This window comes from Roseovarius sp. BRH_c41 (assembly GCF_000961715.1).
Classification (GTDB): domain Bacteria; phylum Pseudomonadota; class Alphaproteobacteria; order Rhodobacterales; family Rhodobacteraceae; genus Roseovarius.
The window spans coordinates 1-55,573 of the sequence record NZ_LADY01000026.1 but is presented as its reverse complement, the minus strand read 5'-3'; the positions used below and the strand labels follow the sequence as shown (position 1 = coordinate 55,573).

Sequence of the window (55,573 nt, the reverse complement as noted above, 5' to 3'; positions counted from 1 at the left end):
CGCATCAGCGCGAAAAGCCGATCGCGGCGGACCTCTTCTGTGACCTCGTCGATGAAACTGTCGGTATTGCTCACGCCGCGCCCCCTTTGGAGTTTTGCCCCTCTTAACCCGAAGCCTGCGCCCTGCCAAGGGGCGCTGCACCCCAGACGCAGAGACATGCTTGCAGCACGCAACGGAAAAGAATAATCTGAACCGGTCAGTTTAGCGTATCTCGTTCATGTCTGTTGCCCCTGTACCAGACACCCCGTTACGCCACCGCGGTCCAAAGGTATATACATGCGTTTGCTTCCTGTTTTCATAGCCTTGGTGGTGACCGCCCTGATCTATACCCTTGTGTTCGAGCATGAGCGCTTCACAGACACTCCGCCAACCTCCGCCGCCGAGAGCGTCACGCCATCAACCACCGAGGACGGCACATTGAGCGAGGCTGACATCATGCGCGTTGTCGCCGTCCGATCTGTGGGCCGCGACGTGGACAGCGCCGTCGTCGTGCGCGGCCGGACCGAAGCGGACCGAACTGTCGAGTTGCGCGCCGAAACCTCTGGCCTCGTGATCAACGATCCGCGGCGCAAAGGCACGATGGTCGAACAAGGTGACCTCCTCTGTCGCCTTGATCCCGCCGCCCGCGAGGCAACTTTGGCCGAGGCACGCGCCCACCTCCTCGAGGCGCAAAGCCGTGTTCCTGAATCCGAAGCGCGCGCCAACGAGGCCCGCGCGCAACTGGAAGAGGCGCAGATCAATGCCAACGCCGCCGAAAACCTCGTGCAGGACGGTTATGCCTCGCAGACCCGCGTCGCCGCAACCCGTGCAGCTGTCAGCTCTGCACAGGCGGCAGTGCAATCGGCAACCTCTGGCCTTGAGGCGGCGCGCGCCGGGATCGAATCCGCCCGCGCCGCTGTCGCCGCCGCTGAACAGGAGATCGAGCGCCTGACCATCTCCGCACCCTTCGCTGGCGTGCTTGACACCGACACCGCCGAAATCGGCAGCCTGCTGCAACCCGGCGCGCTTTGCGCCACCGTGCTGCAACTCGACCCGATCACCTTGGTGGGCTTCGTTTCCGAGATGCAGGTGGCCCGTGTGGAACTGGACGCGCCCGCGAGTGCCCGCATGGCCTCCGGTCGCGAGGTCGAAGGTCGCGTGACCTTTGTCTCCCGGTCCGCCGATGACACCACCCGGACCTTTCGTATCGAAGTAAAGGTGCCAAACCCGGACATCAGCCTGCGCGATGGCGAGACCGCCGAGATCATGATCGGCGCCGAAGGTCGGATTGCCCATTTGCTCCCGCAATCGGCCTTGACCCTGAATGACGAGGGGACCTTGGGTCTCCGGATCGTAGACACAGAAAAACGCGCGCAATTCACAGCCGTCACCCTCTTGCGGGATAGCCCCTCTGGCGTCTGGGTGACCGGCTTGCCGGATGAGGCGGATGTCATCATAATCGGACAGGAATATGTGACCGACGGTGTTCTCGTCGAACCTGTCTATCAGGAACTGGGCCAATGACCGGCCTTGTCGACTGGGCTGCTGCCCGCGCGCGCATGGTGCTGGCCTTTATCGCGCTCTCGATCCTTGCGGGGACCATGGCCTATATCGGTCTGCCCAAAGAGGGCGAGCCAGACATCGAGGTGCCCGCTCTCTTCATTTCGGTTCCCTTTCCCGGCATTTCCGCCGAGGACAGCGAGAAACTGCTCGTCAAGGTGATGGAAACCGAGTTGAGCGACCTTGACGGGCTCAAAAAAATGACCGGCACCGCCGCCGAAAATTACGGCGGCGTGGCGCTCGAATTCGAATTCGGCTGGGACAAGACCAAGACCCTCGCCGATGTGCGCGACGCGATGGACACTGCCGAGGCGGATTTTCCCGAAGGGGCCGAGAAATACACCCTGAACGAGGTGAATTTCAGCGAATTCCCGATCATCATCGTCAATCTGTCCGGCCCGGTGCCAGAACGCACCATGTCGCGACTCGCCAATGATCTGCAAGACACGCTCGAGGGGTTGGAGCCGGTTCTGGAGGCGGGAATCGCGGGCAATCGTGAAGAGATGCTAGAGGTCATCATCGACCCGCTGCGCCTTGAAGCCTATAACGTCACGGCCCTTGATCTCATCAATGTCGTGCGCAACAACAACCAGCTTATTGCGGCAGGCGAGGTGGATACCGTCCAAGGGGCCTTCGCTGTCAAGATCCCGTCGTCCTTTGAGGATACCAGCGATTTCTACAACCTGCCGGTCAAAACCAATGGCGACAGTGTTGTGCGGCTTGGCGACTTGGCCACGATCAACCTGACCTTCGAGGATCGTCTCGGCACGGCGCGCTTTAACGGAGAGACCACGGTCGCACTGCAAGTTGTAAAACGCAAAGGCTTCAACATCATCGAGACCGCAGATCTGGTGCGCAAAGTGGTGGCCGAGGCCGAAAAGACATGGCCGAAAGAGTTGCAGGTTGCAGTCAATGTCGGCACATCGAATGATCAGTCGCGCACCGTGGCCTCGATGGTCAGCCAACTCGAAGGCTCTGTTCTGACAGCAATCGCACTCGTGATGATTGTCACGCTGGCTGCCTTGGGCATTCGGCCAGCGTTGCTCGTTGGCTTCTCGATTCCCACCTCATTCCTCTTGTGTTTCGCTCTCCTGGCCGTGATGGGCGTCGCGATTTCCAATATCGTCATGTTCGGATTGATTCTCGCCGTGGGCATGCTGGTGGACGGCGCAATCGTGGTGGTGGAATACGCCGACAAACGCATCTCCGAAGGCGAAGGCCCGATGCACGCCTATGTGGGGGCGGCCAAGCGCATGTTTTGGCCTGTGGTCAGTTCAACCGCGACGACGCTTTGCGCCTTCCTTCCGATGCTCTTTTGGCCAGGGATTCCGGGTCAGTTCATGGGCATGCTGCCGGTCACGCTGATCTTCGTGCTGTCAGCCTCGCTCTTGGTGGCACTGGTCTATTTACCTGTCATGGGCGGCGTCACGGGTCGATTGGAGCGGTGGCTCAATGATCGCACCGAACAGATTGCCGCCGGCTACTGGCTCTGGCACGTGCTGCTCTTGCCGGGTGCAGTCGCAGTGGTGCTTTTGGCCGGTCAGACTTTACCTGCACTCTTGAAAGAGGTCAGCGCACAATTCGCAGGCATGGACGGCGGACAGATCATCGGGTCGGTCGTGCCAGTGCTGATCACGGTGTTTGGCTTGCTCTTGGGGGTGTCACTTCTGGCCGCTTGTGGGCTTGCCGGGGTCATCGCCACACTCCTCTCATTGCTGGCATTTCCACGCCGGGCAGGCAATCTCCTGCGAGCAAAACGTAGGCAACTCTTTCCGCCGCGCAAACCGCGGGTTCAAAGTGGCTATCAACGGTCGGCCTTTGGCTGGGTGATCCATATGATCACCGGCAATCCCATCGCGCCACTTCTGGCTTTTGCGGCGATCTTCGTGCTCGTGGGTTCTGTTTTGATGTTCTACATCAACAACAGCAACGGCACCGAATTCTTTGTGGACAGCGAACCCGAACGGGGCGTTGTCTATGTCCGCGGTCGCGGTAACCTGTCGATTGAACAAAAAGACCAATTGGTCAATCAGGTCGAAGATATCATCCGCGCGCATCCCGGTATTCAAACGGCCTTTGCCTTTGCCGGCGATGGTGGGCTCAACACCAATATCGGCGGCGCTCAGCCTCCGCGCGACACAATCGGCCAGGTGCAGTTTGAAACGATCCCATGGGAGGATCGCCCACAGTCCCGCGAGACATGGTTTACAATCCCGCTGCTCAATGTGGCAGTGTCGCGAGACGTTGTTGCCGCCGAGTTTGACGGCGACGCTGTGATCTCCGAACTGACTGCCGAGATGCAACAGATCCCCGGCATCAAGATCGAAATCCTCGCGCAGTCCCGTGGTCCCGCTTCTGCCAAACCGCTGCACCTGCGCATCAAGAGCGACAACTGGGACGATCTCATCGCCTTCACAGAAGTGGCGCGGCAGAAATTCGAAGCGACGCAAGGCCTGCATCAGATCGAGGATACCTTGCCCCTGCCCGGCATCGACTGGCAGATCGACGTTGATGTCGAGAAGGCCGGTCGATTTGGCGCAGATGTCGCGACCGTGGGCGCTATGGTCCAACTTGTCACGCGCGGCATCCTACTCGACACGATGCGCGTGGACAGCAGCGACGAGGAAATCGAAATTCGCGTGCGCCTGCCCGACGAGGACCGCGTGCTCTCGACCCTCGACAGTCTGAAGGTGCGCACAGACGACGGACTTGTGCCGCTCTCGAATTTCATCACCCGCAAACCGGTCAAGCAATTGGCCCAGATCGACCGCATCGACCAGACGCGTTTCTTTGACATAAAGGCCGCCGTTGAGGATGGATTATTTCGTAACATATCCGGCTCAGATGTTACAGAACGTAAGGTCCCGATCACCGCAAATGAGCGAACAGAGCATCTAACCGAATGGTTGGACTCGGGCGTTCTGCCGCCCGGGATCAGCTATGAATGGACCGGCGACGCCGAGGATCAAGAGGAATCCGGCGCCTTCCTGCAACAGGCCTTTGCGGGCGCGCTTGGCCTGATGTTCATCATTCTACTGGCGCAATTCAACAGTGTTTACAATGCTGTACTGGTTCTTTTAGCAGTCGTTCTGTCGACCACCGGCGTCCTCATTGGCATGCTGGTGATGGATCAGCCTTTCTCGATCATCATGACCGGCACCGGCATCGTGGCCCTCGCAGGGATTGTCGTGAACAACAACATTGTCTTGATCGACACCTACCAAGATTACGCCCGCTACATGCCCAAAATCGAAGCCATAACCCGAACGGCTCAGGATCGCATCCGCCCAGTCCTGCTAACGACGATCACCACCATGGCAGGCCTTGCGCCAATGATGTTTGGGCTCAGCCTTGACTTTGTGAATGGCGGCTATGCCTTTGATAGTCCTACAGCTTTATGGTGGAAGCAGCTTGCGACAGCGGTGGTTTTTGGTCTCGGCATTGCCACGGTTCTGACGTTGATTTTCACACCCGCGATGCTGGCACTCAGGATCTGGGCAGGGACCTATCTGCTCTGGGGGGCTCAATTGCTGGCCAAACTCTCAATGGGTCGAACCAGCCGTGCGGCACGGGACTGGGCGCTCGCAGCGTCGGCCCGGCAAATGCAGCAGGCCGATATCGTGTGGCCGGACGAAACTATGACGCCCTCTCCTTACGGCAAACACGCAGAGACCGAGACTCCGCGACTGAAAGACATTGAGCCCGTTCAAGACACGCGTGGCGACGGGTCGCCCCTACGCGCCGCAGAGTGATTCCGTGAAATTGCAGGCTGAACCGAAGACATCGGAAGCATTCTGCCCTAATTTCCGGCAAGCATCTATGGCTACAGGAAACAAAGCGACCATTTGCGCCAGATCGTTTCCATTACAGGGTTTCGCTTAGCGCAATGCTTGAAATATGTCGAAAATCTGGCATAACTCAGGCTTGAATTAGACGCATATTCTTGGGGAGACTTTAAATGTTTGACTGGTTTTGGAACGGATGGGTCGGCACAACATCAACAGACGGATCGTCCTCTGCTTCCTCTGTTCCTGAAATGGACGCGGCGAGCGGCACACTCGCAATTGCAGTCGTGCTTGCCGCGCTTGTGCTAGCTTGGGAAATCAAACGCCGTCGCGCGCGGAACTGAACAGTTTAGGTCAGATCAGCGCCCAATCCCCCCTCCAAAGGGCGACGGCGGCGATAACAGCATTGGCAACAGAATGGGCGGCAATGGCATCAGCCAGCCGCCCTTTTTGCATGTAAAGGAGAGAAAAAAGAACACCTGCCAAAGCCGCCTCGATCCAGCGTCCATGGACAAGGGCGAAGAGGCCAGCGGAGACGGCAACCGCGACAACTCGGCTCACTACCGTTCCACGATCCAGACGCGCCTGAACATAACCCCGAAATAGCAATTCCTCGATCACGGGAACCAGAGCGACTGTTCCGAGAATGCGCAGAGTGGCCCATGCGGCGAATGCCATTCCGCTCAGATTGAGAAGCGCCTCAACGGGAGGCGCAGACGGAGGGGCCGTAGCGATCCAAGCCACCCCGACAATGAGACCCGCGAACACTGACAACATTGAAGGCCACGCAACGTAGCGCGCGAGCGTCCCTCGAACCCACCACAAGGCACTGAGCATCATTCCCACTTGTAGCGGGTAGGCAAGGGTCGGTTCTGTCCAGAAGGCCTGTGCAATCAGACCAGAGATCGCGAAGACGATAAAAGGCAGAATACGCCCTGCCGTATCGTCCTCTGCCAGCGGAGAGCACGTTCGCAAGTGTGGTCCAGATATCGCCTGAAGCGCATAGCCGCTGCGTCCAACCACGACGAGGACCCCGATCGACAGAGCCGTGAACATGAGCCAACCGGCAAAGCTGTGAAAGCCATTGACCGCCAGTTCGGGCGACACATGCACGCCGAGTAGGATCAAAACCGTGATCCGGACGGCGTTGAACAGCCAACTGACCAACAGCGCCAACGGCCAGATCACGAGACCGAACCGACGTAGCCGTAACTCATCGCGAAAGAGCACTCCGTAAAGAGCCAGAAAGGCGGTGATCAACACCAGACCTTCTATGCCGGAACAGCTGTCGGCCACCATAACCTGAAACTCTGGCGTACCTATTACATAGCTTGCGGGATCAACAACGACGTCTTCCGAAAATAAACGCAGCAACAGGAACACGGTGATGAACGTGACATCGGTCACAGCCTGCACAGTCCAAAGAGGCCCCACCAGAACCACCGCTCCCGGAAGCGCTGCGGCAAAGATCGCAATTGCAAGCAACGACCGGCGACGCCCATGCAACCACTCAGACCATGCCTCAATTCGCATAAGCCAGAAGACTCCGCCCAAGGCTGCCATCATTGCGCCCAAACCAGCCAACGGAAATATTCCCTTGAACTGCGCGCTTAGGTCTTCAGGCGAAATCAGGAGCAATGGGGCTATCATGCAAAAAACACCAGCGCCGTGCAAAACCGCCCATCGACGCCCACCTGGCGCATGTGCGGTGGCTCGTGCAAAGTCAACCTGCGCCGCAGGCCGCGCCCAGAGATAAATCCCCATAAGTGAACTGGAACAGACCAACCAAAGCGCCAGCAACCGCAGCCCTCGGCAAGCGTCCTCGATTCCCGTAGCTCGGCATTCCAGGTCGCTGAAAACCTGATACCCCAGAACAAGTAGCGCCATCTCGGCGATATAAAGCGCGCCAAGGTTTATCGCCCGTCTAGGCAAGGTCAGGGTTTCAGATTGCTGAGTCATCCTCACGCTATTAGATCATCCACGCTGTGATAATGTGGCAAGGCTAGGGCGATTTGCGGGACGCCTTCATAGTCCTAGTTTGTCGCGCATGAACGCCAGAGCCACCGACAACCCATCAGGTGCGATACCGTGCCCCGTTCCCTTCATGATATGCGCGTAGACATCCTGCCATCCGGCGCCCTGTAATGCCTCTGCCGCCTGTGGCAGAGACTGCACCGGCACCACCTCATCGGCATCGCCATGCACCAATAGAACCGGCGGGCGGCTCTGCACGTCGTCCGCAAGAGATTCGGGCGACAAAAGCCGTCCGGAAAAGGCGACAACACCGGCCAAGGCGTCTTCGCGTCGAGGGGCCACATGCAGCGCCATCATTGTCCCTTGGGAGAAGCCAAAAAGAACCACTTGCTCGGGCAAGAGATCTTCGTCCACCATCAGAGCATCAAGGAATGCGTTAAGATCCGCGACTGCTGACACCAGCCCTCGGTGGGATTCTTCCTCGCTGGACCCATCGATCCAGGGAATCGGAAACCATTGCAGCCCAAAGGGCATGCCTGGAATGCTCTCAGGCGCGTCAGGGGCTACAAAGAGCGTGTCGGGCAAATGGTCGGCCAGTGGGTCCGCCAACCCCAACAAGTCGGCTCCGTTCGCACCGTATCCATGCAAGAAAACCACAGCCGAGCGTGTCTCTCCCGAAAGCGGCTCCTTGCGATCTGCTGTCAATACCCGTGTCATCTGATCCCTTCCCTATCCTTGGCGATCCGGTAATAGGCCCACAGCAACCGCGCCGCAACGGACCGCCATGGCGACCATGCCTCTGCCATTTGACGCAGTGCACGTTCCTTTGGTCGCTCGGGAAGGTCGTAGAGCAGCCGCGCAGCCTCTTGCAAGGCCAGATCGCCCGGTGCAAAGACGTCGGCACGGCCAAGGCTGAACATCGCGTATATTTCTGCCGTCCAGACGCCAATTCCAGGCACTTGTGTGAGCGTAGCGATCACGTCTTGGGTCGGTTCCGTGCGCAGAGCAGGATAGTCAATTCTTGCCTCTGCGAGCGCGCGGGCATAGCGCGCCTTTTGTCGGCTAAGGCCCACCGCGCGCAGGTCGTCGTCACTGACCGCGACAATTCGCTCGGGTTCAGTAAACCCGGCCCCCTCAAGCCGTGACCAGATCGCATTGGCCGAGGCGACGCTGACCTGTTGGCTGACGATCGCACTGAGAAGTTGTGCAAACCCGTCCGGGTTCCGCCGCAGAGGTAACGGCCCGGTCAACCCTTGCGCGTGACGCATGCGTGGACAGATCGCGGCGAGATGTGCCGCCCCAGCGGCCACGTCCAGATCTGTCTCGATGGTCCGCCCCGTCATAAGCCCCGCACCCAATCCAGTGCTGCCGGGACGGTTTCGACCCGCATCGCACTGGGTTGAGGCGGGCGAGCGATCATGGCAACCGGCAGGCCGAGCGTGCGCGCCGCCGCGAGCTTGCTTTCAGAATCTCGACCACCGGCGTTTTTGACAACAAGCCAGTCCACGCCAAGGCGCTCAAATAGACCGCGTTCAGCCTCGGGGCTGAAGGGTGGGCGACCCACGAGATACTCTCCATTCTCAAATGGAAAAGCCTCATCTGGCAGATCCACCACCCGGCAGATCAGGTGTCGTCCGGTCAGATTCGCAAAGCGAGTGACGCCTTGCCGCCCCGTGGCCAGAAACACGGTCATCCCCTTGGGAATATGCGCCGCCGCGTCCTCCTCTGCCGCTAGTAACGTCCAATGATCCCCCGCGATGGGCGCCCATTCCGGTCGCAAGAGCTGGCAATATGGCACGTTTTTGGTCGCGCAGATCCGCGCTGTCCGCTCTGAAATGCGCGACGCAAATGGATGGGTGGCATCAAGGACCGCTGTGATCCCTGCTTCCACAAGATATCGGACAAAACCGGACTCTCCGCCAAAGCCACCAATCCGGGTCGGCAATTCTAACGGGCGCGGCCGCCGTGTGGCACCGGCAAGCGAGGCAATAGCGGCGCGTCTCTCAGACGCCAAGACCTGAGCCAAATATCTTGCCTCCGCCGTACCCGCCAGAAGCAAGAGCGTCATTGGCTGCCCGCCCTCGCCAGGATAGTACCGGCGCGGTCAATCACCACAGTATCGACCTCGACACCCTCTGGTAGCATCGCAAGCACCTTATCACGGCTTTCATGCGCAACCCATTTTGCCATGTTTTCTCCCGCAAATTCAGATGCTTGCAGTGCTGTATTCATGTACTTTAGATTCGGTAAATCCAACGCGTCGGCAAGGCCTTGAAAATCTACCTGACTGCGTCCCGAATGGAGATCACGGGCCCCTTGCGCCAGTTTGACCATCTTACCGATACCTCCACCGATGGTCAGGCGCGGCAACGGATGTTTTGCAAGGTATTTCAGCAAACCACCGGCAAAATCCCCCATGTCCAACATGGCGTGGTCAGGCAAATCATAGAGTCCTTGGACCACGCGTTCGCTGGTAGCCCCGGTGCAACCCGCCACATGGGTCAAACCGGACCCGCGCGCAACGTCGATTCCGCGATGTATGGAAGCGATCCATGCCGCACAGGAAAACGGTCGCACAATCCCTGTGGTGCCGAGGATCGACAATCCGCCCTTGATTCCCAACCTCGAATTCCACGTCTTTTGCGCAAGGGACGCGCCACCGGGAACGGATACTGTGATCTCGATATCGGGGCTCTCGCATAGACGCTCAGCCATGTCGCTTACCGTGGCCTCCATCATCTGGCGTGGCACCGGATTTATGGCGGGCTCACCCGGCGGGATGGGCAGGCCTGGCATGGTGACACGCCCTACGCCCTCGCCCGCGCGAAATACCACGCCCCCCGCAGACCGTGCCACGCGCGCGATAATCATCGCACCATGCGTTACATCCGGGTCGTCGCCCGCATCTTTGATGACCCCTGCCTCGGCCCAGCCTTCACCGCTTGCATGATGGGCGATGTCAAACTCTGGCGTCTCGCCACGCGGCAAGGTGATGCGCACCCGTCGCACAGCACCTTCTCCCCATAGCAAACTCAGCGCCGCCCGCGTCGCAGCGGTGGCGCAAGCGCCCGTGGTCCAGCCACGGCGCAGAGGAGTGTCAGGTTTGCGGGTCATGTTCACGCGGAACTATAGGCGCGCCAACGCCCGAGGCCAAATGCCAAATCCAAGGGCATGCAACAGCGCCCCGCGAACCGCGCGGGGCGCTGTCTGTGTCATTCCGCGGCGATATTCGCCGCCTCGACCTTGACGGCCGAGAATTTGAACTCAGGGATCTTGCCATAGGGGTCGACCGCTGGATTGGTAAGGATATTCGCGGCTGCTTCAACAAATGCAAAGGGCAAGAACACCATATCCGGTGCCACCGCGCGATCAGCACGCGCCATGATACGGATCGAGCCGCGCTTGGTGGTCAACTGCACCAGCCCTCCCGGCTCTACACCCAACTTGCGAAGTGTCGAGGGGTGAATCGAGCAGTTCGCCTCTGGTTCGACTGCATCGAGCACGCTGGCGCGGCGGGTCATGGACCCGGTGTGCCAATGCTCAAGTTGCCGCCCCGTGGTCAGAATCATCGGATAGTCGGCGTCTGGCACATCGTCAGGCGGGATGATGGCCGCCGGAGTGAATTTCGCCCGTCCCTCGGGACGTGGGAAACCATCACCGAACACAACCGCCTCACCCGGTTGATCGGGGCCTTTGCAGGGATAGGTCACAGCCCCTTCCCGCTCCAACCGCTCCCATGTGATATTGTCGAGCGACCGCATGTTGACCTTCATCTCGGCAAAGACATCGGCCGGGCTGTCGTAAGACCAATCAAGCCCGATGCGGTTCGCCAACTCAACCGTGATGGCCCAGTCCTCGCGCGCCTCGCCCGGAGGGGAAACCGCGGAACGGCCCATTTGTACCTGACGGTTGGTATTGGTTACAGTGCCAGATTTCTCATAAAACGCGCTCGCAGGCAGGATCACATCGGCATAGTTGGCCGTCTCGGTGATAAAGATATCCTGTACGACGAGATGTTCGAGCTTGGCCAATGCATCGCGGGCGTGCTCCACGTCCGGGTCGGACATCGCCGGGTTTTCGCCCAGAATATACATGCCCTTGATCTTGTCTTCATGGACCGCATCCATGATCTCGGTCACGGTCAGGCCCTTTTGGTTCGAGAAGTCGCCCGATTGCCAGACTTCGGTAAAGGCGCGTCGCACGCCATCATCGGTCACGGTCTGATAATCCGGCAGGAACATCGGCACCAGTCCCGCATCCGAGGCACCTTGCACGTTGTTCTGGCCGCGCAGCGGGTGCAACCCTGTACCGGGACGGCCCACATGGCCGCACATCAGCGCCAGAGAGATCAAGCAGCGCGAATTGTCGGTGCCGTGGATATGCTGGCTAACGCCCATCCCCCAAAAGATCATGCCTGCCTTGGCCCCGGCAAAATCGCGGGCGACGGCGCGCAACGTCTCGGCGGGAACGCCGCAGATTGCTGCCATTTTCTCGGGCGGGAACTGGGCAAGATGTTTCTTTTCGGCCTCCCAGTTCTCAGTGAAGGCAGCGATATATTGCTGGTCGTAAAGCCCTTCCTCAACGATCACATGGCAGATCGCGTTCAACATTGCCACATCCGCACCCGGGCGGAATTGCAGCATATGGGTGGCAAAGCGCTTCATGCCCTGGCCGCGCGGGTCCATGACGATGAGCTTGCCACCGCGCTTGGTGAATTGCTTGAAATAGGTCGCGGCGACAGGGTGGTTCTCAAGCGGATTTGCCCCGATGATGATCGCTACATCGGCATTTTCGATCTGGTTGAACGTCGCCGTCACGGCACCCGACCCGACATTCTCGATCAGCGCCGCCACTGAGGAGGCATGGCAGAGTCGCGTGCAGTGGTCGACGTTGTTGTGACCAAAGCCCTGACGGATGAATTTTTGAAAGAGATAGGCTTCTTCGTTGGTGCATTTTGCGCTACCGAAACCCGCCACGCTGGTGCCGCCATTGATGTCTTTGAGACCTTTGAGCGCCCCAGCCGCCAAATCGAGCGCCTCGTCCCACTCAGCTTCCCGAAACACTTCCTGCCAGTTTCCGGGATCGACGTTCAGGCCCTTGGCGGGCGCATCATCGCGGCGGATCAGCGGTTTGGTCAGACGGTGCGGATGGTGGATATAGTCAAACCCAAAACGCCCTTTGACGCACAGACGTCCTTCATTGGCCGGGCCGTTGATTCCTTCGACATACTTCACTTTGCCGTTCTTGACCTTGAGAGACACCTGACATCCCACGCCGCAGAACGGACAGATGCTTTTGACCTCTTCGTCAAAATCCGCGCTGTCACCCTGTTGGGCGTCATCCAGCACGGTGGCAGGCATCAGGGCGCCAGTCGGGCAGGCCTGCACGCATTCACCGCAGGCCACGCAAGTACTCGCACCCATCGGGTCGGCCAAGTCAAACACCGGGTAGGCATCATGCCCACGCCCTGCCATGCCAATCACGTCATTGACCTGCACTTCGCGGCAGGCGCGCACGCAGAGGCCACAGGAAATGCAGGCATCCAGATTTACCCGCATCGCGATGTGACTGTCGTCGAGCAGGGGAATGCGGCTGCGTTCGACTTTGGGAAAACGGCTTTCGGATACGCCATTGGCCGCAGCCATGTCCCACAAATGACTGGAGCGATCATGTGAAACCTCGCGTTCCGGCTGGTCTGCGAGCAGCATCTCGACCACCATCTTGCGCGCGGTTTCCGCACGAGAGGAGTTGGTCGTGACCACCATGCCCGCTTTGGCCTCGCGGATACACGACGCGACCAGCGTCCGTTCGCCCTCGACTTCGACCATACACGCGCGACAATTGCCATCGGGGCGATAGCCTGGTGCCGGCTTGTGACAGAGATGAGGGATGACCAGCCCGCGTCCGTTCGCGACTTCCCATATCGTCTGCCCCGCCTCTGCTTCGACTTCGTGGCCGTCCAGTACGAATGTGATCTTGTCGGTCATCAGCGCGCCTCCCTAGCTTTGGGCCTTTTTAAAGCATGCTGTGGCATCCAAGTGGCTGTCAATCCCGACACCTCACCCCATTTTTGCGCCACATTCGTCGAGGGGCTCCGGAATTGGCGATTCATTCTGGTCTAAATTCATTCTGGTCTAAATTCATTCTGGTCCAGACGTCACCTTGCTTTGCCGACGGCTCGCCGATGGGCGCTGTTCCAGAATATTTTACGCCGCACCTTTAACCCTCCGGCAACCGGCGCTAACGTCGCGCTGAAATCGGGAGGCGTTTAACTTGGCAGAGCTAATTCTGGTGCGGCATGGGCAGGCCAACAGCCATGCCACGGATGAGGCAGGCTATGATCGGCTTTCTCCACTCGGCGTGCAGCAGGCTGAATGGTTGGGTACGCATCTGGCTATGACAAATCCGCATTTCGACCATGTGATCACCGGAACTCTCAATCGTCAGGTCGGCACCGCCCGCGCCATGGGCTATCATATTACCGAGCAAGACCCGCGGTTGGATGAACTGAGCTATTTTGCCCTCGCCCGCGCCATCGAGGCGCAGCACGGGATTCCCGCGCCTGCCGACGCCACTGAATTTGCCCGCTACCTGCCGCAGGTGATCGAACACTGGGCGCGGGGCGATCTTGACGATGTGCCCGAGAGTTTCGAGCATTTCACGACCCGCATCACCAGCTTGATCGACGACATCTGCCACCACAACGGACGCATCCTGATCGTGACCTCGGGCGGCGTGATTGGCATGGTCATGCGTCACGTCCTCGGCCTCGATATTCCCGGCATGGCCAAGGTCATGTTGCAGGTGATGAACAGTTCTCTGCACCGGCTCGAGCATGTGCATGACATGCTGATGCTGGGCACGTTCAACGCCACGCCCCATCTCGACACCCCCGACCGGGCACATGCCCGCACCTTTATCTGACAGTGAGAGGAACGCGCCATGAAACTCTACTACGCCAAAGGCACCATCTCGATTGCGGCGGTGATCGCGCTGCACGAGGCGGGGCTCGACTTTGAACCGGTGCGCCTCGATTTTCGGGCGGGAGAGCAATCCGGTGCCGCCTATCTCGCGATCAATCCCAAGGGACGAGTGCCAACACTCGTCACCGACCGGGGCATCCTGACCGAAACCGGCGCATTGCTTGATTACATTGCCGACATCGCCCCTCAGGCCGAATTGCGCCCCACCGATCCCTATCAAGCCGCCAAGATGCGTGAGGCCATGTATTATATCGCCTCCACCATGCATGTGAACCACGCCCACAAGATGCGCGGCCACCGTTGGGCCGACCAACAGAGCTCTTTCGACGATATGAAAACCAAATCGGTCCAGACCATGACCGACAGCGCGACCTATGTGGAACATAATCTCATCACAGGCCCCTTCGTTACAGGCGACACCCTAACGCTCGCCGACCCATATCTCTATGTCGCCTGCAACTGGCTCGAGGGCGATGGGGTAAAGCTGGCCGAGTTCCCAAAGATTGCCGCGTTCATGCAGGCAATGCGTGCCCGGCCCTCAGTGGCACGGGTGATTGCGGACGATATGATCTGAGGATTTGTCATGACACATATCTGGGTGCGGGCCGAACAAAGACCGAATGAAGAACGCGTGGGACTAACGCCCGAAGGGGCGGCGCAACTGATCACCAAGGGCATTCGTGTCACTGTCGAAGAGAGCCACAACCGCGCCATTCCGATTGAGAGCTATCGCGCAGCGGGCTGCGAAATTGCGACTGAGAACTCTTGGCCGTCCGCGCCTACCGAAGCAATCATTTTTGGGCTCAAGGAACTCCCCGAGGATGACACGCCCCTGCCGCATCGGCACATCATGTTCGGCCACGCCTTCAAGGGACAGCATGCCGGGCGACGTCTCTTGCAGCGGTTCAAGGCCGGGGGCGGCACGCTCTATGATCTGGAATACCTCGTCGATGAAACGGGCCGCCGCGTCGCCGCGTTTGGCTATTGGGCGGGCTATGCGGGGGCGGCGGTGTCGCTCATGGCATGGACGGCACAACAGGGCGGCGCGATCTGCCCGCCCGTCGATACCTATCCGGGGCGCGACGCGCTGCTGGCAGATCTTGGCGCCCAGCTGGATGCCACGGGTGCGTCCCGCCCGCGCGCCATCGTCATTGGGGCCTTGGGGCGCGTGGGCACCGGTGCTGCGGATCTCTGCGAAGCGATGGATGTCACCGTCACCCGCTGGGACATGGCCGAGACCGCATCGGGGGGGCCTTTCCCGGAAATCCTCGCGCATGACATCTTTCTAAACTGCATCTTCGCGCGCCCCGGCACGCCGGTTTTCGTGCCGAAATCCGCGCTTGACCAGCCCCGCCAATTGACCGTGATCGGCGATGTGGCCTGCGACCCCGACAGCGATTACAACCCGGTGCCAGTTTATGACGCGGCGACCTCATGGACAGCCCCGGTGTTGCGCGTGCATGGCGCCCCACCGCTCGACGTGATGGCGATCGACAACCTGCCCTCGCTCTTGCCGGTTGAATCCTCACGGGATTATGCCGGGCAATTGCTGGCCTCGTTGCTGACCCTCGACACGCTGGATCAAGGGGTCTGGGGGCGCGCGGCAGAGACCTTTCACACCCATATGAACGACATCTGAATGGCACCCTATGTCGGATATCTGGCCGCCTTTCTGGGTACGATCTGCTGGATTCCGCAGGCGATCAAGGCCTGGGCCACGCGCGACACTTCGGGCCTGTCGCTCCCGTCGAACCTGCTCTTTCTGACCACAGTTTCCCTGTGGCTGGTCTATGGGCTGATAATCGGCGACTGGCCTCTCATTCTGGCCAATATCTGCGCCGTTCTGGCGATGCTGAGCATCGTCGCGGCGAAACTCCGTTATAAGTAAAAGGAGAGACGGACATGACAATCCACTGGTGCGGCACCGGCCTATCGGCCATCCCCGGCCTGCGACGGCTGATCGAGGCGGGGCATGAGGTGGCGGTCTGGAACCGTTCGACCAACAAGGCGCGGGCGGCGGTGGGCGATCTGACCGACAATATCCACGCCTTTGACAAGGATGAACTGGCGACGGCGCTCGAACCCGGTGACGTGGTCGTCTCGATGCTGCCCGGTGACTGGCACGTGCCACTGGCGGAACTCTGCCTTGAGAAGGGTGCGAATTTTGTGTCCTCATCCTACATCGCACCTGAAATGCGCGCGCTCGATCAGGCGGCGCGCGAAAAAGGGCTGCGCTTTGTCAATGAAATTGGTCTTGATCCCGGCATCGATCATCTGATGGCGCATCATCTGGTGGCCGAATATCGCGCCTCCCCAGCCTTTGACGCAGGCAATGACCTCCGCTTCACCTCCTATTGCGGCGGCGTGCCGAAACGGCCCAACCCATTTCGATACAAGTTCAGCTGGTCGCCCTTGGGCGTGCTCAAGGCGCTGCGCTCGCCCTCGCGCTCAATCCGGAATTTCTCGGAGATCAAGGTCGCGCGGCCATGGGACGCGATTTCCAGCTATGACGCCCCTTTGCCCAACCCCGAGATCTTCGAGGTTTACCCCAACCGCGATTCCCTGCCCTTCATCGCCGACTACCGGTTCGATCCCGACTGGCGGATCAAGGATTTCGTGCGCGGCACGCTGCGTCTGAATGGCTGGTCAGAGGCATGGAAGGAGGTCTTTGCCGAGATCGAGACGCTCAACGGTGCCGCGGGCGATGCCCGGCTCAAGGAGATGTCGGATCAGTTCTGGCAAGAGAACGCCTACGATGAGGGCGAGCCAGACCGCGTGGTGCTCTGCGTTGATCTCAAGGCGGAAAAAGCCGGTAAATCCGTCTGGCATAAAACCTATGTGATGGACGCTTGGGGCGATGCGCGTGGCACGGCGATGGCGCGGCTGGTCTCGATTCCAGTCTCACTTGCCGTTGAGTCGGTGCTGGCGCGGGAAATACCCGCGGGCGTTAGCGCGGCACCGCATGATCCCAAGCTGGTCACGCGCTACCTCGACGAGGTCAACCGGCTGGCACAGCATCTGACGGTCGTGGATCACGTCGGCTGAGCGTTTCGGCGCAAGGTAAGGCTTGAGTATTTGCGCCAAGAAAAAGCCAAGTCGTTTTTTCTTGGCAAAAATACTCAAACCGGCCGCTGCACCCGCTCAGAACGGCATGTCATCAGCACCCGTGATGAAGCGCGCAACGACCTTCTTGGTGCCCGCCTTGTCAAAGGCGATCTCAAGTTTGTCGCCTTCGATTCCGATAATGGCGCCATATCCAAACTTCTGGTGAAAGACGCGCTCGCCGACCGTGTGCGCGCTAATCGCCTCAGCCTCAATAACCCTGTGCCTCGCCTCGCTTGGCTGACTCATGGGCCGTTCGCCGCCCCGCGCCTGAAGTCGCCGCCAGCCGGGACTGTTGTAGACATTGGCATCGGCAGCACGGCTCTCAATCCCACTGCCGGCGGCGGCACCATAGGCTCCGCCATAAAGACCCGGTGGGGTGAGAACCTCGACATGCGCCTCGGGCAATTCGTCGATGAAGCGCGACGGCATTTGCGATTGCCACTGGCCATAGACGCGGCGATTGCCCGCAAAGGATATGGTGCAAACCTCTTCGGCGCGGGTTATGCCGACATAGGCCAGCCGCCGCTCTTCCTCCAGCCCGCGAACGCCGCTTTCGTCCATCGAGCGTTGCGATGGGAAAAGACCATCCTCCCATCCCGGCAGGAACACGGCCGGAAACTCCAGCCCCTTGGCGGCGTGCAGTGTCATGAGTGTGATTTTCTCGCCGTCTTCGCCCGCCTCATTGTCCATGATGAGGCTCACATGTTCCAGAAAACCTTGCAGGTTCTCGAACCCTTCCAGAGCCTTCACCAATTCTTTTAGGTTCTCGAGCCGCCCGGGTGCCTCGGGCGTCTTATCGAGTTGCCACATCTCGGTATAGCCGCTCTCGTCAAGGATCATTTCAGCCAGTTCAATGTGGCTGAACTCGGCATCGCCTACCATCCGGCCCCATCGCGCAAGCCCGTCTATGAAACGGCGCAACTCAGCAGCACTTTTACCGGTTATCCCTTTATCCTCGAGCAATATCCGCGCGCCCTCGACCAGCGGCACACCATTCTGACGAGCTGTCACCTGAATTTTTTGCTGCGCCTTGTCGCCCAACCCGCGTTTGGGCGTGTTCACGATCCGCTCAAAGGCCAGATCATCGGCGGGCGATACCACAAGACGGAAATAGGCCATGGCGTCGCGGATTTCCAAACGCTCATAAAACCGCGGGCCGCCGATCACGCGATAGGGCAGGCCGATGGTCAAAAACCGATCTTCAAAGGCACGCATCTGGTGGCTGGCGCGCACGAGAATCGCCATCTCATCCAGCGGATAGGGCCGCATGCCGCGTGTACCGCGCCGCATGCTTTCTACCTCTTCTCCAATCCAGCGCGCCTCTTCCTCGCCGTCCCAATGACCGATCAGGCGTACCTTCTCGCCCTCTTTGGCCTCCGTCCACAGCTCCTTGCCCAGCCGGTCCCGATTGCCCGCAATCACGCCCGAAGCCGCCGCTAGGATATGCGGCGTCGAGCGGTAGTTCTGTTCCAGCCGGATCACCGCCGCACCGGGAAAATCCTTTTCGAACCGCAGGATATTGCCCACTTCGGCCCCGCGCCAACCATAGATCGACTGATCATCATCACCCACGCAACAAATATTCTTGTGCCCTCCCGCCAAGAGACGCAGCCAGAGATATTGCGCGACGTTGGTATCCTGATACTCGTCCACGAGGATATAGCGGAACCAACGCTGGTATTGCCTGAGCACATCGTCGTGCTTTTGAAAGATCGTGACCACATGCAGCAGCAGGTCGCCGAAATCGACCGCGTTCAGCTCGCGCAGGCGGGTTTGATACTGCCGGTAGAGCGCCGGCCCCTTGCCATCATAGGCGCTCCCCTCAGAGGCGGGTAGATTGTCGGGCGTCCAGGCGCGGTTCTTCCATTGATCGATGATCCCGGCCAGCATCCGCGCCGGCCAGCGTTTGTCGTCAATGCCCGACGCCTGCACCAGTTGCTTGAGCAGGCGCAGTTGGTCATCCGTGTCGAGAATGGTGAAATTCGATTTGAGATCAACCAGTTCAGCGTGACGGCGCAAGAGCTTGACGCAGATCGAGTGAAAGGTGCCCAGCCACGGCATCCCCTCGGCGGGCTGGCCCAAGAGGCGGCCTACACGCTCTTTCATCTCGCGCGCGGCCTTGTTGGTAAAGGTCACGGCAAGGATATCACCGGGCCCCGCGCGCCCGGTGTTCATCAGATGCACGATGCGCGTGGTCAGCGCCTTGGTCTTGCCCGTCCCCGCCCCTGCGAGCATCAGCACGGGACCATCCAGCGTTTCCGCCGCGCGGCGCTGTTCGGGGTTGAGGTCATCAAGATAGGGCGCGGGCCGCGCCGCCATGGCACGCGCCGAGAGGCTGGCGCCCTCAAAGGCATCGGATTCGTCAAATCTGTTCATGCCCGTGACAATAGCGCGGAGGCGGCGAGAGTTAAAGAGATGTTCGGGGATTGTTCCACCCACATCTGACCTCTGGACAAGCCCCTGAAAACCCGCGCAAATGCGCGCCATGACCCTGCATGCCACCTATCCCGCCCTGTCTGATCTGCGCGCCCGCGCGGCGCGGCGCATTCCGCATTTCGTCTGGGAATACCTAGACAGTGCCACCGGCACCGAGGCGACCAAGGCGCGCAACCGCCTGATGCTGGATCAGGTGCGGCTGAGCCCATCGATCCTGCACGGCGAATTCACGCCCGATATCACGGCCCCTCTCTTGGGCCAGATCCATGCGCTTCCAGTAGGCATCGCGCCGGTGGGCATGTCGGGCCTCATCTGGCCCGATGCCGAGCGGCTCTTGGCGCGGGCGGCAACGCAGGTGGGCATTCCCTATGGCCTCTCGACCGTGGCCAGTCAAAAGCCAGAGGATATCGGGCCGCATCTGAACGGCAATGGCTGGTTCCAGATGTATCCGCCGCGAGACACGGGCATTCGCACCGACATGCTGAACCGCGCCCGCAACGCCGGGTTCTCGGTACTTGTGCTGACTGTGGATGTGCCCGTGGGCAGCCGCCGCGAACGGCAGGTGCGCTCTGGCCTCACGCAGCCGCCCAAACTGACCCCGCGCCTTTTGGCGCAGGTCGCGCGCTGTCCGACATGGGCGCTTGGCACCGCGCGGCTTGGCATGCCGCGCATGCGGCTGATTGACGATTACGCTGGCCAGACCAAGGGCCTGCCGTCAAACAAGCATGCGGGCTATTTGCTGCGTACCTCGCCCGACTGGGACTATCTGCGGTGGCTACGCGATGCTTGGGATGGGCCCCTTGTGGTCAAAGGAGTGCTGCGCGGCGACGATGCGGCAGCGCTCGAGAAAGAGGGTGTGGACGCGATCTGGATCTCGAACCATGCAGGCCGCCAATTCGACGCCGCCCCCGCCACCATCGAGGCGTTGCCCGAAGTGCGCGCCGCAACCACCCTGCCCGTGATCATGGATGGCGGCATCGAGGGCGGGCTCGATGTGCTGCGCGCCATTGCCCTTGGGGCGGATTTCGTCATGTTGGGGCGTGGCTGGCACTATGCGCTTGGTGCCTTGGGCGAGATTGGCCCGGCGCATCTGGCGGATATTCTGGCCGAGGACCTGCGCGCCAACATGGGCCAGTTGGGCGCGCGCACGCTCTGGGATGTGCGGTCGCGGCTGATCCCTAACGGGTAGGGCCGACCACCCGTCGGGACAGGAAATTTCCCTTGCCGGTGAATACCCAGTTTGCCGGATTGCACAAACCTTTCACAAATCTTACAAGGATGCAGCGCTGCAATGCGGCATAGACTGTCGCGCCGCCAGAACTGATAAACCGGGGGGACAGGCATGGCCGACTTCAAGAAAATTCTCATCGCCAACCGGGGCGAAATCGCCATCCGCATCATGCGGGCCGCCAATGAAATGGGCAAGAAAACCGTCGCTGTCTTTGCCGAAGAGGACAAGCTCGGGCTGCACCGGTTCAAGGCGGATGAGGCGTATCGCATCGGCGAGGGCATGGGGCCGGTTCAGGCCTATCTGTCGATCGAGGAAATAATCCGCGTGGCAAAGCTTTCGGGGGCGGATGCGATCCACCCCGGTTACGGCCTGCTGTCCGAAAACCCGGCCTTTGTCGATGCCTGCGACGCGGCGGGCATCACCTTTATCGGGCCGCGAGCCGAAACCATGCGCGCACTCGGCGACAAAGCAAGTGCGCGACGCGTGGCGATTGAAGCTGGCGTGCCGGTCATCCCCGCCACCGAAGTTCTGGGCGACGACATGAAGGCCATCCGCAAGCAGGCCAAGGAGGTCGGTTATCCCTTGATGCTCAAGGCATCCTGGGGCGGCGGCGGGCGCGGCATGCGCCCCATCGAGAACGAGAGCGAGCTAGAGGATAAGGTCCGAGAAGGGCGGCGCGAGGCCGAGGCGGCCTTTGGCAATGGCGAGGGCTATCTGGAAAAGATGATCCTGCGCGCGCGCCATGTCGAGGTTCAGATCCTCGGCGACAAACATGGCAATATGTATCACCTCTTTGAGCGGGACTGCTCGGTGCAGCGCCGCAACCAAAAGGTGGTCGAGCGTGCCCCTGCCCCGTATCTGTCGGAGACGCAGCGAGAGGAAATCTGTCAACTTGGCTACAAGATCTGCAAGCATGTGAACTATGAATGTGCGGGCACCGTCGAATTCCTGATGGATATGGACACCGGCAAATTTTATTTCATCGAGGTCAATCCGCGCGTTCAGGTCGAGCACACCGTAACCGAGGCTGTGACCGGCATCGACATCGTGCAGGCTCAGATCAAGATCGCCGAGGGCAAGAGCCTGATGGAAGCGACCGGCAAGGCCAGCCAATATGACATCACCCTGCATGGCCACGCGCTCCAGACCCGGATCACCACCGAGGACCCGCTCAACAATTTCATTCCCGATTATGGCCGCATCACCGCCTATCGCTCGGCCACCGGCATGGGCATTCGCCTTGATGGCGGCACCGCCTATGCGGGGGGTGTGATCACGCGCTATTATGACAGCCTGCTGACCAAGGTCACGGCTTGGGCACCCACGCCCGAACAGGCGATTGCCCGCATGGACCGTGCCCTGCGCGAATTCCGTATTCGCGGCGTGAGCACCAACATCGCCTTTGTCGAGAACTTGCTCAAGCACCCGACATTCCTGAACAATACCTACACGACTAAATTCATCGATACGACGCCGGAGCTGTTCAAATTCGCCAAGCGGCGGGATCGCGGCACGCGCGTTCTGAGCTATATCGCCGACATCACAGTTAATGGGCATCCCGAGGTCGAGGGGCGCACCCGCCCAGCCGCCGATCTCAAACTGCCGCGCGCGCCGCGCCCAACCAACCCCGAGATCAAGGATGGCCCAAAGCAGATCCTTGAACATAAGGGCGCGCAGGCCGTGGCCGACTGGATGGCTGCGCAAAAGCATCTCTTGATCACCGACACAACCATGCGCGACAGTCATCAATCGCTCTTGGCCACGCGGATGCGCTCGATCGACATGATCGGCATCGCGCCCAATTACGCCCATGATCTACCAGGGTTGTTTTCGGTCGAATGCTGGGGTGGCGCGACGTTTGACGTGGCCTACCGCTTCCTTGACGAATGCCCTTGGCAGCGGTTGCGCGACATTCGCGCCGCCATGCCCAACCTGCTTACGCAAATGCTGCTGCGCGGCTCGAACGGGGTGGGCTATACCAACTATCCCGACAATGTGGTTGCGGCCTTTGTCAAACAAGCGGCCGAGAGCGGCGTTGATATTTTCCGCGTCTTCGATCCGCTGAACTGGGCCGAGAACATGCGCGTGTCCATGGATGCCGTGCTCGACTCGGGCAAGGTGCTGGAGGCCGCGATCTGCTACACCGGAGACATGCTGGACCCGGCGCGTTCCAAGTATGATCTGAAATACTACCTCTCAATGGCCAAGGATCTGAAGGCCGCAGGCACGCATATCCTGTGCATCAAGGACATGGGCGGGCTGATGAAACCAGCTACGGCGAGCGTGCTCTTCAAGGCGCTCAAGGAAGAGGTGGGCCTGCCGCTGCATTTCCACACCCATGACACAGCGGGCATCGCCGGGGCGACGATCCTTGCGGCGTCCGAGGCCGGGGTGGATGCGGTAGATTGCGCCATGGATTCGCTCTCGGGCAATACCTCTCAGGCGACGATTGGCACGATCATTGAGGCGCTGCGCCACACGCCGCGCGACACGGGCCTCGATATTACCGCCATCCGGCACATCTCGAACTATTGGGAATCGGTGCGCAACCATTACGCCGCTTTCGAGAGCGGGATGCAGTCGCCCACCTCCGAGGTCTATCTGCACGAGATGCCCGGTGGGCAGTTTACCAACCTCAAGGCGCAAGCGCGCTCGATGGGGATGGAGGACCGCTGGCACGACATCGCGCGCACCTATGCCGATGTGAACCAGATGTTCGGCGATGTCATCAAGGTGACACCGATCGCCAAGACGGTGGGCGATCTGGCGTTGATGATGGTGAGCCAAGGCCTGACTTGTGAGGACGTGCTCGACCCTACGACCGAGGTTAGCTTTCCCGACTCGGTGATCACACTGATGAAGGGCTATGTGGGACAGGCACCGGGCGGCTTCCCCCCCGCCATCGTCAAGAAGGTGCTGAAGGGCGAAGAGCCCATCACCGTGCGCCCCGGCACGCTGTTGCCGCCCGAGGATCTGGACGCGCGGCTTGCAGAACTGACCGAGCGTTTTGGCAAGAAGATCGACAACGAAGACCTGATGGGCAGCCTGATGTATCCCAAGGTTTTCGCCGATTACATGGAGCGTCACGCTCAATTCGGGCCCGTGCGCACCCTGCCCACACGCACCTTCTTTTATGGGATGGAAACCGGCGAGGAAATCACCGCCGAAATCGATCCTGGCAAGACCCTTGAGATCCGGTTGGTCGCGGTGAGCGAGACGCAAGAGGACGGGGAAGCGCGGGTATTCTTTGAACTCAATGGTCAGCCGCGCACCGTGCGCGTGCCCGACCGGCGGATCAAGGACAAGGTCGCTGCCCGGCCCAAGGCGGAATTGGGCAACGCCAACCACATCGGCGCGCCAATGCCCGGTGCCGTGGCAACGGTTGCGGTCAAGGCGGGGCAAAAGATCAAAGCAGGCGATCTCTTGTTGACCATCGAGGCAATGAAGATGGAAACCGGCCTGCACGCCGAGCGGGACGCGACCGTCAAGGCGGTGCATGTCCAGCCCGGCAGCCAGATCGACGCGAAGGATCTGCTGGTGGAACTGGAGTAACGCCTCCCTGTCACCCTCGGGCTTGTCCCGAGGGTCTCTCCCCGCAAGAGATCGCCGGGTCAGGCCCGAGGATGACAGGCAGGCGACACCACCGAAAGCCCTTTTGCAATCCCGTCAATTCGGCCATGCTACGCGCCATATGCCCCGTGACAGGCCGCGCCATGCAGAAAATACTCGTCTTCACTGACATTCACATCGTTGCCCAAGGCCAGTCCATCATCGGCCTCGATCCCTTCGCGCGCTTTACCCAAGGGCTTGCACACGCGCTGACGCGACACCCTGATGCTGCCCGGATCGTGCTCTGTGGCGACCTGACCCACCGCGCCGCACCCGAGGAATACGCTCGCCTGCGCGGGGCACTCGCGGATTGCCCCCTGCCCGTCAGCCTGATGCTGGGCAATCACGACCGCCGCGCACCATTTCTAGACGCCTTTCCCGAGGCCATGCGCATGGAAACAGGGCATATCCAGCATCATGCCGACATCGGGACACATCGGCTGATCTGTCTCGACACACTGGATGAGACGGCTTCGGATCTGCACTCGGGCTGGCTCTGCCCCGTGCGGCTTGACTGGCTGGAGCACTGTCTGGCTGAGGCGGACACCCGCCCGGTCATTGTCTTTACCCATCACCCGCCGATCGACACGGGCTTTGCCGGGATGGATGCCATTGGCCTTCGCAACCGGGCCGAATTCATTGCGCGGCTCAAGGCGGCGGGTAATGTCGTTCAGATCGTATCGGGCCATGTTCACCGCACGGTGCTGGGGTCGGCAGGGGGCATTCCCACCGCCATCCTCAAGAGCCCCTGTCACCAGATGCCCATGGCGCTGGACGCTCAGGACACGAGCCTCTCAATTGACGAGCCGGGTGCCTATGGCCTCTTGCTGCTGACCGAGACAGGGGTGATTTTCCATACTGAGGATTTCACCCTGCCCCCGGCCCGTTCCGCAACCTATTCCTGACCAGAAAGCAAAGCGCATGTCCCTTGCCATCAGCCCTCTTTACGCGGGCCTCATCGGCCTTCTCTTCGTCCTCCTGAGCGTGCTGGTCATCGCCGCCCGATTTAAAACCAATGTTTCTTTGGGCGATGGCGGGGAGAAGTTGTTGATCCGCCGCATCCGGATGCAGGCCAATTGCGCCGAATACGCCCCGCTCGGCCTGATCCTGCTGGGCATGGCCGAACTTCAGGGCGCGCCGGGATGGGTTGTTCATCTGCTGGGCTTGATGCTGCTCTTGGGGCGGGTGCTGCATGCAGTGGGATTTGGGCGCACGCCAGAGATCATGCCGATGCGCAGTGCCGGAGTGGTGCTGACCTTTGCCATGCTGATCCTCAGCGCGCTTGCCAATATCGGTCACGCGTTGCTCTGACGGATGTCAGCGTGCAGGCTGTGACGGCGCAGAAGACTTTCCCTGCTGGCAAAAATCGTCCATCATCCTAAAACGTACTGAGATCCGCGCCGCGCGCGTCCCTGCCGCGACCCGGATGAGGGAGGACCTGATCATGTGCCGAATTTTTGCCGGACAAGACCCCGACCGCTATGAGTTGGTCACGCGCCGCATGCGCCTGAATGGCCAGAGCACCAGCATCCGTCTGGAGAAATCCTTTTGGGGTATCCTCGACGAAATCGCCGAGAGCGAGGGGCTGACGACCCCCGGTTTCGTGTCGAAACTGCATGCCGAAGTACTGGAACTGCACGGCGAGCCTGCCAATTTCACGTCGCTCTTGCGCTGTACCTGCCTAGTGCACCGCGAAAACCCGCTGGAGGCCGAGGCACGCCATATGGCGGCGGAGTAAGACAAATCAAGGCGTAGTATCCCCTTACTACCCGCCCCGCCCCTGCTTTGGTAACTTTTCCGAACCAAATACAGGTTTCGGAGGGCATGATGGCCAAAGCCATTCACAGCATGATTCGCGTTCTCGACGAGGCGCGGTCGGTCGATTTCTATTCTCGGGCCTTTGGGCTGCGCGTGGCGGAGCGGCTGGATTTCGAGAAATTCACCCTCGTCTACATGTCGAATGACGAAAGCCCCTTTGAGGTGGAATTGACCATCAACAAGGGACGCACCGAGCCATATGACCGTGGCGATGGTTACGGTCATCTCGCCGTGCTTGTGGAAGATCTTGCCGCCGAGCATTCACGATTCGAGGCAGAGGGATTGAGTCCGCGTAAGATCGTGGAATTCGCCCCTGACGGCAAACTCGTGGGCAAGTTTTTCTTTGTCGCAGATCCTGATGGTTACGAAATCGAAGTACTGGAACGCGGCGGGCGTTTCAAATGAGAGCAAGGGCGCGTCCGGGGAGGGACGCGCCCATTTTTTGCATGGGAGGATAACACATGACTGACACCAAACCCCGCAAGGGGCTTAACCGGCGCGAGTTGCTCTCGCGATCTATCGCGGCGGGCGCAGGCTTTGTCGTCGGAACGGGCTTTGTCGCCAGCACCGATGCCGCTTGGGCGCTCGAGACCCAAGCGCTCAAGCCCGAGACCATGGCGGCGCTGATCCAGATGGCGCGCGATATCTATCCGCATGACCATCTGGCCGATGAATACTACGCCATCGCGGTCAAGGGCTATGACACGGCAGAGGCGGCCGAAGCCGTAGAGGCCGGGATCGCGGGCCTCAACGCCGCAGCGCAGGGCAAGGGTCACGCCGATTATCTCAGCGTCGGCTGGGAGCGTGACCGCGTGGACATCCTGCGCAGCATTGAGGACAGCGCGTTCTTTCAACAGATACGGGGCGGGCTGGTGACAGGGCTTTATAATCAAAAGGCGGTCTGGCCGCTCTTTGGCTATGAGGGCGAGTCCTTTAGCCAAGGCGGTTACATCAACCGCGGCTTTGACGACATCAATTGGCTTTAGGCCATAGCCATCGAGGGAGGAAAGACTATGGCTGCACCTTTTGATTTTAACGACGACTCTGTGATCGTCGTCATCGGCACCGGCGCGGGCGGCGGTGTGCTATCTAACGAACTGGCGCAACGCGGCGTGTCCGTGGTGGCGCTTGAGGCGGGCGGGCGCTATCTGCCGGAAGATTACATCAACGACGAATGGGAAAGTTTCGGGCAACTGGCCTGGCTCGATCCACGCACAACGTCCGGTGACTGGCGCGTGGCCAAGGATTTTTCTGGCCTACCCGCCTGGATCGTCAAGGCGGTGGGCGGCACCACAACCCACTGGGCCGGGGCCTCGATCCGGTTTCAGGACCATGAATGGAAGGCCAAGACCAATTACGGACCCGTCCAGGGGGCAAATCTGCTCGACTGGCCCATCGACGCGGCCGAAATGGCCCCGTGGTATGATAAGGCCGAGGCAAAACTGGGCGTGACCCGCACCAACAATCTGGCTGGACTGCCGGGGAACAATAATTACAAGGTATTCGAGGCAGGCGCCAAGGCGCTTGGTTACAAAGAAGTCCACACCGGGCGCATGGCCATCAACTCTGAGGACTATGACGGGCGCATGGCCTGCCAGCAGACGGGCTTCTGCTTTCAGGGCTGCAAATGGGGCGCGAAATGGTCATCGGCCTACACAGACATCCCGCGCGGCGAGGCTACGGGCAATCTCGAGGTCCGCTCCAAGGCGCATGTCGCGCGTATCCTGCATGACGACAGCGGCAAGGTGACGGGTGTCGAGTATTTCGACGAGGCCGGCAACCTTCAGATGCAAATGGCGCGTGCCGTCTGCGTCGCGGGCAATTCGTTCGAATCGCCCAGGCTACTGCTCAACTCTGCCTCGTCGATGTTCCCCGATGGGCTTGCCAATTCCTCGGGTCAAGTGGGCCGCAACTACATGCGGCACATGACCGGCTCGGTTTACGGCGTGTTTGATAAGCCGGTGAAGATGTGGCGCGGCACGACCATGGCGGGCATCATTCAGGACGAAGCGCGGCACGATCCCTCGCGCGGTTTTGTGGGCGGCTATGAGCTGGAAACGCTGGCACTCGGCCTGCCCTTCATGGCGGCGTTCCTCGACCCCGGTTCGTGGGGCCGCGAGTTCACCACCGCGCTCGACGCATACGAGAACATGGCCGGTATGTGGATTGTGGGCGAAGACATGCCGCAGGAAACCAACCGCGTCACGCTCAACCATGACGTCAAGGATCAGTGGGGCCTACCCGTGGCCAATGTGCATTTCTCCGACCATCCAAATGACGTCGCGATGCGCAATCATGCCTATAGCCGTGGCATCGCGGTATACGAGGCCGTGGGGGCCACGCGCACCTTCCCGACGCCGCCCTATCCCTCGACCCACAATCTCGGGACCAACCGTATGTCTGAAAACCCGCGCGACGGGGTGGTGAACAAATGGGGGCAAACCCATGATATCCCCAACCTCTTTGTCTCGGATGGCTCGCAATTCACCACGGGTGCTGCGGAAAACCCGACGCTGACGATCGTGGCTCTTGCGATGCGGCAGGCGGATCACATTGCAGGTGAACTCACACGCGGCAACCTCTGATCGGTTGCCCCGTCCCTCCCCCGGTGCCTCATACTCTCCCCGAGGCGCCGGGGGAAATGGGCTTAGCCTTTTGGAAGATAGGGGATGGAACCGGCAGCGTCCGTGTCGTCTATCACCCAAAAATGTCCCTCGCTCCCCGCCTGACGGGATTTGGCGAGCGGAGCATACTCAGGGTCATGTGCAAAGGCTTGCGCAGCCTCAGCCGACGGAAACTCAATCAGCGCGATAAGAGTGGTATCAGGCGCGAGTCCTTCCAAGGTCTCAATATTGGCGCTACGCGACAGATACCGTCCTCCGTGTTTTGCCGCGATGTCATGCGTCCTAGCAGCATAGTCCGGCACCCAGGCATCATTCGTGATCTTCACCTGCGCGATTAGATAGGCTGGCATGCGTTTCCTCCTCCTATTGCGGGCCCTCTTCCCACGACCCAAACGCCGAGCGAGCCTAGCATGCTCCAGGAAATTACGGGGCTTCTTGACCATCCTACTTACGTCGCACCTGACCCATTCAAGTTGACGACAAAAATTTACGGTCCCTGGCAATTTTCCTCTTGCAGCCGCGCGCCAGAGTTTATAGATCACGCCTCACCCAAGGATGCGGGCGTAGCTCAGGGGTAGAGCATAACCTTGCCAAGGTTAGGGTCGGGCGTTCGAATCGCCTCGCCCGCTCCAAATTTCCTTACAATTAAAGAAATTTGGGGCGATCCGCCGGGGGGATCGTGACATTCCGCGCTTGGCGCTTGGCCTGCACCGCAGAGCGCAGTATAGAGCCACAAAAGCTTGACGGAGGCCCCATGCGCAGCGCCACAATCACCCGTAAGACCGCCGAAACCGACATCACCGTCGACGTCAATCTTGACGGCTCCGGTCGCTATGACACTCAGACCGGCGTGGGGTTCTTTGATCACATGCTGGATCAACTCGCGCGGCATTCTTTGATCGACATGACAATACGATGTGCTGGCGACCTGCACATTGACGATCACCACACGGTCGAAGACGTGGGAATCGCTCTCGGTCAGGCGCTCTCGCAGGCCCTCGGAGACAAACGTGGCATCCGCCGTTACGGAGCCTGTCTGTTGCCAATGGATGACGCGCTGGTGCGCGCGGCACTTGATCTGTCGGGGCGACCCTATCTGGTGTGGCACCTGGACCTGCCCACGCCCAAGATCGGGACATTCGACACCGAACTCGTGCGTGAGTTCTTTCAGGCCCTCAGCACCCATGGCGGCATCACGCTGCATGTGGACGCGCTGCACGGGATCAACAGCCACCACATGGCAGAGGCCGCGTTCAAGGCCGTTGCGCGCAGTCTGCGCGAGGCGGTTGAGACCGATCCGCGCAAAGCGGATGCGATTCCCTCTACCAAAGGCAGTCTCTGACACATGACCACTGTCATCGTCGACTACGAGAGCGGCAACCTGCACTCGGCTGAAAAGGCGTTTCAGCGCATGGCGTCCGAGACCGGCGCGGGCACTGTCATCGTCACCTCAGACCCCGATGTCATCCGCGCCGCAACCCGGATCGTTTTACCGGGGGACGGCGCATTTCCCGCATGCCGCAAGGCGCTCTATGATCACCGCGGTGTCTTTGAGGCTATCGAGGATGCAGTGATTACGCAGGCCCGCCCCTTCATGGGGATTTGCATCGGCATGCAGATGTTGGCAACGCGCGGAATGGAATATGAGGAAACAGCCGGGTTCGATTGGATTGGGGGGGCGGTCGAGCACATTGAGCCATCTGATCCCGCGCTCAAGGTGCCACATATGGGCTGGAATGACCTGGTGATTGACAACCCGCACCCAATCTTTGACGGAGTTAGTACCGGCGATCACGCCTATTTCGTGCACTCCTACCACTTCCGCGTGACCGACCCGGCACATCTTCTGGCGCATGTTGATTATGCTGAGGCAATCACCGCCGTTGTCGGACGCGATACGATCGTCGGCACGCAGTTCCACCCTGAGAAAAGCCAGCAAACCGGCCTTCGACTGATTGCCAATTTCCTGCGCTGGAAACCTTGAATGCCTCGCGCAGCTGCCGCGCTCCAGACTGTGCTGGATGAGATCACGGAGATTGCCCGGGCCTCTGAGAACCGGGGCAAGGTGGCGGACTACATTCCAGAGCTGGCTGGCGTGAACCCCGACCAATTCGCCATAGCCGTTGCTCGCCCCGGCCAACCGCCGCTGGTTGCGGGTGATGTGGATGTGCCGTTTTCCATCCAATCTGTGTCAAAGGTGTTCATGCTGGCGCTTGCGCTTGGCAAACTAGGAGACAGGCTCTGGTCACGAGTCGGACGTGAGCCATCGGGGTTGTCGTTTGACTCGATGCTGCTTTTGGAATTGGAAAAAGGCTATCCACGCAACCCGTTCATCAACGCGGGCGCTATCGTCACCACCGATGCGGTCTTGCAAGGGTCAACCCCGCGAGAGGCCCTTGGTGCGCTTTTGCGATTCATCCGTGCCGCAGCGGGGGACGAGGCGATTCACATCAATGAGCGCGTCGCGCAATCCGAGATTGCGACCGGTCACCGCAATTTTGCGCTCGCCCACTACCTGAGCTCGCACGAAAACCTCAAGAACGCCCCAGACTTGACCCTTGGTACGTATTTTCACCAATGCGCGGTCGAGATGACCTGCGCGCAATTGGCCAATGCAGGGCTCTTTCTGGTTGGTGGGGCTGGGGCACCGCGACTGGTGTCAGAGGCGCGTATCCGTCGAATCAATGCGTTGATGATGACCTGCGGGCATTATGACGGGTCAGGCGACTATGCCTTTCGTGTGGGGCTGCCGGGCAAGAGCGGGGTGGGCGGCGGTATCCTGTCGATCGTGCCGGGTATCGCCTCGATTGCGGTCTGGTCGCCGGGGCTCAATCACTACGGCAACTCCAAGCTTGGCACCGAAGCAATGGAGCGGCTCGCGTCGCGCACAGGCTGGTCGGTCTTCGGGCCCGACACCCGGCAGACTGACGGATAAGGGCCGATCTCAAAACTCAGCCACTGAACGCCTATTTCTCCCACAAACGCGGCTCTGCCATTTCAATGGAATTCCCCGCTGGATCGCGAAAATAGAGGGATCGTGCCCCGTTCGGCCAGTGAAAATCCGCCTCGATCTCGACACCTGCAGCCTCAAGTCGTGCACACCAATCATCGAGCGCCAGCCCTTCGACCGCAAAACAGAAATGGCCCGGCCCTTGGGCGCCATGCGGCGGGACTGGCAGTTCGGGATTGTTTGGTGGTTTACACGTTTCTTCGGGGTTGAAGATCAACAGGATGCCGGCACCCACTCGGTAAAACACATGGCGATTTCCAACCCGCACGATCGGATCGAGCCCGAGGATGTCACCATAAAACCGCTCTGCCGCGTCAATATCCGACACGTAGAGGGCCGCCTCAAGAAGTGCGGCTGGCGGCGTGGCGAAGGGAAGGTTGTGATCCATCATGGTGACATCATAACGCAGATGCAGATCTGACCAAACCGTCCCCTCGCGAATGCAATGCGACGTCGCGCTTACTTGACCTTTTGCCAAGTGCCTCCGTCGCGACAAATACCCAGAACGCAGCCACTAACCTTGAGCGTCTCGCCGGTCAATTGCAGCTTGGAATTATAGGTCTTGTCGCGGTCGGGCGAATAGACTTTGCCCTTGTATTCCCCGTCGCCAGTAGGGGCGGTTTCGGAAATGATCTGACGACCGATATTCTTGCTTTCCATCTCCTTGCCGTCGACATCAAAAGATTTGACCAACGTTCCGCAGAGCTTTGCACCACAGGGCGCAACCACGATCAACCCGGAATGGCCGTTGTCATCCTTGGCGGTGCGCCACGTTCCCAAGAGCGGTTCAGCCATCGCCATCCCGGCCCCCATCGTGAACACCACCGTCATCATCACCAGTTTACGCATGTCTGTTCCTCCCTGACATCCGCAGGAAACCTGTGCCATTGGCATGGCACAAATCAAGTCTGACGTCGGGTCGCGTTGCATTTCTCCCGCTCTCATGCCAAAGGCCGGACACCCAAAGATGAAAGGCCCCGCGATGATCCTCTATCCTGCAATCGACCTCAAGGACGGCAAGGCCGTGCGTCTCGTGCGTGGCGATATGGAGCGCGCGACGGTGTTCAATGAAGATCCGGCAGCGCAGGCTTTGGACTTTGTCGCCGCGGGCTGCGAATGGCTGCATCTGGTGGATCTTAATGGTGCCTTCGCCGGGGCGCCGGTCAACGCGGCACCGGTCGAGGCGATCTTGGCCGCCTGCAAAGTGCCTGCACAACTTGGCGGCGGCATCCGAGATATGGCGACCATTGAGGGCTGGCTCGACAAGGGGTTGGCCCGGGTGATTCTTGGAACAATAGCGGTGGAGAATCCCGCCCTCGTGCGCGAGGCCGCGCGCGCCTTTCCGGGGCAGGTGGCGGTGGGGATTGACGCGCGGGGTGGCCGTGTGGCGACCAAGGGCTGGGCCACCGAGACCGATGTTGACGCGACCGATCTGGCACGATCCTTTGAGGATGCCGGGGTGGCGGCGATCATCTACACCGACATCAACCGCGACGGGGCCATGCAGGGCCCCAATGTCGAGGCGACGGCGGCGCTTGCCCGTTCTGTCAGCATCCCGGTCATTGCCTCGGGCGGCGTATCATCTCTCGAAGATCTGATCGCGCTGCGAGATTGTGGCGTGACGCTGAATGGGGCCATCTCGGGTCGCGCGCTCTATGATGGAGCACTCGACCTCACGGTAGCCTTGGCCGCGCTCAGGGGCTGAACGCGGCGATAGGCTGTCGCTTACTGTTCTGCGGCCTTGGCCGTCAGTTTCCCAAGCCCGCCGGTCATCATCTTGATATAGTCAGCGTCGTCGTTGATCCCGGTGTCTTCAAACATATCCTCGGGGTCCTGATAGACGAGCCATGTCTCGCCCGCGCCATCCTGATAAACCAGCACTTTCATAGGTAAAAAGAGCCCTGCCACCGGGTCATCCTGCATCGCCGCCGTGCCCATTTTCGGGTTGCCGAAGATCAACACTTGTGAAGGATCAAGCGCCAGATCCACACTTGCGGCACCTTCCGCATGATCCACCCGTGCAAAGACCGTGGCCCCAGCACCGGTGACGGCCGCCTCCAAGCGGTCCATGGTCGTTGCGACGTCACTGGTGGATTTGACCTTGATGATGTCATCTTCATCACCGAGTGCAGGAAACGCAGTGAGAGTGATCGCGGCTGCGACAAGAAAACGCTTCATGGTAAACTCCTTCATTTGCAACTCTTTTATGGGTCATATCCTCTGGCATGTGAACCGATTTGCCCATAAACAACGGCGTGAAATCTTTGTAACAGCGGTAAAATGCTCAAGACCCGTATCATCCCCTGTCTCGATGTTGCCGATGGCCGCGTGGTCAAAGGTGTAAACTTTGTCGATCTGCGGGATGCAGGCGATCCAGTCGACGCCGCGCGTGCCTATGATGCAGCGGGGGCAGATGAACTTTGCTTTCTGGACATACACGCCACGCATGAAAATCGCGGCACAATGTTCGATGTGGTCCGGCGCACTGCTGAACACTGCTATATTCCGTTGACCGTAGGGGGCGGCGTGCGCAGTGCGCAGGATGTACGCGCTCTGCTCCTCGCAGGGGCGGACAAGGTCAGCTTCAACTCCGCCGCCGTGGCTGATCCCGATGTCGTAGCCCGTGCGGCCGATCAGTTTGGCAGCCAATGCATCGTTGTAGCCATCGACGCAAAGACAGTATCCCCCGGCAGATGGGAGATTTTCACCCATGGCGGGCGCAGGCCCACGGGCATTGACGCGGTGGACTTCGGGCGAACGGTTGCAGCCAAAGGCGCAGGTGAAATTCTGTTGACCTCGATGGACCGCGACGGCACACGCGCCGGCTTCAACATCCCTCTCACACGTGCGATTGCCGATGCGGTGCATATTCCCGTGATCGCCTCAGGAGGCGTTGGCACACTTGACCACCTCGTTGAAGGCGTGACCGAAGGCCATGCCTCGGCCGTCCTCGCCGCCTCGATCTTTCATTTCGGCACCTACACCATTGCAGAGGCCAAGGCGCATATGGCCGCCGCTGGCATTCCCATGAGGCTGGCCGCATGACGCTTGACGATCTCGCCCGTACCATCGCCGCGCGCGCAAGCGCAGATCCCGAGAGCAGTTGGACAGCAAAGCTGTTGGCCAAAGGCCCCGAGAAATGTGCCGAGAAGTTCGGGGAAGAAGCGATTGAGGCAATCATTGAGGCCGTTAAAGGCGACAGAACCCGTCTCACGTCAGAGGCCGCCGACGTCCTATTTCATCTTCTCGTCATGCTGCAATCGCGCAACGTCGCCCTATCTGATGTGATGGTCGAACTGGACCGCCGTCAGGGCAGCTCTGGAATCGCAGAAAAAGCCTCTCGTTCGAAAGACTAAGACATGATTCGCCATATCGTATTCTTTTCCGCCACCAACCCGGATGACGTTGAGCGCATTCGCGAGGGTCTGATGATGCTCGCCAGCATTCCGCATTCCACCCATTTCGAGGTGGGGCGCAACCTTCAGAGCGATGCCATCTCAGCCGAGCGGGTTGATTTGGTGGTCTATGCCGAATTCACGGATGAAACGGCCCTCGCCGCCTATAAGGCGGATCCGATTTACGCCGATTGCATTGCCTTGGTTCGCCCCTTGCGCGAATTGCGCATCGCTGCGGACTTCAAGTCTGACTAGGGCCGCGGTGCGGCCGCACGTCGCAGCCGGTCATTAATTGCACGCCCAAGCCCGATGTCCGGAATTGGAGAAACTGCGATACCCGCGACATCCAGTGCATCCAGCGCATGCAAATGACCAAAGAGATTGGCCGCAGCCTCTACCAGATCGCCGGACGGCGATAGATTGAGATCAGCGTCGATCGGGCCAAAGCCCAACAATACTTCACCCTCCTGCCGATCAGTCGCATTCAATCGCACGCGCACACCGGGGGCGTAATGTGAGTGCATCTGCCCCGGCGCGACAGGCGCATCGCCTGTTTGATAGAGTTCCAGATGCACGCCCAAAGCCGCTTCGAGCACTTCGCCTGGGATCCCTCCGGGACGCAACAAAGTGGGCGCGCCTGCGAGGCCGACGATGGTTGATTCCACGCCCACCGGACAGGCCTCGCCGTCTAACACGGCCTCAATCCGGCCAGAGAGACCTGCCAGAACATGTTCTGCCGAAGTCGGGCTGATCCGGCCTGAGGGGTTTGCAGAGGGCGCCGCCACAGGACCACCAAACTCTGCCAGCAAAGCATGTGCTATGGGATGTGCAGGCACGCGAATTGCGAGCGTTGGCAAGTCCGCAGTCACAAGGCGGGAAAGCCCACAACCGGGCTGCATCGGCAACACGAGCGTTAGGGGACCGGGCCAGAACGCGGAGGCGAGGATTTCCGCAGCATCCGACCACTCGACATATGTTTGCGCCATTGCGGCACTCTCAACATGCACGATCAGCGGGTTGAACCTAGGCCGTCCCTTGGCCTCGAATATCCGCGCTACGGCCAGATCGTTGCGTGCATCAGCCCCCAAACCGTAAACCGTCTCGGTTGGAAAGGCTACGAGTCCGCCCGCGCGCCAGATCTCTGCGGCGCTTGCAAATCCGGCCGGATCGGGGGAAAGAGAGCGCGTTTGCAACGAAGAGGCCTTTCTGACGCGGCGTAGCAGTTGAAGGTGCGCCGCGATGGATTACGCTAGGATCAGGATAGATTTCATACAGGGGTCGGGCGATGGTGCCAAGACACCCCGGCAGTCTCAGGAGATTTCAATGCCGTATCGCGCACCGGTTGAAGAGTATCAGTTCCTGTTCGACCATATCGTCGACCTTGCTCAGGTGGTCGCGACTGATCGCTTTGCTGAAGCCACACCGGACATGACAGCCGCAATCCTGTCCGAAGCGGGGCGGATGTGTGAAGAAGTGCTCTATCCGCTGCAACGCAAGGGGGACCTGCACCCCGCCCGACTCGAAAATGGCGTCGTGCGCACCTCGCCGGGCTATGCCGAGGGCTATCGCGTCATAGCTGACGGGGGCTGGGTGTCCATTAGTGCGCATCCCGATCATGGTGGCATGGGTCTTCCGATGACCGTGACCGCAGCAGTCAACGAAATGATGTCCTCTGCGTGTCTCTCGCTGCAACTCAACCCCTTGATGACGCAAGGGCAAATCGAGGCGTTGGAGCATCACGCCTCTGACGAACTACGGGCGGTTTACTTGCCCAAACTGGTCAGTGGCGAATGGTCTGGCACTATGAACCTGACCGAGCCACAGGCCGGGTCCGATGTGGGCGCATTGCGTTCCAAGGCCGAGGCCAACGCCGATGGAACCTACGCGATCACTGGGCAAAAAATCTATATCTCTTGGGGCGACAATGACTTTACTGAGAACGTTTGTCACCTTGTGCTCGCCCGCCTGCCGGATGGCGTGCAAGGGACCAAGGGAATCAGCCTCTTTCTCGTGCCTAAATTCATCCCCGATGAAAGCGGCAATCCTGGCAAACAAAACAGCCTCAAGGTGGTCAGTCTGGAACACAAGATGGGCCTGCATGGCAGCCCTACGGCAGTCATGCAGTATGATCGGGCAACCGGTTGGCTGGTGGGTAAACCGCATGACGGCATGCGCGCGATGTTCACCATGATGAATAATGCAAGGCTGGGCGTTGGGGGACAGGGCATCGGCGTTGCTGAAGGGGCCTATCAGCACGCGCTCGCCTATGCGATGGACCGCAAACAGGGGCGCACCCCCAGCGAGGCGGGTACTGGTAGCATCATAGAACATGCCGACGTGCGCCGAATGCTCGCTACCATGAAAGCCGACATTTTTGCCGCTCGTGCCATCGCACTGGCCTGCGCGCAGGCCATCGACTTGCAGACATCCACGGGCAAGACGCATTGGTCTTCGCGCGCGGCGTTCCTTACGCCCATTGCCAAGGCATTTGGCACCGACACCGGCATTGCTGTGGCCGAAATGGGAGTCCAGGTTCACGGTGGCATGGGTTTTATTGAGGAAACTGGCGCGGCGCAATATTATCGCGACGTGCGTGTCACGGCGATCTACGAGGGCACCAACGGTATTCAGGCCATGGATCTGGCCGCCCGCAAGCTGATGGATGGTGGCGAGGCTGCGCACGCAATCCTGGATGAAATCGAAGCGCAGGCCGAAACGGCCCGCAGCAGCCTGCCCGCACTGGCCGAACCCGTTTGGCAAGCCTCCGAAACACTGCGCGAGACGGTGGAATGGATGCTGGGGCAAAAGGATCTGAACCACCGTTTTGCCGGTGCAGCGCCATTTCTGCGCGGGTTTGCGCGTGTCCTAGGCGCACATTTTCACCTCAAGGCGGCACTGGCCGAGGGGGGCGATGGCCCCCGCACTCGGCTCGCAAGGTTCTATATTATGCGGCTACTGCCCGAACATGCTGGCCTTCTGGCCCATGCCGCGCAAGGAGCTGATGATCTCTATGCGCTAACCGCAGAGGATTTTGCAGCCTGATGGATGGCGGACAGATCATACACAGCCCTTGGGAAGATGCCCCTGCTTCCGGCAGCGCTACACAGGTCGCGCCGGGCGTCTTGTGGCTAAGACTGCCCCTGCCCATGGTCCTCGATCACGTCAATATCTATGCCTTGGATGAGGGTGACAGTTGGACCATCGTCGACACGGGCATCTACTCCAAACGGAGCATGGCGCTCTGGGAGGATATACTTGTCGGCCCCTTGCAGGGTCGCCCTGTCAGCCGGGTGATCCTGACCCATCACCATCCTGATCATATCGGCATGGCCGGCTGGTTGATGGATCGGTTCGGGGCCACGCTCTGGGCATCGCGCACCAGTTGGCTGATGGCGCGCATGTTGATCCTTGACGTCGAGGACCGACCGACCCCTCAGGCGCTTGCGTTTTCGCGTGCGGGTGGCATGGACCCTGACATCTATGAAACCCGCAAGGCGGAACGCCCCTACAACTTCTCGGATATTTGCGCCCCGATTCCGGTTGGGTATACCCGCGTCCAAGACGGTGAGGTCATCCGCGCAGGGGGGCGCGATTGGGACGTTCACATGGGGGGCGGGCATGCACCCGAGCATATCACTCTGTGGTCTCGCGAAGACAATCTGGTCATTGCGGGGGATCAGATTCTCCCATCTATCAGTCCCAATATTGGCGTCTATCCGACCGAGCCAGAGGCCGATCCGCTGACTGACTGGCTCTCTGCCTGTGACCGGCTGGCCGCTCATGCCCGCGACGATCACCTCGTCTTACCGGGGCACAAGCTGCCTTTCACCGGCTTGCCCTTTCGCATGCAACAATTGCGTGACAATCACCACGGCGCGCTCGACCGGTTGCGCGGTTTTCTGACAGAACCACGTACGGCAGCTGAATGCTTTCCACTTCTCTTCAAGCGTCGGATCGACGGAGGAACCTATGGGCTAGCCCTTGTCGAGGCCGTTGCGCATCTCAATCATTTGCGTCACGCTGGAGAAATAACGCGTTGGCGCCGCGCAGATGAGGCTTGGCTCTGGCAGATGAAGGGCAATTAATTCGGAAGGCTTTTGTCCGATGGACGACAAGATTCAAACGACGGCGGAACATGCCGAGGCCGACGCAATGCCCCGTGTTCATGAGGTACACTCCGACCCCAATCAACCCTGTATCCAGACGGCGGCCCTGGACCTTTCTCAAGGGCTGATGGCAGGCAAGAGTCAGGCGCAATGGGCCTATGAGAGATTGATTCTCTACATTGAGAATTTCGAGAAATCCCTCGACGAGGCACATGAGGTCGCGATGGGATTTGCCGGCAGCGACAGCGGCGTGATCCGGATCGAGGGGATGGGGTATTTTGAGCCCGACATCATAACCTTTTACGGGCAGGATCAAATGGGCATGCGCACCCAGTTGGTGCAACATGTGGGCCAGCTCAGCGTGATGCTTCGCGCCCTGCCCAAACAGATCGAAACAGCAGAGCCGAAACGTATCGGATTTCGCCTCGCCGAAGATCTGAACAAAGCCTAAGCCTGCGGCAGCTTAGGACGTGACAGGGTCTTTCAAATGGGCTATCCAACGGCGGAATTCGTACTGCAAGCAGCAAAGGACACGCGCGTGATGGCCGAGCATAAACATGGCGACATGAATATCGACGTTCAGGAAAAGACCTTTGATGGTTTCATCAAATGGGTGACCTATACGGCTGTGGTATGTATTGCGGTTCTCCTCTTCATTGCTGCGGTCAACGGTTGATAGGTCAAGAGCGGTTCCGGGCCGAGGGGAAGTGATGCGGTCTTTGGCTTTGGCGGTTGCCGCCTCTCTGACGCTTGCGGGCTGTGCCGCGGAATCGGTATGGGCGCCGGATGAAGAGGTGGCCCGCGCAGCCTATCGCCATGATGGTCCCCCGAGCCTGACTGTCTATACGATGATCAACAACAACAACGGATCGGGTGCGCATACATCCCTCATGATCAATGGATCGCAACGCGTGATCTTTGATCCTGCTGGGTCCTTCAACAAAGGCAAGCACTTGCCTGAGCGCAATGATGTGCTCTTTGGAATCACGCCTGCCGTCGAGGATGTCTACACCCGCTATCACGCGCGCAAGACCTACCGGGTTCAGATCCAGCGTCTTGATGTTTCTCCACAATTGGCCGAACGCGCTATGCAGCTTGTCAAAGGTGCCGGTCCTGTACCGCAGGCGCAATGTTCTTTGGCAACGTCTCAAATCCTAGCCGAACTTTTCCCCGGACAGGTGAGCAGCTCTTGGCTGCCGCGCAAAACAGCTGACGAGTTTGCGAAAGTTACCGGAGTTACCGGGGAAACGCTCTACGAATATGATGATGATGACAATTCAAACGTCCTTGCAGCGTGGGACCCGGAGCGCGCAAAGGCACAGTAGCGCCCGGCATGGTTCTATCTCGTGCGAGGGTCAAGACCGGGTCTTATGGTGAATGAATTCACATCCAGCAGGCAAAATCGTCCTGCACTCTGATCCTGAAAGACTTAAAAACCCCGCCCGTTTATCTCGGGCGGGGTTTTGCCGTGTGTTGGCAACGGGCTAGTTTTGGCCGCCGCCCATCACGGACAATCCACGTAGAATATCAATGGCATAGGCCAGTTGATAATCATCTTCGCGCAGTTTCGACGCCTGTTCGGCGCGGGCACGATCTTCTTCAATCTGCTTGATCTCATCCTCGGTTAGGCTGTCGTTGTTAAGACGTCCACGCAGATCCGCCTCAGAGCGGCCCGGCGGCGTGCTTGTCTCTTCCTCTTCCGTCTCCGGTGCGCGGCGGGGCTGTTCCACGAGGATATCAGGACTTACGCCGAGCGCCTGAATGGATCTGCCTGATGGCGTATAATAGCGTGAGGTTGTCAAGCGCATAGCGCCATTGCCACGCAGCGGCATGACCGTCTGGACCGACCCTTTGCCAAAGCTTTTCGTGCCGACAACAATTGCTCGATGGTGGTCCTGCAACGCCCCTGCAACGATTTCTGAGGCACTGGCTGAACCGCCATTGATCAACACTACGATGGGTTTGCCATTGGCAAGATCGCCCGGCGTGGCGTTGAACCGCTCGCCATCCTGTGGGTTACGTCCACGGGTGCTCACAATCTCGCCCTTGTCGAGGAAGGCATCGGAAACCTTGATCGCCTGAGTCAAAAGACCACCAGGATTGTTGCGCAGGTCAAGAATGATGCCGCTGACCTTGTCCGCGCCGCCCAGTTCCTCGACCTTTTCCGCCAGCCCGCTTTCAAGATTGGCATAGGTCTGATCGTTGAAGGTGGTCACACGCAGGACAACCGCATCCTGTTCTGCCCGGGCGCGTACCGCCGTAAGCTTGATCGTGTCACGGATGATTGAGACATCAAAGGGCTCTGGAGTTTCTTCGCGTACGACGGTGATGATGATCTCGCTGCCCACTGGGCCACGCATCAGATCAACCGCCTCGTCCAACGTAAGACCCAGCACGCTCGCGCCATCAACATGGGTGATGAAATCACCCGCCTCAATCCCCGCTTGATCCGCCGGAGTGCCATCCATCGGCGAGACGACTTTGACGAAACCGTCCTCTTGCGTGACTTCGATGCCAAGACCACCAAATTCGCCGCGCGTCTGTACCTGCATGTTCTCAGCGTCATCAGGCGAGAGGTAGCTGGAATGTGGGTCGAGCGACGTCAGCATTCCGTTGATCGCCGCCTCAATCAGATCCTTTGTCTCAACCTCTTCGACATATTGCGCGCGGATACGTTCGAAAATATCTCCAAAGAGATCAAGCTGTTCGTAGACGTTTTCTGTCGTTTCGGCCTCCTGCGCCAGCAGCGGTGCGGCCACCTGCGTCGTCACCACCGCGCCGGTCAGAATGCCAACGGAGGCAGCCATCAGGAATCTTTTCATATCTCAACCATCCTTATCGGTCTTGAACCACGTGAGCGGGTCCACTGGAGAATTGTCTTGCCGGACCTCTATATAGAGCGTTTGTGTTCGTCTGGCACCCGTATCCTGCGCATCGGCGGCAAGCAGCAGATCGCCCTCGGTCCCCGCTCCGCCCATCAGGCCGACCGGGCTTCCACCCGGCAGGACTTGCCCTGCCTGACCATAAACAACATCGAGACCTGCAAACACCAGCAAAATTCCGGCCTGCGGCTCCAGAATGATCACATTTCCGTAGTCGAGCAAGGGGCCGCGATACCGCACTGTGGTCGCACTTGGAGCGGTCACAAGCGCGCGTGGGCGGGTGGCCAGCAGGATGCCGGGTCGCACGACCCCTGCGGCATCGGCTTCGCCTGCGCGGTGCAGGATGATCCCCTCGGCGGGCAGTGGCAGGGAGCCCTTGCGTGCCGTGATATCAGGCAGGCTGCCCACGGCCTCGTCAACCGCTATCTGACTGAGACCACTGGCAAATCCCTCGAGGGTTTCGGTCGATGCAATCAGCAACGCCGTCCGAACCGGGTCTTCGGTGAAGCGGTGTGGCAGATCTGTGCGTTCCGCCATGGCGGTGCTGAGCGCTGTGCGCGCCTCTTGCACACCCTCGAGACCCTCTTGTAACGTGTCGGCGGCACTTTGTTGCAATATGCGCAGCACACTCAGTTCCTGAACCTGATCGCGCAACGCGAGGGCTTGGGAGTCCAGAGCTGGCGCGACTTCGGACAGGATCATACCCGCGCGCGCCGTGCCCACCGGACCTGAGGGGTGCATCAGGAGCACCGGCACCGGGGCATTTCCCATCGTCGAGAGCACGCCGAGTAGCTGAGCGATCTCATCCTCACGGGCTTGCAATTCAGCGCCAAGGGCACGCTCGCGCACGGAAGCGCGGCGCAGCCCGTCGCGCATCGCTTCGAGCCCGTCCTCGTAGGCTTTGATCACCTGTGTCAGCGCTTTGACGCGGTTTTGCGCGCCCTCAGCGTCCGCAAGAGCCTCTGCGGCGCGATTGAGCTGTTCTGCGGCTGACCGCGCCGCTGCGGCGGGGTCCTGTGCCGCAGTCGGCACAGCCAAGCTGCAGAGCAGGAACAGACCAAGCGCAGTCGAAAAGCGCCTCATGTCAAAAGTGTCTCCCCGGTCATTTCCTCAGGCTTTTCAAGGCCCATAAGTTCGAGAACCGTGGGGGCCAGATCGGCAAGCCGCCCACCTTGCCGCAAAGTTGCATTCTTGGGTCCGCCCACCAGAATGACCGGCACGGGATTGAGGGTATGGGCCGTATGGGGCCCGCCGGTTTCGGGATCGACCATCACCTCGCAATTGCCGTGATCGGCCGTGACGATCAACGTGCCCCCGACCTCATTGAGCGCCTCAATCGCGCGGCCCAAGCCCTTGTCCACGGCTTCACAGGCGGCCATTGCGGCTTTGAGATCGCCCGTGTGGCCGACCATATCGGGGTTGGCATAGTTGACGACGATCAGATCGTAGCGTCCTCGGATCGCCGCGACGAGTCGGGTCGTGACTTCTTCGGCGGACATTTCGGGTTTGAGATCGTAAGTCGCGACGTTTGGCGAAGGCGCCATATAGCGGTCTTCGCCGGGTTCGGGATGTTCCTTGCCGCCGTTCAGAAAGAAGGTAACATGCGGATATTTCTCGGTTTCTGCCAAGTGAAACTGGCGCAGCCCGCTCTGCGCCACCCACTCTGCAAGAGTGTTGACGATGTCGCGCGATGGAAAGACGGTTTCGAACCACGCGTTGTGCGTCTCGGAATATTCCACCATCCCCAGAAGGGCCGCCCAGTTCGGGCGCGCGCCACGCTCAAAGGCAGAAAACTCTGGATCAGCAATAGCTTGGAGGATTTCCCTCGCGCGATCTGCACGGAAGTTAAGGCAGAAGAGACCGTCGCCGTCGCGGGCGCCGAGATACTCGCCGATCACCGTGGCGGAGATGAATTCGTCCGTCTCAAACCGGGCGTAGGCGTTGCTGATCGCCATGCGCGGATCGGCGCAGCGGAGACCTCGACCCAAGACGATGGCCTCATAGGCTTCTTGCACGCGGGACCAGCGATTGTCGCGGTCCAGTGCAAAATAGCGCCCGGTCACCGTGGCAATTGTGACCTCCAATGGCATGATTTCACGTAGTTTTTCAAGTTGAACCCGTGCCGACTTTGGGGCCACGTCGCGGCCATCCGTGAGCGCATGCAAGAGCACCGGAACACCTGCGTCGGTCAGGGCTTTGGCCGCTGCGGCGATGTGATTGATATGACCGTGAACTCCGCCATCCGACATCAATCCGAGCAAATGCGCGCGCCCGCCGGTCGACTTCATTTTCTGAATAAAGGCTTGTAACTGTTTGTTTTCAAAGAACGATTTATCTTCTATCGCCAAGTCGATCTGGCCTAGATCCATGGCCACCACCCGGCCCGCGCCGATATTGGTGTGACCAACCTCTGAATTGCCCATCTGGCCGCGCGGCAAACCGACGTCCGGCCCGTGTGTGATCAGGGTCGCATGCGGGCATGAGGCCATAAGCCCATCAAAAACAGGGGTTTTTGCCAGATGCGGGGCATTGGCATCGGGGCAATCGCTGAGCCCCCAGCCATCGAGGATACACAGAACGACGGGTTTGGGCATACTCTCTCCAAGCGTGGTGTTGCCGCCTTCTAGCCTGTTGGGACCGCAGGGTGAAGCGGCTTTGCGGTCCTGTGCCTGTGTGTACAGGATGTCCGTTATGTACGCGGGTTTTGTACACATCCGGCGGCCCGCGTTCCACGAGGCAAAAGCGCGCCCTGCCCGCCGCGCTAACCTGATGTTAACCTGACCCCATCAAGCTGGCACCATGACAGCGATTCTCCTCTTCTTGATCTGCGGCGTCTTGATGCTGATGTCGGTCCGCCCGGCACAGGGTGGCTGCGCCTGCGCGGTCCGGTTCCGGTCTGACCTTGACCGCCGGGATCGCGACGCAATCGTGCCTGAAGATGTCGCCGCCTGTCCGGCCATGACCCTCGCATGGTTTACCAAGGCGGAACGGGCCATCATCTGGCAAGGCTTTGCAGCGTGGAGACCTTGCGGATTGTGCGGAATTCCGCTTGAACGGGCCAGCGGACAAGGAAAGGCGCCCGATGACAAGCTGGATCACCATCTGCGACACCTGCAAGCGCGAGGATTGGGACGCCACCACACATGCGCGCCCGCATGGCGAGGATCTGGCCGAACTGATCGAACGCGCCGCACAGGGGCGCGCGGATATTCGCACGCGGCGGGTTTCCTGCCTGATGGGCTGTGGGCAAGGGTGCAATGTGGCCATCCAAGGCGCGGGCAAACTGGCCTATACGCTGGGCAATTTCCCCCCTGACGCCGAGGCGGCGGAGGCGATTGTGACCTATGCCGGCCTGCATGCCGAGAGCAGCACCGGCCAAGTGCCCTACAAACAATGGCCGCAGGGCGTGAAAGGGCATTTCGTGACCCGCCACCCGCCCTTGCCCTCTGAGCCCGAGACATGACGTCCTTGGGTCGGGATCATGGGGGCCGGGATCATGGCGGGGGGATTGATGCGGCTCTGGCGCAATACGGCGGGACGCGGGCGGAGTGGCTCGACCTGTCGACCGGGATCAATCCCCTGCCCTATCCGGTGGGTGAGGTATCCTCGGAGGCTTGGAGCGCCCTGCCCGACCGCAGCGCGCAAGAGGCGCTGATCCGCGCCGCGCGCGACTTTTGGCAGGTGCCGGACGGGGTATCGGTGTTGGCCGCCCCCGGCGCCTCGGCGCTGATCGCGCGGTTGCCGGGGCTGCACGCGCCGGGTGTGGTGCATATTCCCGGCCCCACCTATAATGAACATGCCGCCAGTTTTCGCGCCCATGGGTGGCAGGTGATCGAGGAGCGCCACACCGAGCAACCCGTGCAGGCGCGGGTGATCGTGCATCCGAACAATCCGACCGGACAGTTTTACGGGGCGGAGGATCTGGGTGCCACCCTGACCGTGATCGACGAGAGCTTCTGTGATGTGGCCCCGGAGCGGTCGCTGCTGCGCCATGCGACGGTGCCGGGGGTGATCGTGCTCAAGAGTTTTGGCAAGTTCTGGGGTTTGGCTGGTCTGCGGCTCGGCTTTGCCATCGGGACGCCGGGGGATCTGGAGCGTTTGGCAGAGATGCAGGGACCTTGGGCGGTCTCTGGTCCGGCGCTGGAGATCGGGACGCGGGCGCTCTGCGATTCGGCTTGGGCGCGTGAGACGCGGGTGCGGCTGAATGAAGAGGCGGCGCGTCTTGATGCCTTGATGTGGCGCGCGGGGGCCGAAGCGGTGGGCGGCTGTGCCCTGTTTCGGCTCTACCGGGTGAGGTCGGCGACGCAGTGGCAGACCCGGCTGGCGGAGCGGCGGATTCTGGGCCGGGTGTTTCCCTATGCGGAGGATCTGATTCGGCTGGGCCTGCCAGGGCCGGATGGCTGGGCGCGGCTTGAGGCCGCGCTGTGACGCTTGTGCTGGCGATGCTGCTTGATGCGGCTCTCGGGGAGCCGCGCTTGCTCTGGGACAGGGTGCCGCATCCGGCGGTTTTGATGGGGCGGGCGGTGGGCTGGTGCGACCGGGTGCTCAATCGCGGGGCGCTGCGGCGCGCGCGCGGCGTGGCGGCGATGGCCGGCCTCGGACTGCTGGCCCTCGGACTGGGCTGGGCCCTTGCGCAATTGGGTCCGGTGGTGGAGGTCATCGTCGCTGCGATCGTGTTGGCGCAACGGTCGCTGGTTGATCATGTCGCCGCAGTGGCCCGCGATCTGCGGATCTCCTTGGGGGACGGACGCCGCGCGGTGGCGCAGATCGTGGGGCGCGATACCGGCGCAATGGAGGCGTCCGACGTGGCGCGCGGGGCCATCGAATCAGCGGCAGAGAACCTGAGCGACGGGGTCATTGCCCCGGCGTTCTGGTTTCTCATCGGGGGGCTGCCGGGGCTCTTGCTCTACAAGATCACCAACACCGCTGACAGTATGATCGGGTATCGGACGCCACGGCATGAGGCGTTCGGCTGGGCGGCGGCGCGGTTTGACGATCTGCTCAATCTGGTTCCCGCGCGGCTGACGGCGGGGCTCATTCTTGCGACGCATGGGATCTGGTCGCAGTGGGATCAGGTCGCGCAGGAGGCGCGGCACCACCGTTCGCCCAATGCCGGTTGGCCAGAGGCGGCGATGGCGCGGGCCCTAGGCGTGGCCCTGTCCGGCCCGCGCTCTTATCACGGCGCGCGGCAGGAGTTTCCCTATGTCAATGCGGACGGACAGCGCGACATCGGGGCCGTCGAGATCGAGGCCGCCTGCCGTGCGCTCTGGCGGACATGGGGCGCTGCGGTGGTGGCGGCGGGCGCGCTGGCCCTGGTGATCTAGAGGGTCAGCCAATCAGCATCTTGAGCCCTTGGGTCACGTCAGAGCGCACCGCGAGACGCAGGCTGGGCTCGTCCCCCGCCTTGAGCGCGGCGATGATGAGGCGGTGATAATGCGGCGGATCCTTGCGTCGCAGACGGCCATAGAGGGCGCGCATGGTGGGGCCAAGCTGAAGCCAGACGGTTTCGGCCATGGCCAGCATGGCCGGCGCTTGGGCGCGCAGATAGAGCGTGCGGTGAAATTCAAGATTGCGGCGGATATAGGCCACCGCGTCCTGACGGGCGATATCCTCGGACACGCGGGCGTTGATGCTCTGGAGGCGGTCGATGAGCGCGATATGGGCGCGTGGCAAGGCGCGGCTGGCCAGCTCCACCTCGATCAGAGAGCGCAGGGCGGCCAATTCTTCGATCCGCTCGCTGTTGAGTTCCGGTGTGGACACGCGACCCGAGCTAGACATCGTGAGCGCCCCCTCGGCGGAGAGGCGGCGCACGGCCTCGCGCGCAGGGGTCATGGAGACGCCGAATTCGGCACCAATGCCGCGCAGGGTCAGGGCCTGACCGGGGGCGATCTCGCCATGCATGATGCGCGAGCGCAGGCCGCGATAGACGCGGTCATGGGCCGAGGGAGAGGGATCGGGGCGCGGTGGGAGCAACATAGCGCTATGTGATCACAAATCGCGCGTCGGTCAATCGCTGAAACGATAGCGATGCAGCGCGCTGCCTTCGCGGCGCAGCCAGCCGCGCGGGGTTTCATAGTCGGGCATGAGGCGCGCGACCTCGGACCAGAACGCGGCCGAGTGATTCATCTGCGCCAGATGCGCCACTTCATGGGCGGCCACATACTCTAGAACCTTGGGCGGGGCCAGGATCAGACGCCAGGAATAGCTGAGCGCGCCGGTGGAGGAGCACGACCCCCAGCGCGAGCGCGTGTCGCGCAGGGTGAGACGGGTGTAGCGCCGCCCCAAGAGGCCCGCGTAATGATCCGAGGCCGCCGCGAGCCGGTCGCGGGCGCGCGTCTTGAGCCAGCCTTCGAGACGCGCGGCGACGGTATCGGCCGGGCCGGGCACGCAGATCTGCGCCGCCGCGCACGTCACCCGCCGCCCGGTGCCGGGCACGATGAGCAAAGTCTCGCCTTCGACGGGAAGATCGGAGCCAAGCCCCACGACCCTGTGATCGGGCCGCTCGGACAGGTGGCTGCGCAGCCAATCCGCCCGTGAGCGGGCAAAGGCCAGTGCCTCGGCCTCGGTCACGCCGCGCGGAATCGTCAACGTGACCCGCCCGTCGAGACCCGATACGCGCAGCGAAATCCGCCGCGCTCTTGGGCTGCGGCGCAGGCAGAGCTCAACAGGGGGGTTGCCCGCAAGCACGTGATGGCCCATATGACCTCCTGATTAGGGTCCGGGTGTCTCTGTCAAAGGCTTTGACAGCTGTTGATTGTTATGGCAGGGGACGCGGATCATCGACAAGTCCAGAGATTCAAAGGGGATCACCCATGCCCAAAGAAGAATGGGGCGTCAAGCGTATCTGCCCGACCACCGGCAAACGCTTTTACGACCTGAACAAGACCCCGATCGTCAGCCCCTACACGGGCGAGGTTGTGGAGCTGTCCACGAGCAAGACCCGCTCGATGACACCCGATGCCGAGGATGCGGAAACCAAGAAGCTGAAGTCCGGGAGCGTCATTGATGATGATGGCGATCTGCTGGATGATGATGACGTCGATGTCGAGTTGGATGATGATCTGCTCGAGGATGACGAGGACGAGGATGTGTCGCTTGACGACATCGCCGATGTGGCCTCGGACGACAACGATCTTTAATGATCCTGGGGCGGGATTTTCCACTTGATCCCGCCCGCCGCTTTGCTTAGAGAGCGGCGCACGGCCTGAGGGCCATACGGAATTGGGGCCTTAGCTCAGCTGGGAGAGCGCTTGCATGGCATGCAAGAGGTCAGGGGTTCGATCCCCCTAGGCTCCACCAATTCCGCAACTCCACACTTTTTTCTGCACATAAGTCAGCCGGCGACACAGGCGCGATGGCGGTTTTTTGCCATTTGCGTTTCATCCTGCGATAAACACTCTCTTCAAAGGCGTCCGGGGCGAGCCACTGAAATACAGTCCACGAAAGACGTGGAATTGCGGCAAATTCGGCGGGAGAATCCCTTGACGCGCCTGCGGTTTGGGCCTAAAGACCCCAAACGGAATTCGGGGCGCTGCCTGTGGTGGTGCCCGTTTGTGTTAAGAAGGGCCAGCACGCGCCCTCAGCAAGAACGAGGATGACCCCATGTCGCGCCGCTGTGAACTGACTGGAAAAGGCCCGATGGTTGGCAACAACTCCAGCCATGCAAATAACAAGACACGTCGTCGGTATCTGCCGAACCTGAACGACGTGACCCTGCAATCCGAGACCCTGAATCGCGGCATCAAGCTGCGGATCTCGGCGCATGCCCTGCGCAGCGTCGATCATCGTGGTGGTCTGGATGCATTTCTGGCCAAGGCCAAGGACGACGAGCTGTCGGCCACCGCGCTGAAGGTCAAGAAAGAGATTGCAAAGGCACAGGCCGTCGTCGCCTGAGGCCTGTGATCTAGAAGACTGGCGTGCAGCCCTGCCCAATGTGGCGGGGCTGTTTGCGTTTGTCGCTTGCCGAGCGTGACGGTGCGGGCCTATATCTCGGTCCCATGAGACAGCATCGCCCGATATTGGCCTTGGGCCTTTGCCTGCTTCTGGCACTGACGAGCCAGAGCCTTGCCGTGGCGCGCGGGGCCGCACAGCCCGTGGGCGAGATCGTGCTCTGCACCGGAACGGGTCCTGTGACGGTCACAGTGGATGGTGAGGGCCAGCCCGTCGTCACACCGCATCTCTGCCCGGATTGCCTGCCGGGGTTTGCCGTGGTTCTGGAGGCGCGCCCTGTCCTGACGGAGTGGCACGCGCCCGCGCGGCGTCTTTCGCTCACGACGGTCATCTCGGATGTGGTGACACGCAGCCTGCCTGCGGGCGTCGCACGGGCACCGCCCTTGGCGGTCTGACCCCCACGCCACTACTGACACACAGACCTGAAAGGAGCGACTGATGTCTCTCACATCCAAGCTATTCGCGGCGCTTGCCGCAACCGCCCTTGCCGCGCCCGCTCTGGCGCAGGAAATTCACGTGCTTGACACCTATGCCCGCAGCGCCAGCCCGACGGCCAAGACCGGCGCGGCCTTTATGCTGATCGAGAATATCGGCGATGCCGATGATCGTTTGATCGGCGCTGCCTCTCCCGCCGCACAGAAGGTGGAGTTGCACACCCATATCGAAGAGGGTGGCGTGATGAAGATGGTGCATGTCGAGGAAGGCTTTGCGGTGCCAGCCGGAGAGATGCTGGTGTTGCAGCGTGGTGGGGCGCATGTGATGATGATGGGTCTGACGGAGAGTTTCGAGCAGGGCATGATCGTGCCGCTGACGCTGGTCTTTGAAAAGTCCGGAGAGATCGTGGTTGATGTGCCTGTCGATTTGACGCGCAAGCCGGAAGACGGTCATGGCAAAGGCCATGGGACCGGGAACTGAGCCACGACAACCTGAGTGAGCGTCAAGGGTGAGTGGGCGCAGAGGGTATGGGGACATTGGACCTGTACGATAAGCCGCGCGGTGCCCGTCCGTCGGGTGGGCGCTGCACCACAGTCGGCTGTCACTTTATGCCTGCCAAATACATCCGCGCTATCAGTGTGTTGTGACGTCGCAAAAGCGCCCGCCCGGTGGGGCGGACGGGCGCTGCGCGGCGGCGCTTCGCGCCTTGATTCCGCGCTTTTGGGATTGGGGCGAATGTCCGCTTAGGGCCGAGACTGACCAGAGAAGTCCCATGCGCGCCGGGACACTCTCGCGGATCAGCCCACTGCGCGACCGGCGACCTTGTCGAGATGGGCGCGCAATTGCTCGGCCTCGTAGCGGGCCTCGCGCAGACCGTCCATTGTCGCGGCCAATTCGGCCTCGGTCTGGCTGATCTGGTTGGTCAGCTCCGCCTCGCGCTGTTGCAGATAGGTGATCGCCTGATCGCGGGTTTCTTCAGCCTCGTGCAGTTCCTGCGCCATGCGTTCGAGTTCGCCGACATCAGACCCCGGCACACGGATGAAGCGATGCACCAGCCAATTGGCGAACCAGCCCATGCAAAACGCCACAAAGAGGACGATGGCGGTCGCGATGATAAATTCGGTTCTGTTCATTCGGTGGGTTGGTCCTGCGTGGTCTCTTCGGCCTCAGTCCCTTCTTCCCCCGGTTCTTCGAGGCTTTCAAGCGCTGTTTGCTCATCTGGCACCGGCTCGGGCCGGATCAGGCGGAATTCGATGCGCCGGTTGGTCTCGCGGCCCTCTTCGGTCTCATTGTCGGCGATGGGGGTGCTCTCGCCGTAGCCCTTGGCGTCGAGCGACGAGGTGAGCACCCGGCGCAGGCGCAATTCATCCAGCACGGCGCGGGCGCGGGCGAGGCTGAGCTGCTCGTTCATTTCTTCGCGGCCCTGGCTGTCGGTATGGCCACCGATCACCATGGGAATTTCACCGCAGTCTTTGAGGATGTCGGCGATGTCATCCATGATCGCGGCGCCCTGCGCGTCGATGGTGGCCGATCCCGGCTCGAAGTTGATCTTGCGGGTGGATTGAATCTCGGCGATCTGCGCCTCGCATTCGTCTGGCGTGGGCAGGCCTGCCACCGGATCGAGCGCCTTCTTGTAGGTCACGTCGATCGAGTATTTCTCGGCTCCGCCCAATTTGTCCGAGAGGAACTGGGCGATTTCGGCGCTGGCGCTTTTGCGGCCTGTGTTGCCCTGGACGCTGAGATTGTCGGGGGTGACGGTGACGACCCCGTTGGACAGATAAGACAGCACCTCGAGCCCGGTCAAAACGCGGATGGACCAGTCGCGCGGCAGGCCCTCGGCGACGCGGGCGGTCAGATGCACCGCATTGGACGAAAACCGCGCCTTGGCAAAGCTGCGCACGGTTTCGCGGCTGGTTTCGCTGCCGACGCGGCCACGAATCAGCACTTGGCCTTCGGGCGAGAGCGTGGCCACAAATTCAGGCGCGACGGGTTCTGCGGTATCGGGGGGCGGCGGCAGGGTCGCGGTCAGGGCGAAGACATCGGGCAGATCGGCCTCGAGCTTGCCTGCGACATCGTCAAAGTCGCTTTGCGGGGTGCCTTCGGGGGCGAGAAGGGCGACATCGGCATCCGAGAAGGTGATCGAGCCACCGCCGAGGTCGGCGAGGGCCGCAATCGCCAGTTCGGCGGCACGTGCCCATTGTGGCGAGGGCACGCCCATGCCAACCACACAATCGGTCCGCTTTTGCATGCCCGCCTTGCCGGCCGCGCGCAGGATACGGTCGCGCGCCTCGTCGGTATCGGCGGAGCAGGCATCGAACCGCGCGCCCGTCCCGTCGATCACGAACCGCAGGGTAAAGGGCGTGATCACCGGACGGGGCGCCGAGATGGCCAGCGCAAGGCGCACATCGTCCGGGGCGCTGCGGGCCAGCTCTGTCTCGATCTGGCGCTGCGCCTCGGGGCTGTCGACCATGGCCGTGATCTCAACGCGCTCAGCGCTCACCGAGATTTTGGTCCGGGGCAGTTTGCCCAGCGAGCGCACGGCAAAGCGCAGCGCATCGGGCCAGGTTTCGGGATAGGGATAATCGGCGGCGTCCAGCAGGTCGGCCACAGGCACGTCATTGGTCGCAGAGGCGATATCCGCCAGAAGTTTGTCGCGGTCCGTGGCGGCGGGGACGAGGCCAATCAGAGAGATGCCGCTGTCATTCCGCAGGATTTCGATGGCAAAGCGCGGCGGCGCGATATCGGCCGCATCCTGCACCAGCATCTGGTCGATCACCCGCGCGGCATCGACCACGGTGCCCGCGAGCGAAAGCGCCTTGAAGCGGGTCGCCTCGGAGGGGGCGGTGCCCGCGAGGAAAAGCTGGAGTCCGTCGCTGTCGACATCAGCCCAGACAAGACCCGCGCGGTCGAGCGTGTCACGCACGGCACGGCGCGAGCTATCCTCGATGGCGCTGACGGCAAAGCCAGCGGCGACGACCGCAAGCACCGCTGCGCCGGCAAAAGTTCCTGCGATCGTGAAGGCGGATGATAAACGCATCGGGCAATGGCCAATTTATGAGTGCTGCCCACGTCTTTAGGCGTGCGGCGGGGTGAGTTCAATCACAGCAGACAGGCAACGGCGAAAAACGGCACAGGCAAGAGGCCTGCGTCACGGTTGGAGCGAAAGAGTTGAAGCAGCCACGCGGTATCGTCAAGACGCAAGTGGCGCATCTGGCGCTGCATATGCCAACCCATCGCCCAAGGGCCGCAGAGCGCCAGAAGGAGTGCGGTCAGCCGCGCGTCAGGCACCGCAAGAATGACCGCCACCGCCATCAACGACACTGTCGCCACCAGAAACCAGCGCAGCCAGCGGGGCGAGTTGTCCCCAAAGAGCCGCGCGGTGGATTTCACGCCGATCAGCGCATCGTCCTCGGCGTCTTGATGGGCATAGATCGTGTCATAAAACAGCGTCCAGGCGATGCCCGCGAAATAGAGGATCACCGCCGGGGCCTCCAGCCGCCCGGTGTGGGCGGTCCAGGCGAGGAGCGCGCCCCAGTTGAAGGCAAGGCCGAGAAAGACCTGCGGCCACCATGTAAAGCGTTTGGCAAAGGGATAGACCGCCACCGGCAGGAGCGACAGCACGCCCAGGGCAATCGCGGCGGTGTTGAAGGTCAGGAGGATGGCAAAGGCGATCAGCGCCTGAGCCGCCATCCAGATCAGCGCGCCGCGCACCGTGACCTGACCCGAGGGAATCGGGCGCGAGGCGGTGCGCGCCACGGAGCCGTCGATATGCCGGTCGGTGATGTCATTCCAGGTGCAGCCCGCGCCGCGCATGAGAAAGGCCCCAAGCGCACAGCCTGTGAAGATCCAGAGATCATGCCAGCTCGCCTGCCCGTCCGAGAGCATGGCCAGTGTAAGCCCCCACCAGCAGGGCAAGAGCAGGAGCCATGTGCCGATGGGCCGGTCCGCGCGCGCCAGCCGCAGATAGGGGCGTGTGGCGGCAGGGGCGAGACGGTCCACCCAATTGCCAGCATAGGCATCGGCCACCTGCCCCGTGGCCTCTGGCGTCTGGTTCTTTGCGGTCATATGTTGGCCCCATGAAAGCAGCGAAGATCAGGCTTTATCTAGAGCACCCGTTGGGGGAAGGGCAAACCATTCCTCTGACGCAACCACAGGCGCATTACCTTTTTGGGGTGATGCGGCAGGGCGTGAGCGATGCGGTTCTGGTGTTCAATGGTGAGGCCGGGGAATGGCGCGCCGAGGTGATCGAGGCGGGCAAGCGCGGGGGCATTTTGCAGATCGCGGAACAGACAGCACCGCAGCGTGATCCGCCCGACCTGTGGCTGATGTTCGCGCCGATCAAGAAGGCGCGCACCGATTTTATCGTCGAGAAAGCCGCTGAAATGGGGGCCGCCCGTATCATCCCGGTGCAAACCGAGTTTACAAATTCCGAGCGGATCAGACAGGATCGCTTGCAGGCGCATGCCGTCGAGGCCGCAGAGCAATGCGGCGGCACCTATGTGCCCGAGGTCAGCGATTTGCACCGGCTGGACCGGATGCTGGCGGATTGGCCGGAGGCGCGGCAGGTGATGTTCTGCGATGAGGCGCTGGCGGGGCGCGCGGAGGGGCTGGGCCGCGATCTGCCCCGCGGCGCGCCTTGGGCCATTCTGATCGGCCCCGAGGGTGGGTTTTCGGAGGCCGAGCGCGCGCGT

General features: G+C 60.9%; 57 protein-coding genes and 2 tRNA genes (1 of these 59 cut by a window edge). 38 read left to right on the top strand and 21 right to left on the bottom strand.

Annotated features, from left to right (window positions below; all coding sequences use genetic code 11):
* Positions 1–74, bottom strand: the start of a protein-coding gene (locus VR71_RS08760; protein WP_040651677.1) for a hypothetical protein. It extends 616 nt beyond the left edge of the window; the window shows 74 of its 690 coding nt (coding positions 1–74); the start codon lies at positions 72–74; its stop codon lies beyond the left edge, outside the window.
* A gap of 202 nt (positions 75–276) precedes the next feature.
* Between VR71_RS08760 and VR71_RS08755 the strand changes: the two genes are divergently transcribed.
* From VR71_RS08755 to VR71_RS24805, 3 genes are all read left to right on the top strand, one after another.
* Positions 277–1,503: an efflux RND transporter periplasmic adaptor subunit gene (locus tag VR71_RS08755; RefSeq protein WP_045683050.1), complete on the top strand. Its 1,227-nt coding sequence runs from the start codon at positions 277–279 to the stop codon at positions 1,501–1,503.
* Positions 1,500–5,291 carry an efflux RND transporter permease subunit gene (locus tag VR71_RS08750; RefSeq protein WP_045683048.1) on the top strand — a complete coding sequence of 1,264 codons (3,792 nt, stop codon included), beginning with the start codon at positions 1,500–1,502 and terminating at the stop codon, positions 5,289–5,291. The genes VR71_RS08755 and VR71_RS08750 overlap by 4 nt, the downstream gene beginning before the upstream one ends.
* 206 nt (positions 5,292–5,497) lie before the next feature.
* A complete protein-coding gene (locus VR71_RS24805) occupies positions 5,498–5,668 on the top strand; it encodes a VPEID-CTERM sorting domain-containing protein (RefSeq protein ID WP_296430112.1) in 171 nt (56 codons plus the stop codon).
* A 10-nt stretch (positions 5,669–5,678) separates the two neighbouring features.
* On the opposite strand, the gene xrtE is transcribed toward VR71_RS24805, so the two are convergent.
* The 6 genes from xrtE to fdhF form a co-directional block, all read right to left on the bottom strand.
* Positions 5,679–7,283, bottom strand: coding sequence for an exosortase E/protease, VPEID-CTERM system (gene xrtE / locus VR71_RS08745; protein WP_296430110.1), 1,605 nt, complete (start codon positions 7,281–7,283; stop codon positions 5,679–5,681).
* A 66-nt stretch (positions 7,284–7,349) separates the two neighbouring features.
* A complete protein-coding gene (locus tag VR71_RS08740; RefSeq protein WP_009819180.1) occupies positions 7,350–8,015 on the bottom strand; it encodes an alpha/beta fold hydrolase in 666 nt (221 codons plus the stop codon).
* On the bottom strand, positions 8,012–8,641 hold the full coding sequence (locus VR71_RS08735; protein ID WP_009819181.1) for a DNA-3-methyladenine glycosylase: 630 nt from the start codon (positions 8,639–8,641) through the stop codon (positions 8,012–8,014). Before VR71_RS08735 ends, VR71_RS08740 begins: the two co-directional genes overlap by 4 nt.
* Positions 8,638–9,366: a cobalt-precorrin-6A reductase gene (locus VR71_RS08730; RefSeq protein ID WP_045683045.1), complete on the bottom strand. Its 729-nt coding sequence runs from the start codon at positions 9,364–9,366 to the stop codon at positions 8,638–8,640. The genes VR71_RS08735 and VR71_RS08730 overlap by 4 nt, the downstream gene beginning before the upstream one ends.
* Positions 9,363–10,412, bottom strand: coding sequence for a cobalt-precorrin-5B (C(1))-methyltransferase (locus VR71_RS08725; RefSeq protein WP_045683043.1), 1,050 nt, complete (start codon positions 10,410–10,412; stop codon positions 9,363–9,365). Before VR71_RS08725 ends, VR71_RS08730 begins: the two co-directional genes overlap by 4 nt.
* Before the next feature lie 98 nt (positions 10,413–10,510).
* Positions 10,511–13,285, bottom strand: coding sequence for a formate dehydrogenase subunit alpha (fdhF, locus tag VR71_RS08720; RefSeq protein ID WP_009819184.1), 2,775 nt, complete (start codon positions 13,283–13,285; stop codon positions 10,511–10,513).
* A gap of 286 nt (positions 13,286–13,571) precedes the next feature.
* On the opposite strand from fdhF, the gene VR71_RS08715 reads away from it, so the two are divergent.
* From VR71_RS08715 to VR71_RS08695, 5 genes are read left to right on the top strand one after another with little or no spacing between them, the layout of a single operon-like run.
* Positions 13,572–14,222, top strand: a complete 651-nt coding sequence (locus tag VR71_RS08715; RefSeq protein WP_009819185.1) for a histidine phosphatase family protein — start codon at positions 13,572–13,574, stop codon at positions 14,220–14,222.
* An 18-nt stretch (positions 14,223–14,240) separates the two neighbouring features.
* Positions 14,241–14,855, top strand: coding sequence for a glutathione S-transferase family protein (locus VR71_RS08710; protein WP_009819186.1), 615 nt, complete (start codon positions 14,241–14,243; stop codon positions 14,853–14,855).
* A 9-nt stretch (positions 14,856–14,864) separates the two neighbouring features.
* Positions 14,865–15,920 (top strand): saccharopine dehydrogenase, encoded by a 1,056-nt coding sequence (locus tag VR71_RS08705; RefSeq protein WP_045683041.1) that lies wholly within the window; start codon positions 14,865–14,867, stop codon positions 15,918–15,920.
* Positions 15,921–16,169: a SemiSWEET family sugar transporter gene (locus VR71_RS08700; RefSeq protein WP_009819188.1), complete on the top strand. Its 249-nt coding sequence runs from the start codon at positions 15,921–15,923 to the stop codon at positions 16,167–16,169.
* Positions 16,170–16,183: 14 nt separating this feature from the next.
* Positions 16,184–17,326, top strand: coding sequence for a saccharopine dehydrogenase family protein (locus VR71_RS08695; RefSeq protein WP_045683039.1), 1,143 nt, complete (start codon positions 16,184–16,186; stop codon positions 17,324–17,326).
* 96 nt (positions 17,327–17,422) lie between these two features.
* Here VR71_RS08695 and VR71_RS08690 read toward each other — a convergent pair whose 3' ends face one another.
* Positions 17,423–19,762, bottom strand: a complete 2,340-nt coding sequence (locus VR71_RS08690; protein WP_045683037.1) for an ATP-dependent helicase — start codon at positions 19,760–19,762, stop codon at positions 17,423–17,425.
* A 109-nt stretch (positions 19,763–19,871) separates the two neighbouring features.
* Between VR71_RS08690 and VR71_RS08685 the strand changes: the two genes are divergently transcribed.
* The 8 genes from VR71_RS08685 to VR71_RS08650 all read left to right on the top strand — a co-directional run bounded on the left by VR71_RS08685 (position 19,872) and on the right by VR71_RS08650 (position 29,065).
* Positions 19,872–21,011 (top strand): alpha-hydroxy acid oxidase, encoded by a 1,140-nt coding sequence (locus VR71_RS08685; RefSeq protein WP_296430109.1) that lies wholly within the window; start codon positions 19,872–19,874, stop codon positions 21,009–21,011.
* A 153-nt stretch (positions 21,012–21,164) separates the two neighbouring features.
* Positions 21,165–24,605, top strand: coding sequence for a pyruvate carboxylase (gene pyc, locus VR71_RS08680; protein ID WP_045683034.1), 3,441 nt, complete (start codon positions 21,165–21,167; stop codon positions 24,603–24,605).
* Between the two features lie 161 nt (positions 24,606–24,766).
* Positions 24,767–25,567 carry a phosphodiesterase gene (locus tag VR71_RS08675; RefSeq protein WP_045683033.1) on the top strand — a complete coding sequence of 267 codons (801 nt, stop codon included), beginning with the start codon at positions 24,767–24,769 and terminating at the stop codon, positions 25,565–25,567.
* Positions 25,568–25,583: 16 nt separating this feature from the next.
* Complete coding sequence (locus VR71_RS08670) at positions 25,584–25,973, top strand: MAPEG family protein (RefSeq protein ID WP_009819194.1); 390 nt, start codon at positions 25,584–25,586, stop codon at positions 25,971–25,973.
* A 133-nt stretch (positions 25,974–26,106) separates the two neighbouring features.
* Positions 26,107–26,400 carry a ribbon-helix-helix domain-containing protein gene (locus VR71_RS08665; protein WP_198134900.1) on the top strand — a complete coding sequence of 98 codons (294 nt, stop codon included), beginning with the start codon at positions 26,107–26,109 and terminating at the stop codon, positions 26,398–26,400.
* 89 nt (positions 26,401–26,489) lie between these two features.
* Complete coding sequence (locus tag VR71_RS08660) at positions 26,490–26,885, top strand: VOC family protein (RefSeq protein WP_045683245.1); 396 nt, start codon at positions 26,490–26,492, stop codon at positions 26,883–26,885.
* A 56-nt stretch (positions 26,886–26,941) separates the two neighbouring features.
* Positions 26,942–27,466: a twin-arginine translocation pathway signal gene (locus VR71_RS08655; RefSeq protein WP_045683032.1), complete on the top strand. Its 525-nt coding sequence runs from the start codon at positions 26,942–26,944 to the stop codon at positions 27,464–27,466.
* 27 nt (positions 27,467–27,493) lie between these two features.
* A complete protein-coding gene (locus tag VR71_RS08650) occupies positions 27,494–29,065 on the top strand; it encodes a GMC family oxidoreductase (RefSeq protein WP_009819198.1) in 1,572 nt (523 codons plus the stop codon).
* Between the two features lie 62 nt (positions 29,066–29,127).
* Here VR71_RS08650 and VR71_RS08645 read toward each other — a convergent pair whose 3' ends face one another.
* The gene (locus tag VR71_RS08645; protein ID WP_045683031.1) at positions 29,128–29,454 is read right to left on the bottom strand and encodes a DUF1330 domain-containing protein; all 327 of its coding nucleotides are present in this window, start codon (positions 29,452–29,454) and stop codon (positions 29,128–29,130) included.
* Between the two features lie 207 nt (positions 29,455–29,661).
* On the opposite strand from VR71_RS08645, the gene VR71_RS08640 reads away from it, so the two are divergent.
* The 4 genes from VR71_RS08640 (at position 29,662) to VR71_RS08625 (ending at position 32,039) form a co-directional block, all read left to right on the top strand.
* Positions 29,662–29,736 (top strand) — tRNA-Gly (locus VR71_RS08640).
* Between the two features lie 122 nt (positions 29,737–29,858).
* Entirely contained in the window at positions 29,859–30,446 is a 588-nt protein-coding gene (hisB, locus tag VR71_RS08635) for an imidazoleglycerol-phosphate dehydratase HisB (protein ID WP_045683030.1), read from the top strand.
* A 3-nt stretch (positions 30,447–30,449) separates the two neighbouring features.
* Positions 30,450–31,088, top strand: a complete 639-nt coding sequence (gene hisH / locus VR71_RS08630; protein WP_009819201.1) for an imidazole glycerol phosphate synthase subunit HisH — start codon at positions 30,450–30,452, stop codon at positions 31,086–31,088.
* Entirely contained in the window at positions 31,089–32,039 is a 951-nt protein-coding gene (locus VR71_RS08625) for a glutaminase (RefSeq protein WP_009819202.1), read from the top strand.
* Positions 32,040–32,070: 31 nt separating this feature from the next.
* On the opposite strand, the gene VR71_RS08620 is transcribed toward VR71_RS08625, so the two are convergent.
* Positions 32,071–32,505, bottom strand: coding sequence for a glyoxalase/bleomycin resistance/extradiol dioxygenase family protein (locus VR71_RS08620; RefSeq protein ID WP_045683029.1), 435 nt, complete (start codon positions 32,503–32,505; stop codon positions 32,071–32,073).
* A gap of 68 nt (positions 32,506–32,573) precedes the next feature.
* Positions 32,574–32,963: a DUF2147 domain-containing protein gene (locus VR71_RS08615; RefSeq protein WP_009819204.1), complete on the bottom strand. Its 390-nt coding sequence runs from the start codon at positions 32,961–32,963 to the stop codon at positions 32,574–32,576.
* Positions 32,964–33,096: 133 nt separating this feature from the next.
* Between VR71_RS08615 and hisA the strand changes: the two genes are divergently transcribed.
* The gene (gene hisA / locus VR71_RS08610) at positions 33,097–33,819 is read left to right on the top strand and encodes a 1-(5-phosphoribosyl)-5-[(5-phosphoribosylamino)methylideneamino]imidazole-4-carboxamide isomerase (protein ID WP_045683026.1); all 723 of its coding nucleotides are present in this window, start codon (positions 33,097–33,099) and stop codon (positions 33,817–33,819) included.
* A gap of 20 nt (positions 33,820–33,839) precedes the next feature.
* Here hisA and VR71_RS08605 read toward each other — a convergent pair whose 3' ends face one another.
* Positions 33,840–34,292 carry a DUF302 domain-containing protein gene (locus VR71_RS08605; RefSeq protein ID WP_045683025.1) on the bottom strand — a complete coding sequence of 151 codons (453 nt, stop codon included), beginning with the start codon at positions 34,290–34,292 and terminating at the stop codon, positions 33,840–33,842.
* Positions 34,293–34,394: 102 nt separating this feature from the next.
* Here VR71_RS08605 and hisF point away from each other — a divergent pair, with 102 nt between their 5' ends.
* From hisF to VR71_RS08590, 3 genes are read left to right on the top strand one after another with little or no spacing between them, the layout of a single operon-like run.
* On the top strand, positions 34,395–35,159 hold the full coding sequence (gene hisF / locus VR71_RS08600; protein ID WP_045683023.1) for an imidazole glycerol phosphate synthase subunit HisF: 765 nt from the start codon (positions 34,395–34,397) through the stop codon (positions 35,157–35,159).
* Positions 35,156–35,470 (top strand): phosphoribosyl-ATP diphosphatase, encoded by a 315-nt coding sequence (locus tag VR71_RS08595; RefSeq protein WP_009819208.1) that lies wholly within the window; start codon positions 35,156–35,158, stop codon positions 35,468–35,470. Before hisF ends, VR71_RS08595 begins: the two co-directional genes overlap by 4 nt.
* Positions 35,471–35,473: 3 nt before the next feature.
* Positions 35,474–35,764: a Dabb family protein gene (locus VR71_RS08590; RefSeq protein ID WP_009819209.1), complete on the top strand. Its 291-nt coding sequence runs from the start codon at positions 35,474–35,476 to the stop codon at positions 35,762–35,764.
* Here the strand turns inward: VR71_RS08590 and VR71_RS08585 are convergent.
* Positions 35,761–36,702 carry an L-threonylcarbamoyladenylate synthase gene (locus VR71_RS08585; protein ID WP_045683021.1) on the bottom strand — a complete coding sequence of 314 codons (942 nt, stop codon included), beginning with the start codon at positions 36,700–36,702 and terminating at the stop codon, positions 35,761–35,763. The genes VR71_RS08590 and VR71_RS08585 overlap by 4 nt on opposite strands.
* A 130-nt stretch (positions 36,703–36,832) precedes the next feature.
* Between VR71_RS08585 and VR71_RS08580 the strand changes: the two genes are divergently transcribed.
* From VR71_RS08580 to VR71_RS08560, 5 genes are all read left to right on the top strand, one after another.
* Positions 36,833–38,551: an acyl-CoA dehydrogenase gene (locus VR71_RS08580; RefSeq protein WP_045683018.1), complete on the top strand. Its 1,719-nt coding sequence runs from the start codon at positions 36,833–36,835 to the stop codon at positions 38,549–38,551.
* Positions 38,551–39,594: an MBL fold metallo-hydrolase gene (locus VR71_RS08575; protein WP_045683017.1), complete on the top strand. Its 1,044-nt coding sequence runs from the start codon at positions 38,551–38,553 to the stop codon at positions 39,592–39,594. Before VR71_RS08580 ends, VR71_RS08575 begins: the two co-directional genes overlap by 1 nt.
* Positions 39,595–39,613: 19 nt before the next feature.
* Positions 39,614–40,066, top strand: a complete 453-nt coding sequence (locus VR71_RS08570) for a DUF6173 family protein (RefSeq protein WP_009819213.1) — start codon at positions 39,614–39,616, stop codon at positions 40,064–40,066.
* Between the two features lie 36 nt (positions 40,067–40,102).
* Complete coding sequence (locus VR71_RS08565) at positions 40,103–40,291, top strand: aa3-type cytochrome c oxidase subunit IV (RefSeq protein WP_009819214.1); 189 nt, start codon at positions 40,103–40,105, stop codon at positions 40,289–40,291.
* 118 nt (positions 40,292–40,409) lie between these two features.
* Positions 40,410–40,940: a hypothetical protein gene (locus VR71_RS08560; protein WP_296430108.1), complete on the top strand. Its 531-nt coding sequence runs from the start codon at positions 40,410–40,412 to the stop codon at positions 40,938–40,940.
* Between the two features lie 159 nt (positions 40,941–41,099).
* Here VR71_RS08560 and VR71_RS08555 read toward each other — a convergent pair whose 3' ends face one another.
* Genes VR71_RS08555 through gpmI form a run of 3 tightly spaced genes read right to left on the bottom strand, consistent with a single transcriptional unit; the run spans position 41,100 to position 45,091 of the window.
* Entirely contained in the window at positions 41,100–42,437 is a 1,338-nt protein-coding gene (locus VR71_RS08555; protein WP_009819216.1) for a S41 family peptidase, read from the bottom strand.
* A gap of 3 nt (positions 42,438–42,440) precedes the next feature.
* On the bottom strand, positions 42,441–43,580 hold the full coding sequence (locus VR71_RS08550; RefSeq protein WP_045683014.1) for a peptidoglycan DD-metalloendopeptidase family protein: 1,140 nt from the start codon (positions 43,578–43,580) through the stop codon (positions 42,441–42,443).
* Positions 43,577–45,091 (bottom strand): 2,3-bisphosphoglycerate-independent phosphoglycerate mutase, encoded by a 1,515-nt coding sequence (gene gpmI / locus VR71_RS08545; RefSeq protein WP_045683013.1) that lies wholly within the window; start codon positions 45,089–45,091, stop codon positions 43,577–43,579. The genes VR71_RS08550 and gpmI overlap by 4 nt, the downstream gene beginning before the upstream one ends.
* A gap of 488 nt (positions 45,092–45,579) precedes the next feature.
* Here gpmI and VR71_RS08535 point away from each other — a divergent pair, with 488 nt between their 5' ends.
* From VR71_RS08535 to cbiB, 3 genes are read left to right on the top strand one after another with little or no spacing between them, the layout of a single operon-like run.
* Positions 45,580–45,960, top strand: a complete 381-nt coding sequence (locus VR71_RS08535; protein ID WP_045683006.1) for a DUF1636 domain-containing protein — start codon at positions 45,580–45,582, stop codon at positions 45,958–45,960.
* Positions 45,957–46,925 carry a threonine-phosphate decarboxylase CobD gene (gene cobD, locus VR71_RS08530; protein ID WP_045682999.1) on the top strand — a complete coding sequence of 323 codons (969 nt, stop codon included), beginning with the start codon at positions 45,957–45,959 and terminating at the stop codon, positions 46,923–46,925. The genes VR71_RS08535 and cobD overlap by 4 nt, the downstream gene beginning before the upstream one ends.
* Positions 46,926–46,939: 14 nt before the next feature.
* The gene (gene cbiB / locus VR71_RS08525; protein WP_045683242.1) at positions 46,940–47,821 is read left to right on the top strand and encodes an adenosylcobinamide-phosphate synthase CbiB; all 882 of its coding nucleotides are present in this window, start codon (positions 46,940–46,942) and stop codon (positions 47,819–47,821) included.
* A 4-nt stretch (positions 47,822–47,825) separates the two neighbouring features.
* On the opposite strand, the gene VR71_RS08520 is transcribed toward cbiB, so the two are convergent.
* On the bottom strand, positions 47,826–48,473 hold the full coding sequence (locus tag VR71_RS08520; RefSeq protein WP_009819222.1) for a GntR family transcriptional regulator: 648 nt from the start codon (positions 48,471–48,473) through the stop codon (positions 47,826–47,828).
* A 30-nt stretch (positions 48,474–48,503) separates the two neighbouring features.
* Positions 48,504–49,196 (bottom strand): M48 family metallopeptidase, encoded by a 693-nt coding sequence (locus tag VR71_RS08515; protein WP_045682976.1) that lies wholly within the window; start codon positions 49,194–49,196, stop codon positions 48,504–48,506.
* A gap of 113 nt (positions 49,197–49,309) precedes the next feature.
* On the opposite strand from VR71_RS08515, the gene VR71_RS08510 reads away from it, so the two are divergent.
* The 5 genes from VR71_RS08510 (at position 49,310) to VR71_RS08490 (ending at position 51,362) form a co-directional block, all read left to right on the top strand.
* Entirely contained in the window at positions 49,310–49,636 is a 327-nt protein-coding gene (locus VR71_RS08510) for a TIGR02300 family protein (protein WP_009819224.1), read from the top strand.
* Positions 49,637–49,720: 84 nt separating this feature from the next.
* A tRNA-Ala gene (locus tag VR71_RS08505) sits at positions 49,721–49,796 on the top strand.
* A gap of 303 nt (positions 49,797–50,099) precedes the next feature.
* Positions 50,100–50,390, top strand: a complete 291-nt coding sequence (rpmB, locus tag VR71_RS08500; protein ID WP_009819225.1) for a 50S ribosomal protein L28 — start codon at positions 50,100–50,102, stop codon at positions 50,388–50,390.
* Positions 50,391–50,494: 104 nt separating this feature from the next.
* Positions 50,495–50,842: a hypothetical protein gene (locus VR71_RS08495; protein WP_045683241.1), complete on the top strand. Its 348-nt coding sequence runs from the start codon at positions 50,495–50,497 to the stop codon at positions 50,840–50,842.
* Positions 50,843–50,885: 43 nt separating this feature from the next.
* Positions 50,886–51,362 (top strand): copper chaperone PCu(A)C, encoded by a 477-nt coding sequence (locus tag VR71_RS08490; protein ID WP_009819227.1) that lies wholly within the window; start codon positions 50,886–50,888, stop codon positions 51,360–51,362.
* A 317-nt stretch (positions 51,363–51,679) separates the two neighbouring features.
* Here VR71_RS08490 and VR71_RS08485 read toward each other — a convergent pair whose 3' ends face one another.
* The 3 genes from VR71_RS08485 to ubiA all read right to left on the bottom strand — a co-directional run bounded on the left by VR71_RS08485 (position 51,680) and on the right by ubiA (position 54,947).
* The gene (locus tag VR71_RS08485) at positions 51,680–52,015 is read right to left on the bottom strand and encodes a hypothetical protein (RefSeq protein ID WP_045682974.1); all 336 of its coding nucleotides are present in this window, start codon (positions 52,013–52,015) and stop codon (positions 51,680–51,682) included.
* A complete protein-coding gene (locus VR71_RS08480) occupies positions 52,012–53,919 on the bottom strand; it encodes an OmpA family protein (RefSeq protein WP_045682971.1) in 1,908 nt (635 codons plus the stop codon). The genes VR71_RS08485 and VR71_RS08480 overlap by 4 nt, the downstream gene beginning before the upstream one ends.
* A gap of 62 nt (positions 53,920–53,981) precedes the next feature.
* Positions 53,982–54,947: a 4-hydroxybenzoate octaprenyltransferase gene (gene ubiA / locus VR71_RS08475; protein ID WP_045682969.1), complete on the bottom strand. Its 966-nt coding sequence runs from the start codon at positions 54,945–54,947 to the stop codon at positions 53,982–53,984.
* Between the two features lie 11 nt (positions 54,948–54,958).
* Here ubiA and VR71_RS08470 point away from each other — a divergent pair.
* On the top strand, positions 54,959–55,573 hold a 615-nt coding region (locus tag VR71_RS08470), incomplete at its 3' end, for a 16S rRNA (uracil(1498)-N(3))-methyltransferase (protein ID WP_045682968.1).

Excerpts from the sequence above, each read along its gene's own strand:
- VR71_RS08590 (WP_009819209.1), top strand. The coding sequence starts at position 35,474 with ATGATTCGCCATATCGTATTCTTTTCCGCCACCAACCCGGATGACGTT.
- VR71_RS08665 (WP_198134900.1), top strand. The coding sequence starts at position 26,107 with ATGTGCCGAATTTTTGCCGGACAAGACCCCGACCGCTATGAGTTGGTC.
- ubiA (WP_045682969.1), bottom strand. The coding sequence starts at position 54,947 with ATGACCGCAAAGAACCAGACGCCAGAGGCCACGGGGCAGGTGGCCGAT.
- hisB (WP_045683030.1), top strand. The coding sequence starts at position 29,859 with ATGCGCAGCGCCACAATCACCCGTAAGACCGCCGAAACCGACATCACC.
- VR71_RS08750 (WP_045683048.1), top strand. The coding sequence starts at position 1,500 with ATGACCGGCCTTGTCGACTGGGCTGCTGCCCGCGCGCGCATGGTGCTG.
- VR71_RS08490 (WP_009819227.1), top strand. The coding sequence starts at position 50,886 with ATGTCTCTCACATCCAAGCTATTCGCGGCGCTTGCCGCAACCGCCCTT.
- VR71_RS08690 (WP_045683037.1), bottom strand. The coding sequence starts at position 19,762 with ATGAACAGATTTGACGAATCCGATGCCTTTGAGGGCGCCAGCCTCTCG.
- hisA (WP_045683026.1), top strand. The coding sequence starts at position 33,097 with ATGATCCTCTATCCTGCAATCGACCTCAAGGACGGCAAGGCCGTGCGT.
- VR71_RS08735 (WP_009819181.1), bottom strand. The coding sequence starts at position 8,641 with ATGACGGGGCGGACCATCGAGACAGATCTGGACGTGGCCGCTGGGGCG.
- VR71_RS08740 (WP_009819180.1), bottom strand. The coding sequence starts at position 8,015 with ATGACACGGGTATTGACAGCAGATCGCAAGGAGCCGCTTTCGGGAGAG.
- pyc (WP_045683034.1), top strand. The coding sequence starts at position 21,165 with ATGGCCGACTTCAAGAAAATTCTCATCGCCAACCGGGGCGAAATCGCC.
- VR71_RS08700 (WP_009819188.1), top strand. The coding sequence starts at position 15,921 with ATGGCACCCTATGTCGGATATCTGGCCGCCTTTCTGGGTACGATCTGC.
- VR71_RS08650 (WP_009819198.1), top strand. The coding sequence starts at position 27,494 with ATGGCTGCACCTTTTGATTTTAACGACGACTCTGTGATCGTCGTCATC.
- VR71_RS08485 (WP_045682974.1), bottom strand. The coding sequence starts at position 52,015 with ATGAACAGAACCGAATTTATCATCGCGACCGCCATCGTCCTCTTTGTG.
- VR71_RS08565 (WP_009819214.1), top strand. The coding sequence starts at position 40,103 with ATGGGCTATCCAACGGCGGAATTCGTACTGCAAGCAGCAAAGGACACG.
- hisF (WP_045683023.1), top strand. The coding sequence starts at position 34,395 with ATGCTCAAGACCCGTATCATCCCCTGTCTCGATGTTGCCGATGGCCGC.
- VR71_RS08755 (WP_045683050.1), top strand. The coding sequence starts at position 277 with ATGCGTTTGCTTCCTGTTTTCATAGCCTTGGTGGTGACCGCCCTGATC.
- VR71_RS08710 (WP_009819186.1), top strand. The coding sequence starts at position 14,241 with ATGAAACTCTACTACGCCAAAGGCACCATCTCGATTGCGGCGGTGATC.
- VR71_RS08580 (WP_045683018.1), top strand. The coding sequence starts at position 36,833 with ATGCCGTATCGCGCACCGGTTGAAGAGTATCAGTTCCTGTTCGACCAT.
- VR71_RS08515 (WP_045682976.1), bottom strand. The coding sequence starts at position 49,196 with ATGGGCCATCACGTGCTTGCGGGCAACCCCCCTGTTGAGCTCTGCCTG.
- fdhF (WP_009819184.1), bottom strand. The coding sequence starts at position 13,285 with ATGACCGACAAGATCACATTCGTACTGGACGGCCACGAAGTCGAAGCA.
- rpmB (WP_009819225.1), top strand. The coding sequence starts at position 50,100 with ATGTCGCGCCGCTGTGAACTGACTGGAAAAGGCCCGATGGTTGGCAAC.
- VR71_RS08575 (WP_045683017.1), top strand. The coding sequence starts at position 38,551 with ATGGATGGCGGACAGATCATACACAGCCCTTGGGAAGATGCCCCTGCT.
- VR71_RS08495 (WP_045683241.1), top strand. The coding sequence starts at position 50,495 with ATGAGACAGCATCGCCCGATATTGGCCTTGGGCCTTTGCCTGCTTCTG.
- VR71_RS08655 (WP_045683032.1), top strand. The coding sequence starts at position 26,942 with ATGACTGACACCAAACCCCGCAAGGGGCTTAACCGGCGCGAGTTGCTC.
- VR71_RS08620 (WP_045683029.1), bottom strand. The coding sequence starts at position 32,505 with ATGATGGATCACAACCTTCCCTTCGCCACGCCGCCAGCCGCACTTCTT.
- VR71_RS08705 (WP_045683041.1), top strand. The coding sequence starts at position 14,865 with ATGACACATATCTGGGTGCGGGCCGAACAAAGACCGAATGAAGAACGC.
- VR71_RS24805 (WP_296430112.1), top strand. The coding sequence starts at position 5,498 with ATGTTTGACTGGTTTTGGAACGGATGGGTCGGCACAACATCAACAGAC.
- cbiB (WP_045683242.1), top strand. The coding sequence starts at position 46,940 with ATGCTGCTTGATGCGGCTCTCGGGGAGCCGCGCTTGCTCTGGGACAGG.
- VR71_RS08645 (WP_045683031.1), bottom strand. The coding sequence starts at position 29,454 with ATGCCAGCCTATCTAATCGCGCAGGTGAAGATCACGAATGATGCCTGG.
- VR71_RS08555 (WP_009819216.1), bottom strand. The coding sequence starts at position 42,437 with ATGAAAAGATTCCTGATGGCTGCCTCCGTTGGCATTCTGACCGGCGCG.
- gpmI (WP_045683013.1), bottom strand. The coding sequence starts at position 45,091 with ATGCCCAAACCCGTCGTTCTGTGTATCCTCGATGGCTGGGGGCTCAGC.
- xrtE (WP_296430110.1), bottom strand. The coding sequence starts at position 7,283 with ATGACTCAGCAATCTGAAACCCTGACCTTGCCTAGACGGGCGATAAAC.
- VR71_RS08730 (WP_045683045.1), bottom strand. The coding sequence starts at position 9,366 with ATGACGCTCTTGCTTCTGGCGGGTACGGCGGAGGCAAGATATTTGGCT.
- VR71_RS08725 (WP_045683043.1), bottom strand. The coding sequence starts at position 10,412 with ATGACCCGCAAACCTGACACTCCTCTGCGCCGTGGCTGGACCACGGGC.
- VR71_RS08550 (WP_045683014.1), bottom strand. The coding sequence starts at position 43,580 with ATGAGGCGCTTTTCGACTGCGCTTGGTCTGTTCCTGCTCTGCAGCTTG.
- hisH (WP_009819201.1), top strand. The coding sequence starts at position 30,450 with ATGACCACTGTCATCGTCGACTACGAGAGCGGCAACCTGCACTCGGCT.
- VR71_RS08605 (WP_045683025.1), bottom strand. The coding sequence starts at position 34,292 with ATGAAGCGTTTTCTTGTCGCAGCCGCGATCACTCTCACTGCGTTTCCT.
- cobD (WP_045682999.1), top strand. The coding sequence starts at position 45,957 with ATGACGTCCTTGGGTCGGGATCATGGGGGCCGGGATCATGGCGGGGGG.
- VR71_RS08685 (WP_296430109.1), top strand. The coding sequence starts at position 19,872 with ATGACCCTGCATGCCACCTATCCCGCCCTGTCTGATCTGCGCGCCCGC.
- VR71_RS08570 (WP_009819213.1), top strand. The coding sequence starts at position 39,614 with ATGGACGACAAGATTCAAACGACGGCGGAACATGCCGAGGCCGACGCA.
- VR71_RS08615 (WP_009819204.1), bottom strand. The coding sequence starts at position 32,963 with ATGCGTAAACTGGTGATGATGACGGTGGTGTTCACGATGGGGGCCGGG.
- VR71_RS08595 (WP_009819208.1), top strand. The coding sequence starts at position 35,156 with ATGACGCTTGACGATCTCGCCCGTACCATCGCCGCGCGCGCAAGCGCA.
- VR71_RS08675 (WP_045683033.1), top strand. The coding sequence starts at position 24,767 with ATGCAGAAAATACTCGTCTTCACTGACATTCACATCGTTGCCCAAGGC.
- VR71_RS08480 (WP_045682971.1), bottom strand. The coding sequence starts at position 53,919 with ATGCGTTTATCATCCGCCTTCACGATCGCAGGAACTTTTGCCGGCGCA.
- VR71_RS08535 (WP_045683006.1), top strand. The coding sequence starts at position 45,580 with ATGACAAGCTGGATCACCATCTGCGACACCTGCAAGCGCGAGGATTGG.
- VR71_RS08510 (WP_009819224.1), top strand. The coding sequence starts at position 49,310 with ATGCCCAAAGAAGAATGGGGCGTCAAGCGTATCTGCCCGACCACCGGC.
- VR71_RS08520 (WP_009819222.1), bottom strand. The coding sequence starts at position 48,473 with ATGTTGCTCCCACCGCGCCCCGATCCCTCTCCCTCGGCCCATGACCGC.
- VR71_RS08670 (WP_009819194.1), top strand. The coding sequence starts at position 25,584 with ATGTCCCTTGCCATCAGCCCTCTTTACGCGGGCCTCATCGGCCTTCTC.
- VR71_RS08625 (WP_009819202.1), top strand. The coding sequence starts at position 31,089 with ATGCCTCGCGCAGCTGCCGCGCTCCAGACTGTGCTGGATGAGATCACG.
- VR71_RS08660 (WP_045683245.1), top strand. The coding sequence starts at position 26,490 with ATGGCCAAAGCCATTCACAGCATGATTCGCGTTCTCGACGAGGCGCGG.
- VR71_RS08695 (WP_045683039.1), top strand. The coding sequence starts at position 16,184 with ATGACAATCCACTGGTGCGGCACCGGCCTATCGGCCATCCCCGGCCTG.